Here is a 50,502-nt window from a genome sequence, read left to right on the forward strand (position 1 = left end):
ATCACGCCGGTGATCTCGTCACCGTCGACGAACACGTGAGTGATCTGCAGGTCGCCGTGCGTGAACACCGGCGTCCACGGCCGGAGCGCAGCCTCGGCAACCCGGCGGTTGCGCGTGACCAGGTCGGTGGGAAGGACGCCGTTCGTGACGAGCCACTCGCATTCGACGTCGAGGCGCGATGCGACCTCGTCGAGGCTCCGACCGGGCCATGGCGGCAGTGGCGCGTCGTGCAGCATCCGTGCGGCGGCACCCGCCGCGGCCCACGCCGCCGGCGACGCGGTCGACGGCTCGCCGAGGCGGCCGAGTGCCGTGCCTGGGAGGGTGGCGAGCGCGAGCACGGGCGGCTTCCGCCACAGGACCTCCGGCGTCGGGATCGGCGCCATGGCCATCGCCTCGACCTCGACGTCGGTGCGCGTCTGATCGGAGTCGATCTTCAGGAACACGTCACCGACGCGCAGGGTTGCGCGTTCGCGATGGGCGACGACGACCTCGATCTCGACCTCGACCTCGACCTTTTTCACGTCGGCGATTATCGCGGGGATGACCATAGACGTCACCGGGTTTATCGCGTGCGACTGTGCGGCTGATCCACTCCGGCGTTGGCGGTCGGGCCGTGAGTTGGTCAGGTGGTTCTGGTAAGCCATTCGAGGTGGGCGCCGCCGAATGGGCCCTTTCTGTGGCCTACTGCGTCGAGTAGCCAGCGGGCAGTGGCTTCTGCCTGGGTGATGAGCTCGGGGGGATAGCCCAGGAGGACCTGATGTTCGGCGAACTCGTCTTCGTCGTCGAGGATGAGCCGGCCGTCTCGCATCCTGATCACGTCGAGATCGAGGTCGAGCATCGTCACCTCGCCGTCTCTCCACTCGGGGACGGTCGTGACGTCGACGTAGATCTCGCTTCGGTGGGGTGGTGCGTTGAAGGACGCAGTCCACCAGGCGTTTCGAGGGAACAGCATGATCGCAGTGGTCTCCCACGTGACCGGTGGGCCCTCGCCCTTGCGGGCGACCGTTCCGCCGGGGACTTCGGCCCATACTCCGTGTTCGTCCTCGCCCAGCAGTTGGCCGGGGTGGTTCCAGTGCAGCGCTCCGCCGTACTTTCGGTACACAATTCGCACATTGGTCACGTATGGCAACTTATCCACGGTGCGGGGGACTTCAGTGCTCAGGGCCCTGCGTATGGCGCAGGACCCTGGAGTTCGGTTCTCGGCGGGTGTTCGGGTGGCTGAATTTGTCGTGTTAGGCGTGCTGGCGTAGAGCTTCTGTGATGGCGGCCAGGCGCTGTGGGGAGGCCAGACCGGCGTGGTACAGGTGAAACTCGGTCGCCCCTGCCTTGGCGTACGTACGGAGTTGGTCGGCCAGGGCTGCGGCGTCGGCCGGACGAGGGGGCAGGGCCAGGACGTAGGCGCCGATTCGCTGGCCGGGGGTGGACAGGTCCTTCAGCTGGGCGAGGCGGGTGGCGTCCGTGGCGGGGTCGCCCCAGCAGTTGGCCACCAGCACGTCTGCTCCCGGTTCGCCTGACGGCAGTGGTGCGAAGGCGCCTGCTGCCCAGGGGTTCGGGTTGGCGTGCAGGGTGATGGGGGTGTTGGGGGCGGTGTTGCGGGCGATGGCGATCAGGCGGTGGCGGAGAGAGTCGGACAGGTCTACGCGAACGGCGCGTACCTCGTCGGTCAGCTCGCCGAGAGCCTGTTCGATGGTGGGGGGGTGAGTGCTGGGAGTCGCGGTGCCGGCCGTGGTGCTGGTGTCGGCCGGGGTGGTGCTGGCCGTGGTGCTGGTGTCGGCCGGGGTGGTGCTGGCCGTGGTGCTGGTGTCGGCCGGGGTGGTGCTGGCCGTGGTGCTGGTGTCGGCCGCGGTGGCGCTGGCCGTCGTGTTGCCCGCCGTGGTGGTGCCGATCGTGCCGGTGCCGGTGCCGGTGCCGGTGCTGGTGCCGGTGCCGGTGGTGCCGGTCGTTGTGGTGCTGGCGGTGGGGGCAGGGGTGGGTTGCGTGAGGTGGGTGCGGTCGATGGTGGCGCGAACTCTGTCTCGGGTGTCTGCGGGGTAGCGGTCGGCGCAGGCAGCGCAGAAGCACAGGGAGAGGAGGTCTGAGTCGGCGGGTGTCCAGTCCGCACCGGAGGTTTTCTCGTGGACGCTCTGGTGGCCGAAGCCCATGGGGCCGCAGGCCTCCAGGATGAGGCCGTCCGGCTCGCCCACCGTGAGGATCTCCTTGACCAGGCGCTCGCAGTACTCCAGGACGTCCTCGTGGGCGGGGCAGAGCGCGTACGGGTACGGGTCGCCGAAGGCGTTGCGTACGACCAGGTCGGGATTCGCGGTGCCCAGGTGGGAGTTGTGCGTCAGGACGGTCCATGCGTGTACCTGGAGGCCGACCGCCTTCAGAGCGTCTCGGGCCTGGAGGTACGCGTCCTCAGGGGTCCAGGTGGGGGCCGCGGGGACCAGACGGGACCAGGACGCCGGGCGGATCGGCAGGTAGAAGGCCGGATAGGGAACGTCGAGTACGCGATGGGACGGGTGGTAAGGCGTGGCCGCTCTCGTCGAGTGGTAGCTCGCTGCCAGAGCTACCGCCTCCACCCCGAGGCCGGCCAGGCGGTCGGGGGCGGAGGGGTCGCCGACGATGTCCCAGGGGTAGACGTAGGCCACGTTCACCAGCGCGGTCTCCTTGCGGAAAAGGTGGGCTCGAAGCGTTGCATGTAACTCGTGTCGTCGCGGACGGAGATCCCGCACGTCTCGTACTGCTCGTTCATGACGGCCAGCGCGTCGCGGTCGAGCTCGACGCCGAGGCCGGGGCCGGTGGGCACGGGGACGGCGCCGTTCACGAAGCGCAGGACGCCGGGCGCGACCACGTCCTGGCCATCCTGCCAGGGGGTGTGCGTGTCGCACGCGAACGTGAGGTTCGGTGTGGCGGCGGCCAAATGGGTCATGGCGGCCAGGCTGATCCCGAGATGGGAGTTGGAGTGCATGGACAGCGCCAGGCCGAATGTGTCGCACAAGGCGGCGACGTGCGCGGAACGTACGAGACCGCCCCAGTAGTGGTGGTCCAGGAGGAGCACGCCGATCGCGCGGGAGGCGATGGCAGGAGGGAGGTGCTCATGGGTGACCACGCACATGTTCGTGGCGAGCGGCATGGGGACGGCGGCGGCCACTTCCGCCATGCCGGAAATGCCGGGAGTGGGGTCCTCCAGGTATTGGAGGGCGCCCTCCAGTTCCTGGCCCACGCGGATCGAGGTCTCGACCGTCCAGGCGGCGTTCGGGTCCAGGCGGAGGGGAACCCCAGGGAATGCCTCGTGAAGCGCGCGGGTTGCGGCTATTTCCTGGTCGGGAGGGAAAACGCCGCCTTTGAGCTTGATGGACTCGAAGCCGTATTCCTTGATGAGGAGGGACGCTTGTTCTACGAGACCCGATTCGTCCAAGGCTGCGCCGAACCGGTCGGGGTCCTGGCCGGGGTGGCCCGCCCACTTGTAGAAGAGGTACGCGCTGTACGGCACCGCATCCCGGACACGGCCGCCCAACAGATCACTCACCGGGACACCGGCCGCCTTGCCCCGGATGTCGAGGCAAGCCACCTCGAAGGGGGAGAAGACCCGGTCGATGCTCTTCTCCTTGGTGGCGGCACCGGTCAGTCCGTGCAGGTCGGTCACCGTGTGGCCGACGATCGCGCTGATCCGGGCGTACATCGTGTTCGTGGCGTGCACGTCGAGGCCGATCAGGGCCTGCGCGCACTCGCGTACCTTGCCCAGGTGCCCGAGGTCTCCATAGGTCTCCCCCAACCCGGTCAGGCCCTCATCGGTGACGACCTCGACAATGGTACGGAGGGCCCACGGCTCGTGGACTCCGGCGGCGTTCAGAAGCGGCGGATCCCGGAAGGCGACAGGCGTGACGCGGATCTGTCTGATGATCATTTAGACCGCCGTCCAGATATGTGAACAATAGCCAGATTTGTGGACAAGTTGCCGCAACTGTAAGAATCAAGCTGAAGAAGTGTCAAGCTCGGAAGGGCCTTTCGATGATCTACGGACACGACCCCAGGACCGGCGGGACCGTTGGCGCCGCACTGCCGGAGACCGACAGTGCCGGGGTCGACTTGATCGTTTCCGCCGCGGCCGCCGCCGGCGCTGCCTGGCGGGCGACTCCGGCGGCTGAGCGGGCGCTCGCGCTCGAGGCCGTCGCCGACGCGCTCACCGCGCACGTGGACGAGCTGTGGCAGCTCGCCGACCAGGAGACCGCGCTCGGCGAGGTACGGCTGCGCGGCGAGGTCGCGCGTACGGCGGGACAGTTCCGGCTCTTCGCCCAGGTCCTCAGGGACGGCGGTTACGTCGAGGCCATCATCGATCATGCGGATGCCTCGCTCGCGCCGCCCCGGCCCGACGTGCGGCGGATGAAGCACGCGCTGCCGGGCGTCGTCGCCGTGTTCGCGGCCAGCAACTTCCCGTTCGCGTTCTCCGTGGCCGGTGGTGACACGGCGTCCGCGCTGGCAGCGGGATGTCCGGTGGTCGTCAAGGCGCACCCCGGGCACCCGAACACCTCCGAGCGGGTGGCGAAGATCGTTCGTGACGCGCTCCCGTACCCCGACCTGCTGGGTCTGGTGCAGGGCATGCAGGCGGGGATCGATCTGGTGCAGCACCCCGGGGTGGTCGCGGCCGGGTTCACCGGGTCCGTGGCCGGCGGCAAGGCTATCCAGCGCCTGATCGACGAGCGGGAGGTGCCGATCCCGTTCTATGGCGAGCTGGGCAGCGTCAACCCCGTCGTCGTGCTGCCCTCCGCGCCGGCCAAGGACGTGGCCACGGGGTTCGCCGGGTCGCTGACGCTGGGGGTCGGGCAGTTCTGCACGAACCCCGGGCTCATGTTCGTGCCCGAGGGTGACGAGCTGCGCAAGGCCCTGGCCGAGGCGGTCGAGGGGACCAGCGGTGGCCCGATGCTGGCCGAGCGGATCAGGGACGGGTACGTCGGCGGTGTCGAGCGGCTGGGCGAGCTGCAGCTGCTGGCCGAGGGCAAGCCTGGGGAGGGGAGCTGGGCGGTCACGCCCAAGGTGTTCACCGCCGATCTCGACACGTTCGAGGAGAAGCTGCCGCGGATCGCCGAGGAGTGCTTCGGGCCGGCGTCGATCGTGGTGACGTATCGGGAAATTTCCGATTTGAGGCCCGTGCTTGAGCGGCTGGAAGGGTCGCTGACCGCGACCGTCCACGGCACCGATCCGGAGGAGGCCGGCGACGTCGTCGAGGTGCTCGGGAGGAAGGCCGGCCGGCTTATCTGGAACGGGTGGCCGACCGGGGTGGCCGTGTGCTGGGCGATGCAGCACGGCGGTCCTTGGCCTGCCGCGACCACGACGTCCACCTCTGTCGGGGCGACGGCGATCGATCGGTGGCTGGCGCCCACGGCGTACCAGGACTGGCCGGAGGCGCTGCTGCCGGACGAGCTCAAGGACGACAACCCGCTGTCCGTTCCGCGGAGGGTTGACGGTCGTCTGGAGGTGTGAGCGGGTCACTCCCGAAATGGGGGGTGATGGTGGTCGCGGGCTGACGGGGCTCGTGGCGATGGTTTCGTGCGGCTGACTGGCCGGCTGTGAGGCTGGCTGGTCGGTCGTGGGCCGAGGGGCCGCCATGGGCGACGGTGTGGCAATGGCGACGGTGTGGCAATGGCGACGGTGTGGCAATGGCGACGGCGTGGCAATGGGGCTGGGCTCGGTTGCCTGGGGTGGGGGTCGGGTGTCGGCCCGGGTGCGAGCCGGCTGTCGGCTTCGGGGTGAGGTGGGGTTGGGCTCTGGGTGGGGTGGAGCGTCGGTGCTGGGGTGAAGGTCAGGCGTTGGCTTGGGGTGGAGGGCTGGGCGGGCGCTGCGTCCCGACGCGGTCATACTGCGATTCGTAACCCTTGAAGAGGTACGAGGCATACAGATCCGAAGGCCGGTCACCTTCGTCGACGCACTCGAAGGCGGGCTCGCTGACGCGCTGCAGGACGGCGCCATCGACGCCGCCACCGCAGTCAGGGTCCTGCGCCATGCTCAGCGCTTCATCGACAAGCACCTGCGCAACCTGAAGCAAGACCCGCCGAGCTCGTGGCCGGACTTCCCGCCGGCAGCCATTCTGAACCTGGCTGAGCTGCCGCCCTTCGACGTCAGCTGAGGCTGAATCAACCGGCTATGGCCAGGCCGGTGGTGATGATGCGTTCCAGGGAGGCCGTGTGCTCAGGGGTCGGGTCCAGCAGAGGCGGGCGTACGCCTCCGACCTCCGTACCCCGCAACCGCGCCCCCGCCTTCACCAGCGAGACCGCATAGCCGGGAACAAGATCGCGGAGCTCCACCAGCGGGAGGTAGAAGTCGGTCAGCAGCCGCTGCGTCAGCACCTCGTCCCCGCCCGTCACCGCCTTGTAGAAGGCCAGGGAGATCTCGGGCGCGAAGGCGAACACCGCGCTCGAGTACAGGTTCACGCCGAGGCCGCGGTAGGCGGGGACGGTCAGTTCGGCGGTGGGGAGGCCGTTGAAGAAGGTGAAGTCCTTGCCGGTGGACCGGCGGACGGTGAGGATGATCCGTTGCAGCAGGTCGAAGTCGCCCAGGCCGTCCTTGAAGCCGATGATGTTGGGCAGCTCGGCGAGTTCGGCGACGGCTGAGGGGGTGAAGCGGGCGGTGCCGCGCTGGTAGATGATGATCGGCAGGTCGACGGTCGCGGCCACCTCGCGTACGTAGCGCACCAGGCCCGCGGGCGGGCCGCTGACCAGGTACGGCGGCATGAGCAGCAGCCCGTCGGCGCCCTGGGCGGCGGCCGCGCGGGCGATGGCCCTGGCGGCGGGCAGCGGGCCGCCGGCGCCGGCGAAGACGGGGACGCGGCCCGCGGTGGAGGCGACGGCGACGCCCACCACCCGGGTGTACTCGTCGAGGTCGAGGGCGTTGAACTCACCGGTGCCGCACGCGGCGAACACTCCTCCCGCTCCCGCCGCGACTCCGTCGGCGACGTGCCGGGCCAGCACGGGTTCGGCGAGGTCGCCATCGGTTTCGAAGGGGGTCACCGGGAAGAAGAGAACACCATCCAGCCGCATCGACGGTCCTTTCTAGCGGATGCCCTCCCTGCGAAGAGTGGCAGCCAGCTTGCGGGTGTGTTTGATCGCCGCCTCGGTGATCCGCTCGACCTCGGCGGGGGCCAGCCTCGCGGGCATCGAGCAGCTGATCGCGTCGGTGGCCGGGATGCGGTAGTCGACCGCGACGGCCACGCAGGCCAGGCCGGGGGTGCCCTGCTCGCGTTCGTACGCCCAGCCGCGGGTGCGGACCTGGTCGAGCTCGCCGGTCAGTTTGTTCAGGTCGGTGATGGTGCGGTCGGTGAGCGAGGACAGCGGGTCGGGCAGGATGGCCATGACCTCGTCGTCGGTGAGCTGGGCGAGCAGCACCTGGCCGAGCGCGGTGACGTGGGCGGGCAGGCGCCGGCCCACCCTGGGGATCACGTGGTCGGCCTCGCGTGACTCGCGGGTGGCCAGGTAGAGCACGTGCGCGCCGTCGCGGCGGGCGAAATGGGCGGTCTGGCCGATCTCTGCCCGCAGGTCCTCCAAGGTCTCCTGCGCGAACGGCAGCGCGGGATCCTTGTCGAGGTACGCGGTGCCGGTGAGCAGCGCGTGCGGCCCGATCCCGAACGCGGACCTGGCCGAGTCGGTCTCGACCCAGTTGAGCTCGACCAGCGTCCGCATGAGGGCGTGGAGGCTGCTGCGCGGGAACCCGGTGCGCTGCTGGAGCTCCGACAGCGTCAGGCTGTCGTGCGAATCGGCCAGGGCCTCCAGGATGCGCACCGTCCGCTCCGCGGACTTGACCAGCTGAGGCTCCATACTCCATCCCCTCTACTGCTGCGGGTTGACATCCAGGATATGGGATAGCGTCCAGATACATGGACACTTAACCCTTGATGGCACCGCTTGTCAGACCGCGCATGAACTGCCGCTGGAAGGCCAGGAACGCGATGATCGACGGCAGCAGCGCCAGCAGCGAGGCGGCCAGCAGCACGCCGATCCCGACCTCCTCGTCGGAGCGGAGCGAACGCAGCGCGATGGGCAGCGTCCACATGCTCGACTCGGGCGCGACGATCAGGGGCAGCAGGTACTGGTCCCAGATCATCGTGAAGCCGAACACCCCGATCACGCCGAGCGCGGGACGGCACAGCGGCAGGATGATGGTGGCGAAGATCCGTATTTCCCCCGCGCCGTCGATGCGCGCGGCCTCCTCCAGCTCGACCGGCACCTCCTTCATGAACTCGGTCATGACCAGGATGGAGAAGCCCCAGGCGCCGACCGGCAGGATCATGCCCGCGTACGTGCCGATGAGGTTCACGTGCAGCAGCGGCATGTCGGCCAGGACCAGCGAGAGGGGGATCGCGATGATCTCCTCGGGGAGCATCATCGTGGTGAGCATGAGCAGCAGGACGAACGTCATGCCGCGGAACTTCTTGCGGGCCAGCGAGTACGCGGCGAAGACGCTCACCAGCATCTGCAGCAGCAGGCCGAAGCCCACGACGATGAAGGAGTTCAGCAGGTAGAGGTAGACGTTCTTCTCCTTGGCCTGGACGAAGTTCTCCAGCGTGAACTCGTCCGGCCACAGGGAGAAGGCGGTGGGGTCGAGCGTCTTGCTGAAGGCGCTGACGAGCAGCCCGACCAGCGGCCCGGTGAAAACCACCACCATAAAGCCATAAATCAGGATCTTTCCGCCGACGGCCAGCGGCCCCTTGCGCGACTCCAGCCCCAGCGCGCTGTCGAACCTCATGTCGCCTGCCTCCTGCGCAACATCTGCGCGACCAGGGTGAGCACCAGCGTGGCCAGGAACAGCACGATCCCGCCCGCCGAGGCCACACCCAGGTCGTTCTTCTGGAACCCGAGCTTGTAGATCAGCGTCATCAGCACCTCGGACGACCCGTTCGGACCGCCGTTCGTCAGGACGTACACCTCGACGAAGACCCGCAGCCCGCGGATGGCGGCCAGCGTGAACAGGATCCAGAACACCGGCCGCAGGGCGGGCAGCGTGATGTGCCGCAGTCGGTGCCAGGTGGAGGCGCCGTCGACGGCCGCGGCCTCGTAGAGCGTGCGGTCGACGCCGACCAGCCCGGCCAGGAAGATCATCATGTCGTACGGGGTGCCGCGCCAGATGCTCATCAGCATGATCGACCACAGGGAGGAGTGCTCGCTGGCCAGCCACGGCTGGGGATCGATGCCGGCCCAGCCGATGATGACGTTCAGCATCCCGCTGTCGGCCGGGTGGAACATGATCCGCCACACCTCGGCCACGGCCGCCATCGTGGTGACGACGGGCAGGAACGCCGCGGTGCGCACGAACCACAGGTAGCGCGCCGGCCCCTCGATGAGCAGCGCGAACCCCAGCCCCAGGACGAGCGAGCCGACCGTGGTGCCAAGGGCCAGCAGGATGCTGTGCCAGATGGCCGCGGCGAAGTCGGCGTCGCTGATGATCGTCTGGTAGTTCTGCAGGCCCAGCCACTCGTCACCGAGGAACGTCTGGACCTTGAAGAAGCTTTTCCACAGGCCCACGAACATCGGGATGAACTTGAAGTACAGGAACAGCAGCAGCGCGGGCGCCAGGAACAGCCAGGTGATCAGCGGCCCCCGCCACCGCACCCGCTTGGTGCGGCGGTGGGGGGTCGCCGTCCGGCTGCGCGCCTCGGTCAGTGTCGAGGTCATGACGCTTTCTGGCTCTGGAGTTCCTGGGTGAGTTTGGTGTTCAGCTGGTCCATGGCCGCCTTGACGTTGGAGGAGCAGTCGGCCCAGACCGCGTTGATGGAGTCGGCGGAGTCCTGGCGGATGGGCGCCCAGTTCGGCACGGGCGGGGCGTAGACGGCGTTCGCGTACGCGTCCTGGAACACCTTCCAGCGCGGATCCTGCCGCTCGGCGGCCATGTCGACCTGGGTGTTGACGGGCAGGCGGACGATGGCGCCGTTGGCGTCCTTGTTCATGCCGATCCGCTGGCCGTCAGGGGAGATCGCGAACTCGGCGAACTTCTTCTGCGCGTCCTGCTGGTCGGAGCCGGCCATCAGGTAGACGTTCTCGCCCTCGCCGAGGGTGCCGGGACCACCGGACGGGCCCTTGGGCAGGGGCAGAACCTCGATCTTGTCGGTCCCGACGCTCTTGACGAACCTGGCCAGCACATACGGACCGACCAGGTAGATGCCGCCCTGGCCCTTCTCGAACACCTCGTGCGTGACGGTCGTGTCGTTGCTCACGGCGCCGGGGTTGACGGTCTTGGACTTGCAGAACTGGTCCTGCAGGTACTGGACGGCCTCGACGGTCTTGGGGTCGCTGACCGTGGACTGGAAGTGGCCGCCACCGGTGCTCTTGATGAAGTCTCCGCCGTTGGCGTAGATGAGGGACGAGGCGTACCAGGAGGCGTAGCCGCGCTTGGTGCCCGCCGGGATGACGAAGCCGGCCGTGTCGGCCTGGCCGTTGCCGTCGGGGTCCTTCTCGGTGAACGCCTGCGCCAGCTTGGCCAGGTCGTCCCAGGTCTTCGGCGGCTCCATGCCGACCTTCTCGCGCCAGTCCTTCCGTACGATCAGCGCGAAGGCCTGGGCGGAGAACGGGGCGGCGTAGAGCTTGCCGTCGCTGCCCGTCGCGGCCACCCACGCGCGGTCGGACAGCTTGTCGCTGCCGGCCAGCGTGGCCTTGTCGATCTCGCGCAGCCAGCCCTGCGAGTGCATGTTTCCGAGCTGGGCGGTGTCGTTGATCACAATGTCGGGAAGCTTCTTCTGGGCGGCCTGCTGGTTCAGCTTGGTCTCGAAGTCGTCGAATAGCGCGACGACTTTCGTCTTCACCCCGCTGGCCTTCGTGAATGCGTCGGCGAGTTTCACCGCCGTCTTGGCGGAGTCCGAATCGGGCGCCTGCCTGATCCAGATCTCCAGAGCGTTGTCTGAGCTTGATCCCCCGGAACCGCAGCCTGTCAGCGTTACGGCCAGGGTCGCTGTCATCGCGACCCCGAGCAGACGACGTGACATCAGACCGCCTCCCGTTCACATACGTGGACATGAGTCGTGGACTTGAACTCGTGGCTGTGAACGTAACTAGTTGCATGGTTCACGGTCAATATTCAAGGATGTGAATTTCGGCCAGAATCGTGTACACCATGAGACATGCGCATTCTTATGACCGGAGCTGCTGGAAAAGTTGGCACGCTGCTCCGCCCACGGCTCGCCCGTGACGGCCGCACCCTGCGGCTTTCCGACCTTCACCCGATCGAGCCGGGCCCCGGCGAGGAGTGGGTGACGGCCGACCTCGCCGACCCGGCCGCGGTGGCCGAGGCGATGAAGGGCGTGGACGCGGTGATTCACCTTGGCGGCCAGAGCCGGGAACATCCCTGGGCTGACATCGTGCAGGCCAACATCAACGGCACGCAAGTGCTGTTGGAGGCGGCGCGCGAGGAGGGCGTCCGGCAGTTGGTGCTCATGGGCAGCCACCACGCGGCCGGTTACCACACCCGCCCCGCTGACGGCTCCGATTTGCCCGACTACGCCTTTCCCCGGCCTGACACCTTCTACGGAGTGAGCAAGGTCGTCATGGAGGCGCTCGGGAGCCTGTACCGCGACCGGTTCGGCATGAATGTCACCGTGGTCCGGCTCGGCACCTGCAACGAGGCCTCCGGCGACACGCGGGGGCTGGCCACGTGGATCTCGCCTGACGACCTGACCCGGCTGGTCGAGGCGGCGCTGACCGCGCCCGGGTACCACGTGGTCTGGGGGGTCTCGGACAACGCGCGGCGGTGGTGGTCGCTGGAGGAGGCCAAGGCCATCGGGTACGAGTCCCGCGACTCCTCCGACTCCCAGGCGGCGGCGCTCATCGCCGAGCTGGGGGAGCCGGATCTTTCCGAGCCGCTCCACAACCGCGCCGGAGGGGTGTTCACCCTCAACGAGCTGGGGGGTCGCTGGTAACCCTGGTCGATCGGCGGCCGCCGCCGTACCGGGCCGGCCGCATCGTATGGGGTGGAGAGCGGGGAGGCCGGCAACCGGTTGCAAGAACCTTGACGACGGGAGGCGCGAAGGTCAAGGTTTATTCTGGCAACCGTTTGCAAGGGAGAACGACGATGGCGGCGACGATCAAGGACGTGGCCCGCGCCTGCGGCGTGCACGTCTCCACCGTGTCCCGCACCTTCTCCGCCCCCCACCTGGTCAATCCTGCCACCAGAAGCCGCGTGCTGGCCGCCGCCGACGACCTCGGTTACCGGCCCAACCGCGCCGCCAGGGCGCTCACGACCGGCCGCACGTTCAACATGGGCCTGATCGTGGCGGACATCGCCAACCCGTTCTTCCCGCCGCTCATCAAGGCCGCCCAGGCGCAGGCCAGGGGCCGCGACTACCACGTGTTCGTGGCCGACACCGACGAGGATCCGCGCGTCGAGGAGGAGCTGATCAGGACGTTCACCAAGCAGGTGGACGGCGTCCTGCTGTGCAGCCCCCGCCTGTCGAACAAGATGATCGAACGGCTGGCCGAGGACGTGCCGTTCGTGGTGGTCAACCGGCGCATCCGCGGCATGCCCGCCGTCCTGATGAACGTCGCACAGGGCGCCAAGCTGGCGCTGGAGCACCTGGTCGGGCTGGGGCATCGCAGGATCGCGCTCGTGTCGGGCCCGATCGGCTCGTGGACCAGCAACGAGATGCAGGGCGCCGCGGCCGAGTCGTCCGGGCTCGACCTCGTCTTCTTCGGCCCCAACCAGCCCACGGAGTCGGGCGGCCTGGCGGTGGCCGCCGACGTGGCGGCCTGCGGGGCCACGGCGGTGCTGGCGTACAACGATCTCGTCGCGCTTGGCCTCATTGAGGGGCTGTCGGAGATGGGGATAGGGGTACCAGACCAGATAAGTGTGATCGGGTTCGACGACATCCTGCCGGGACGGCTCAACCGGCCCAAGCTCACCACGGTGGCCATGCCGGCCGTGGCCGCCGGGAGGATGGCCGTCGACCTGCTGCTCCAGTCGGGGGGCGAGGGCGCGACAGTGACCCTCGACACCGCCCTCATTGTCAGAGAGTCCACGGGAAGGGCCCAATCATGAACTTCGGAACGCTGCCGTCAGGGGAGAGCGTCGAGCTGGTGGAGCTGTCGTCGGGACGGCTGCGCGCCGAGGTGCTCACGTACGGCGCCATCGTGCGCTCGCTGGAGGTGTCCGGCCGCAACGTGGTCCTCGGCCTGGACACGCTGGAGGACTACCTGACCCGCAGCCGCTACTTCGGCGCGGTCGTCGGCAGGTACGGCAACCGCATCGCGAACGGCCGCTTCACCCTGGACGGCGTCGAGTACGAGCTGGCCGTCAACAACGGCACCGCCCACCTGCACGGCGGCATCGTGGGCTTCGACAAGCACGTGTGGTCCATCGAGTCCAACGACGCCACGTCGGTGACGCTCAGGCTGATCAGTCCCGACGGCGACGAGGGCTACCCCGGCACGCTGACCGCCCGGGTGACGTACACGCTCGAGGACGACGCGCTCCGCATCGACTACGAGACGGAGACCGAGGCCCCGACCGTGGTCAACCTGACCAACCACTCCTACTTCGACCTCTCGGGCGAGGGCGACGTGCGCGACCACGTCGTGCGGATCGACGCCGACCACTACCTGCCGGTGGACGACGCCAAGATCCCCACGGGAGAGCTCGCGCCGGTCAAGGGCACGGCGTTCGACTTCACCGAGCCGCACGCGGTGGGGGAGCGCAACGACGGCGCCTACGACCACTGCTACGTGCTCGGCGGCGGCGGCGCCACGGTGACGGCCGGCGGCCTGACCATGGAGGTCACGACGACCGAGCCGGGCGTGCAGTTCTACACCGGCCACATGCTGGACGGGGACGCGACGCCGTACGGGCCCTTCGGCGGGCTGTGCCTGGAGACGCAGCACTTCCCCGACTCGCCCAACAAGCCCCAGTTCCCCTCCACCGTGCTCCGCCCGGGCACGCGGCGTACCTCGACCACCACGTACAAGTTCATCTAGGTGAGGCCTTGATCACCAGCAGGGCCACGTCGTCCTGCGGTGGCTGCTCGGCGAACGTCTCGACCGCGTGCCGCACGCGTTCGGCCACCGCGTGGGCGCTCAGCCCCGTGCAGCCGGCCAGCAGCTCGGCCAGCCCGTCGCCGTCGTCGAGCAGCCGGCCGTCGTTGCGCCGCTCGGTCACCCCGTCGGTGACGCACAGCAGCAGCTCCTCCGGCGCCAGCTCGAACGTCTCGACGTAGAACCTGGCGCCGGACTCGATGCCCAGCAGCAGCTGCGGGCTCGCCATGGGCTCGACCTTGCCGTCCCGCCGCAGCAGGAGTGGGGGAGGGTGGCCCGCGGAGGCGATCGTGCAGAGCGCGCCGCCCTGCGGCAGCGGGGTCAGCTCGCCGCACAGCAGGCTGAGGAACCTGCCCTCCTCGCCCTCCTCCAGCAGCGCGTGGTTGAGCCGGTCGAAGATGTCGGCCACCGTGTAGTGCTCCTTGGCCAGCAGGCGTACGGCGTGGCGGGCGAGCCCGGTGACGGCGGCCGCCTCGGGCCCGCTGCCGCAGACGTCGCCCAGCGCGAAGCACCAGTGGTCGGCCACCGTGAACAGGTCGTAGAAGTCGCCCCCGACGTGCGCGCCCTCCTCGGCCGGCTCGTAGACGACCGCGGACTCCAGGCCGGGCATGGGCGCCACGCGCATGGGCAGCAGGCTGCGCTGCAGCACCCGGGAGGTGGTCGCCTGCCTGGCGTACAGCATGGCGGTGTGCAGGTTGAGCGCCACCAGGCGGCACAGGTCCGACAGCAGGTCGGCCAGCTCCAGCGGCAGGGTCGGCTCGGTGCGGCCGATCACCAGCGCCCCGTGCGACCTGCCCTGCGTGAGCAGCGGGAACGACAGCACGGTCTCGGGGCCGACCGGCCAGCTCACCTCGCTGAGGGCGGTGCGCGGGATGGCGGGCAGCGACTTGCGCAGGTCGGCGTTGTGGCGCTCCTCGCTGTGCCAGACGTGGGCGAGCCTGGTCATGCCCGCGAGGTCGGTCAGGTAGACGGCCGCCCAGGTGGCGATCTTGGGTACGACGAGCTGCGCGGTCAGCGCCGCGATCAGCTCCTCGTCGTGCACGCCCGCCAGCAGCTCGCCCGCCTCCGCCAGGAACGACAGCCGCCCCCGGTGCGCGCGGTCCTGCTCGGCCAGCCGCTCGCGCTGCACGGGCACGGCCACCTGGCCGGCGATGTGCTGGAGGCTGACCGTGAGCTCCTGGTCGAAGCGGTCCGGCTGGGCGGCCGTCACCACGATGTAGCCGGCCAGCTCCCCGCCGACCAGCAGCGGCGCGCACGCCAGCGACCTGGCGCGCAGCTGCTGGGCCAGCTCGACGTCCACGGCGAGCAGGTCCTCGATCATGGTGGGGGTCGTGCGCTCCGCGCCGAACACGCCGGTGGCCAGCACCCCCACCAGCCCCGCCGTCGCGCCCGCGCCCGCCGCCACGCCGAACCTGTTGCCGCCCTCCGCGGCGAGCAGCACGTACGCGGCGTCGCCCCCGCTGGAGATCTGCACGATCCGGGCGATCGTGTCGAGCAGCTCGGCGAACGGCATGTCCTGGCCGAGCAGGTCCTTGATGCGCCGGCCGGCCCCGCCCAGCTGCGGCGCCGGTGGTGGCGTCAGCACGTAGCCGTGGTCGGCGGCCACCACCATCCAGATCGAGCAGCGCTGCCGCCGGGAGCGCAGGTGGGAGACGTAGACGGGGACGAGCCGGCCGTCCTGGTGCCGCATGCGCGCCTCGCCCCGCCAGCGGCCCAGGCCGAGGGTGTCGGCCAGCGACAGCGCGTACGGCCCGTGGCCGCGCCAGGCCACTAACCGCTCCAGGGATCGGCCGACCGCCTGGTCGGCCCGCCAGCCGAGCAGCTTCTCGGCCTCCGGGTTCCACGACCGCACGACCCCGTCGCGGTCGGCGACGATCACGCCGACGTGCAGGGTCTCGATGGGCGCAGCGGTGGGCGGCGGCGGCGCGGGCTCCTGGACGTCGCAGCCGTCGGAGATCTCCATGCGCACCCAGACGCGCTTGGCGGTCCTCGTGTACGTGACGCCCCAGGCGTCGGCCAGCATGCCCGCGAGCGCGAGGCCGCGCCCCGACGCACGCGTCGGCTCGGGCGCGGGCCCGGCCGCCATGATCGTCCGCGTGGGGTGGCGGTCGTCGACCTCGATCTCCAGCTTCGGAGGGCTGGCCGTCACGTCCAGGCGGCAGGTGAGCTCGACGCCGGTGCCCGCGTGCACGACGGCGTTCGTGACGAGTTCGCTGGTCAGCAGCACGGCGTCCTCCGCCAGATGGCTCAGGCGCCATTCGCCGAGCACCTGGCGGACGAACTTGCGCGCCTGAGCCGGGGCAAGGGGCGTCCCGTCGAAGGCCGTGCTCGACACCCTGGTCGTGTCCACTCTGCGTCCTAGAACATCACTCGATGTGGCAGTACGGTCACTCTCAGAGTGTCAGAATGGTGCCGTTGATACCTCCTGTTGCGAAGAAGGTGGGCCGGACCGACGCGATCAGGGCACGAGGGCGGCCCTGAGGCGGTCCACGTGCGCCTTGGTGAGGCCGTTGGCCAGTAGGAGCCGCTCCGCGCCGCCGAGTTCGCCCAGCGCGACCAGGAACGTCCGCATCGCGCTCTCCGGCGCCTCCAGCAGCGCGGCGGGCGCGTCCCGCGACGGCGTCATGTCCAGCATGAGCATGACGTCGGGCAGCGCCTTCGCGGTGAGCGCGTAGTCGCGGACGATGGCCTCGTGCTCCACGCCGAGCAGGTCGAGGATCAGCGCGACGACGATGCCGGTGCGGTCCTTGCCCGCGGCGCAGTGGACGAGGGCGGGCAGGCCGTCGGCGATCTCGGCGACGACGCCGGCGAACCAGGTCGTCCTGTGGCGCAGGAGGCCGACGTACAGGTCGCCGAGGGTCAGGTCGGGCGGCAGTGCCGCGAGCTGGGCGGGCGAGGCGTCGGAGGAGCCCGCGCCGAGCAGCGCGTGCCGGACGGCGCCGCCGAGGACGGGGGCCCAGTCGCCGGGGCCCCGCTCGTTGTCGCCGCGCAGGTCGGCGATGAGCCGCAGGCCGGCCACCAGCTTCGCGTCCTCGGCCGTGAGGGTGTGCGGCTGCGCGGAGCGGTAGAGCACACCGGGGCGCAGCGCGGTCTCCGTCGCGATGTCCCGGAGGTTGAGGAGTGGCATAGGACCATTCAGGAAGGAGTTGTCTGCGGTCGTACGGCTTTTACGTGGACATCGGGTGAACCTTCCCGGGATCTTCGTGCCCGTTTGGCGGGGTCGTCGGCGAGCCTCCGCGCGATCCACGGTGTCTCCGACGTACCTTTGGCATCATGGCCACCCGTACGCCGAAAAGCGCATCGAAGGGGCCGGCGAAGCGGTCGACCTCGTCTCGTCCGACCCCCGCCAAGCGCGGGGCCGCGTCGACGGGACGTCCCCGGGCGGCCTCCGGTCGCAAGCCTTCGATGACCCACCCGGACCCGATCAGCTGGGTCTTCACGATGATCGGCAAGCTGATCGTCGGGCTGTGGATGCTGCTCGCCAACGGCATCGGCAGCACGGCTCGCGCGCTGGGCAAGAACGCCCGCGAGCTCGATCCCGCGCACCGGCGCGACGGGGTGGGCCTGACGGTGCTCGCGGGAGCGATCGTGCTGGCGGCCATGACGTGGCGCAACGCCGACGGGGCCGTCTCCGGCGTGGTGAACGCGACCGTGCACGGCGTGTTCGGATCGCTGGCGTGGGCGCTGCCGCTGCTGTTCGGGCTGCTGGCCTGGCGCTACCTGCGCCACCCCGACCAGAACGCCGACACCGGGCGCATGGTGATCGGGTGGGCCGCGCTGATGGTCGGCGTGCTGGGCGTCATCCACGTGGCCAACGGCACTCCCTACCCGGCCGGCGAGGGCCAGGGCATGGACAAGGTGTCGCAGGCCGGGGGCATGGTCGGGTTCATCGTGTCGGCGCCGCCTATGAGCATCCTGCCGCCGTGGATCACGATCCCGCTGCTGCTGCTCCTGTCCGGGTTCGGCGTGCTGGTGATCACCGCCACCCCCGTGCACCGGATCCCGGAGCGGCTGGCCGAGCTCAAGCACATGCTCTTCGAACGGCATGCCGAGCCCGCGCCGCGGCAGCCGGGCAAGAAGCGGGTCAGGACCTCCAAGAAGCCCGCCGAGGAGGGGGGCGAGTCGGTCAAGCCGTACGACACCCCGGTCCTGGCGGACAAGACCGACAAGCGGCCCGAGCACTCGCCCGAGATCGTGCCCGGTCTGACGGACGAGGACGAGGCGCCCGCCGCCGAGCCCGAGAAGCGGCCGGAGCCGCCCCAGCCGACGCCCGCGCCCCGCAAGGTGGAGCAGCTCGTGCTGTCGCCGCAGGCGGGCCCGTACAGCCTGCCCGACCTGCAGTTCCTCAAGCAGGGCACGGCGCCCAAGCCGCAGACCAAGGCCAACACCACCGTGGTCAACGCGCTGACCAGCGTGCTGGAGCAGTTCACCATCGACGCGCAGGTGATCGGGTTCACCCGGGGGCCGACGGTGACCCGCTACGAGATCGAGCTGGGGCCCGCGGTCAAGGTGGAGAAGGTCACGGCGCTCACGAAGAACATCGCGTACGCCGTCAAGTCCGCCGACGTCCGGATCTTGTCGCCCATCCCGGGCAAGTCGGCGATCGGGGTCGAGATCCCGAACGCCGACAAGGACCTGGTGGCCCTGGGCGACGTGCTGCGCGCGCAGGTGGCGCAGGCCGACCACCACCCGATGATCGTCGGCCTGGGCAAGGACGTCGAGGGCCGCACCATCGTCGCGAACCTCGCCAAGATGCCCCACCTGCTCATCGCGGGCGCCACCGGCGCCGGTAAGTCGGTCTGCGTCAACGGGCTGATCACCAGCATCCTCATGCGGGCCACGCCCGACGAGGTGCGGATGGTGCTGGTAGACCCCAAGCGGGTCGAGCTCAGCGTGTACGAGGGCATCCCCCACCTGATCACGCCGATCATCACCAGCCCGAAGAAGGCCGCAGAAGCCCTCGAATGGGTCGTGGGCGAGATGGACCGGCGCTACGACGACCTGGCGGCGTCGGGGTTCAGGCACGTCGACGAGTTCAACAAGGCCGTGCGGGCCGGCAAGCTGCAGCCGCCGCCCGGGAGCGAGCGGGTCTACCAGCCGTACCCGTACCTGCTGGTGATCGTGGACGAGCTGGCCGACCTCATGATGGTGGCCCCGCGCGACGTCGAGGACTCGATCGTGCGCATCACGCAGCTCGCCCGCGCGGCCGGCATCCACCTGGTGATCGCCACCCAGCGGCCCTCCGTGGACGTCGTCACCGGCCTGATCAAGGCGAACGTGCCGTCCAGGCTCGCGTTCGCCGTGTCGAGCCTCACCGACTCGCGGGTCATCCTCGACCAGCCGGGCGCCGACAAGCTGGTCGGCCAGGGTGACGCGCTGTTCCTGCCGATGGGCGCGAGCAAGCCCATCCGCATCCAGAACGCGTTCGTCTCCGAGAAGGAGATCGCGGAGATCGTCACGCACTGCAAGGCGCAGATGCAGGCCGAATACCGCGAGGACGTGGCCGCCGCGCCGGTCAAGCGGGAGATCGACGAGGACATCGGCGACGACCTCGACGTGCTGATCCAGGCCGCCGAGCTGATCGTGACCACCCAGTTCGGCTCGACCTCGATGCTGCAGCGCAAGCTGCGGGTCGGGTTCGCCAAGGCGGGACGGCTGATGGACCTCCTGGAGAGCCGGAACGTGGTCGGCCCGAGCGAGGGCTCCAAGGCCCGCGAGGTGCTGGTCAAACCGGACGATCTGCCGGGTTTGCTGGCCGACCTGCGTGGCGAATGACCCCAATGCGTGCCTGCCGGGTAGTAACTGGTTGAATATAAATCACTACCCATTGTGGTAGCAGGTGCAGGTGCCGTGGGGGAGGCGTTCGTTGTGCAGGAGCAGAGCATCGGGGCCATGCTGGCGGCAGCCAGGCATGCTGCCGGGCTGACCGTCGAGCAGGTCAGCGCGGCCACCAGGATCCGCGAGGCGATCATCCATGGCCTGGAGCAGGATGACGGCAGCCAGTGCGGTGGCGACTTCTACACCAGGGGGCACGTCAAGGCCGTGGCCAAGGCGGTGGGGCTCGATCCGGAGGCCACCGTCCATCTCTACGACCAGCAGCACGGCGGGGCGCCCAGGCCGGTCGCGGCCTCGGCCGTGTTCCAGGCCGACAAGAAGATCAACGTTCCGGAGCGGCGGGGGCCCAACTGGACGATGGCGCTCGGGGTGGCGCTGGCGATCGTGGTCGTCTTCGGCATGATGCGCGTGCTGGGCGGCGCGAGCGACCAGGTGCGGACGGCCGACGTGCAGGTGGCCTCGGCCCGGCCCAAGGTCCCGCCGAACATGCCCGTCCAGCCGAAGCCGGCGGCGGGCAAGGCGGTCAAACGCACGGTGACCGTCGAGATCAAGGCGAAGCGGTCGTCGTACGTCCAGGCTCACGACGCGATGGGGCGCAAGCTGTTCGCGGGCACGCTGAAGGCCGGAAAGTCCGACACGTGGAGTGCGGAAGACAAGGTCAGCGTGCTGCTGGCGGATGCGTCGGCCGTTACGCTGCAGGTGAACGGCAAGAAAGTGAAGCTGGACGCAGGCAGGGGGGAGATGCTGCGGCGCTCGTTCGGGCCACCCAAAACGACCGAGCGATAGCCATCTGGCGGGAGCCCGTGCATCGGGTGGTGGCCAACTCCCGATACCGTAGTGTTCACCATGTCATCCCGCCGAACCGCATCGCTGATCACTCTGGGCTGCGCGCGCAACGAGGTCGACTCCGAGGAGCTGGCCGCGCGACTCGAGGCTGCCGGTTGGCAGCTGGGCGACGACGACCCCGATGTCGTCGTCGTCAACACGTGTGGCTTCATCGACTCGGCCAAGAAGGACTCCATCGACACACTGCTGGCCGCCGCCGACACCGGCGCAAAGGTGGTCGCAGCGGGCTGTATGGCCGAGCGCTACGGCAACGAGCTGGCCCAGGCACTGCCCGAAGCCAGCGCGGTGATCTCCTTCGACGACTACACGGAGATCGGCGGCCGCCTCGACGACGTCCTCGCCGGGCGGCCGCTGAAGCCCCACACGCCACGTGACCGCCGCACCCTGCTACCCATCTCGCCGGTGGACCGTGCCAGCGCCCCCAAGGCCAACATCCCCGGCCACGGCGATCTGCCCGCGGGCCTCGCGCCCGCGAGCGGCCCGCGCGTGCTGCGCAAGCGCCTCGACGAGAGCCCAGTGGCCTCGCTCAAGCTGGCCTCCGGCTGCGACCGGCGCTGCACGTTCTGCGCCATCCCGGCCTTCCGCGGCTCCTACGTCTCGCGCCGGCCCGACGAACTGCTGGCCGAGGCCGACTGGCTGGCCCACCGTGGCGTGCGCGAGCTCGTCCTGGTCAGCGAGAACTCCACGTCCTACGGCAAGGATCTCGGCGACCTCCGGGCGCTGGAGAAGCTGCTGCCCGAGCTGGCGGCCGTCGAGGGCGTCTCCCGGGTGCGGGTCAGCTACCTGCAGCCCGCCGAGCTACGTCCGGGGCTCATCGACGTGCTCACGGGCACCGAGGGCGTCGCCCCCTACTTCGACCTGTCCTTCCAGCACGCGAGTGGCACCGTGCTGCGCAGGATGCGCCGCTTCGGCGACCCGGAGCGCTTCCTGGGGCTGCTCGAGACCATCCGCGAGCGCGCCCCCGAGGCGGGCGTGCGCTCCAACTTCATTGTGGGCTTCCCCGGCGAGACCGAGGAGGAGTTCGGCGAGCTGGTGGGCTTCCTGGAGGCGGCCAGGCTCGACGTGATCGGCGTGTTCGGCTACTCCGACGAGGACGGCACGGAGGCCGCCGATCTGCCGGGCAAGCTCGACCAGGAGGTCATCGACGAGCGCGTGCGCGTGCTCACCGAGCTGGCCGAGGAGCTGACCGCCCAGCGCGCGGAGGAGCGCATAGGCACCGAGGTCGACGTGCTGATCGACGACGACCTGGGCGACGGGGGCTACGAGGGCCGGGCCGCCCACCAGGGTCCCGAGGTCGACGGCTCCGTCACGGTTCAGGGGATCGGCCTCGTCAGGGGGCAGATCGTGCGCGCGGTCGTGGTCGACTCCGAGGGGGTCGACCTGATCGCGCGTATCAAGGCAAGTCCATGAAAAGGGACGAGCGCCGCGTCGTAAGCCCGTGGAACATCGCCAACGTCCTCACGGTTCTCCGGTTGGTGCTCGTCCCCTTCTTCGTCGTCTGCCTGTTCCTGCCGGGGATGGGCTGGCGGGTGGCCGCGCTGGCGGTCTTCGCGGTGGCCTCGATCACCGATCACCTGGACGGTGAGCTGGCCAGGCGGTACGGCCTGATCACCGACTTCGGCAAGATCGCCGACCCGATCGCAGACAAGGCGCTCACCGGCGCGGCGCTGGTGAGCCTGTCCATACTCAACGAGCTGCCCTGGTGGGTCACGATCCCGATCCTCGGCAGGGAGCTCGGCATCACGGCACTCAGGTTCCTGCTGCTGCGGCGCGCGGTCATCCCGGCCAGCTACGGCGGCAAGGTCAAGACCGTGCTGCAGATCGCCGCGATCGTGCTCTATCTCCTGCCGTGGGTGCCGGGGCCCGTCCGGTGGGTGGTCATGGGGGCGGCTCTGGTGGTCACCGTGGCCACCGGGGTCGACTACGTCATCAGGGCAGTGCGGCTGCGCAAGGTCGCCAGGCAGGTGCGCGGGGAGTGATCGATGGCCGATGTGGCCGAGGTTCTGACGATGCTGGTGAGCCGGTCCGCCACGGTGGCGGTGGCCGAGTCGCTGACCGGCGGGCTCATCGGGGCCGCCATCACGTCGGTCTCGGGGTCGTCGAAGGCGTTCAGGGGCGGGGTGATCTCGTACGCCACCGATCTCAAGCAGGAGCTGCTGGGGGTGCCGGGGGAACTGCTGCGGCGCGAGGGGGCCGTACATCCTGAGGTGGCCGCGGCCATGGCGGCGGGGGTCGCGCGGCTGTGCGGGGCCACGTACGGGCTGGCCGTGACGGGTGTGGCCGGGCCGGAGCCGCAGGACGGCAAGCCCGTCGGCACCGTGTACGCGGCCGTCTGCGGGCCGGGAGGCAGGATTTGGGGGCGTGAATTGAGACTTGGCGGGTCGCGCGAACGTATCAGGGTAGAGACGGTGGACGAGGCAGTCGATCTACTGTCAGGTGTGCTGAAGGCGAACATAGGGGAACATTCCGGGTGATTACCGTGTTACGTCCCGAGCGAACATGCGAAGCACGGTCTGACGCGGTGTCGGTGGATACGGGTACGGTGGAGCTGTGAGTGAGGTCCGTGAGCCAACTGCAAGCACCGAGCGCCCGGCAGGCGGGCCTGAAGCGTCGCGAGCGGCGGTCCCGGGGCGGCCACGCCCCATGATGACGGCGAGGAGTATGTACGAAGCTAAGAAGACCACAGTGCGGCACGATCCGATCGCGCGGGGCGTGGTGAAGTCATCCGCGCCGGGGAGGGAGCGACAGATGATTCTGCTGCGTCAGCTGCTCGGCGACGTGCTGAGGCGGTTGAGGGTGCGGCAGGGGCGCACGCTACGCGAGGTGTCCACCCAGGCACGTGTCTCGCTCGGCTACTTGTCCGAGGTCGAGCGCGGCCAGAAGGAAGCCTCGTCGGAGCTGCTGGCGTCCATTTGCGGCGCACTCGAAGTGCCCCTTTCGCAGGTGTTGCGTGAGGTTTCCGACCAGTTCGCGCTGGCGGAGCTCCAGGCTGCCCCTGTGCTGGCCGACGTGCCCGATCGCGAACGGCTGCCCCTTACGGAGACGGTCCCCGGGTCTATTTCCGACTCCGTGTTCCCCGAAGTCAAGGACATGGTGGCTGCCTAACCCAGCTGGCAGCCAGCACACCACAGGATCAGCCGTTCCTGTGGCTGCGCCCCCATCTCCCCACGGCTGATGCGGGTGCCGCATCGGCGACAGGGCCTCCCTGCCCTGCCGTAGACCCACGTCTGGTTCGCCGGGCGGCGATCACCTGTGGTCACCGTGCCCGCATGCCCCTTGTTCGCGTCCAGCAAGCGCTGGGCCAGTGACACGAGCCCGTTGAGATCCTCGATCTCCCCGACCTTCTTCCACGGCCAGACACCGCGCAGGAACAGGGTCTCGGCGCGATAGATCGTGCCGATCCCAGCCAGGTTGCGCTGATCGAGCAGCGCCTCCCCGATGGTCCTGTCGGGCGCCCCTCGCAGCCTTCGCACGGCCTCATCCGGGTCCCAGTCCGGGCCGAGCAGATCCGGCCCCAGATGGCCGACCAGCCGCGCCTCCTCGCCTGTCCTGACGAGATCCACCATTCCCAGCCTGACCCCCACCGCCTGCCACCGCTCGTTGGCCAGGATCAGCCTGACCTGGTCGCCCGGCGCGGTCCGGCGTCCGGCCGCCATGACCTGCCAGCTCCCGTCCATGCGCAGATGGGTGTGCACGGTCAGGTCGCCTTCGACGCGGGTGAGCAGGTGCTTGCCCCTGGAGACCGTGGTGAGGACCGCACGGCCGGTCAGGTCGGCCGTGGCGTGCCTGGGGACGCGGAAGTCCGACCTGGTGAGCACCTGGCCGTCCAGCGCGCCGCGCAGCTTCGCGGCCGTGCGGTAGACGGCGTCTCCTTCGGGCATCCCTCCAGTCTAGGAACGCGCACCCGTCTCGTGCGCGGCCACCCAGCCGTCCACCAGCGCGCACAGCTGGTCCAGCGCCTCCTCTGCACGCTCGCGCTCGCCGGTCGTGAGGAAGTCGATCTGCAGCCCCGAGTACGCCGAGTTGACCAGCGTGGAGATCCGCAGCGCCTCCGCCTCCGGGACGCCCCGGTCGCGCAGCAGTCCCGCCACGAACTCCGACCGGTCGGCCAGCAGCCGGGGCACGTGCCCCATGAGCCGGCCACCGGCCGCCAGCCCCTCGATCTCGCGGATCAGGCGGGCGACCGGCAGGTTCTCCTCCCGCGCCTGCCAGTCCCAGGTGCGGCGGATGATCGTGCCCACGCTGTCGGAGCCCGACCAGCCCGGCAGCGCGCGCAGCCATTCGCGGTGCCGCTCGTCGAGGCGCTCCATGGTGGCCGAGAGCAGCGCCTCCTTGTCGGCGAAGTGGTGGGTCAGCACGCGGGTGGACTTGCCCAGGTGCTCGGCGAGCGGGCGCATCGACAGGGTCGAGAGGCCATGTCCGGCCAGGTAGTCGACGATCTGGTCGAGCAGTTCGGCCCGGCGGTGCGGGTCGGCGGTCCTGGCCATCGGCGAAATCCCTTTGCGGTCATTGGGGTTACGACTGTTACCTTATATGGGAAACGACTGTTACCCTTATGGAGGGGATACCCATGCCCGCGTGGCTGCTCGCCCTGGTCTTCACCACGTTCACCTTCGCCACCGACGACTACGTCATCGCGGGCGTGCTGCCCGAGGTCTCCGCCGATCTCGGGGTCAGCGTGGCGGCGGGCGGGCAGCTCGTCACCGCCTTCTCGCTGGCGTTCGCGCTGGGGGCGCCCGTGGCCTCCGTGGTGAGCGCCACCTGGTCGCGGCGTGGGCTGCTCACCTGGGCCCTGGCAGTGTTCACCGCGGCGAACTGGGCGGCGGCGTTCACGACGTCCTACGCCGTCCTCATGGGGCTGCGCGTGCTGGCGGCGCTGGCGGCGGCGGCCGTCGTGCCCGCCGTGTACGCCCTCGCCACCTCGCTGGCCCCCGAAGAGCGCCGGGGACGTTACCTGGCGCTGGTGATGGGCGGGATGACCGGCTCGCTCATGCTCGGCGTACCCGTCGGCACGTGGGTGGGCGGCGCGTTCGGCTGGCAGGCCACGTTCGGGCTGGGCGGGCTGCTGGGGCTCGTCGCGCTGGTCGCGATCAGGGCGACGCTGCCCGAGTCACCCCCGGCGGCCGCCATGCCGGTCAGGGAGCGGCTGGCGCCGCTGGCCCGGCCGCAGGTGCTGCTCGGCCTGCTCGGCGTCGTGGGGATCGTGCTGGGCAGCATGATGCTGATGACCTATCTCGCGCCGTTCCTGCGGGACCTGGCCGGGGCCGGGCCGGCGGAGCTGGGGTGGGTGTTCGCGCTGGCCGGGCTCGCCGGGCTGGCGGGCGGACAGCTCGGCGGGTGGGCCGCCGACCGGTGGGGCGCCGACCGGGCGCTGATCGTGGGCATCGCCGGGTTCACGGCGGTGATGGGCCTGTTCGCCGTCTGCTGGGCGCTGCGGCCGCTGCCGCTGCCCGCGCTCCTGCCGCTGCTGCTGGTGTGGGCGGCCGTGTCGTGGTGGATCCCGCCGCCCGCGCAGACCCGGCTGCTCGCCCTGGCCGGCCCGGCCGGGCCGCAGGCGCTGGCGCTCAACAGCAGCGCCGTCTACGTCGGGGTCTCGGGCGGGGGCGCGCTGGGCGGGCTCGTGCTGGAGAGCCACGGAAGCGGCCGGCTGCCCTTGGCCGCGGCCGTCGTCGAGCTGGCCGCCCTAGCGCTCTTCTGGGCGGCCGGCAGGGCACGCCTCCCGGCTACCGTCGAGGATCGCGCGGCGGCGCAGGGTGAGGCGGGCGGTTGATGATCGAGAACGGCTGCGTCGGGGCGGTGGGGGGATCATAATGACGGCGAGGAGTAGGCCTGGCGGAAGGCTGATCGCGGCATGCCGGAGATCACAGGTTTACGCGGGGGCGACCCCGCCGATATCGGCGGATATCGGCTGACCGGCCGCCTGGGCTCCAGCGTGTACGCCGCACGCTCCCGCTCCGGGGAACCCGTGGCCGTCAGGCTGCTGCCGGCCGAGATGGAGCCCGAGCCCTTCCTCCTCGCCATGGAACGGCAGCAGGCCGTCTCCGCGGTCACCACCGCGCAGAACCTGGCCACCGGCATGCTGGGCGAGCAGGCGTACGTCGTCAGCGAGTACGTCGAAGGGCCCGCGCTCGAAGAGGCCGGAGGCTTCCTCGGCGAGGTGGGGCTCCACCGGCTCGCCGTCGGGACCATCACGGCGCTGGTCGCGATCCATCAGGCAGGGCTCGTGCACGGCGACATCCGGCCCGGCAACGTGCTGCTCGGCCCGGACGGGCCACGGGTGATCAACGCCGGCCTCGAACAGGCGATGGCGGAGGCGGCCATCTCCACCCGCAAGGTCGCCGTTCCCGCGTACACCGCGCCCGAGCGGCTGCGGGGCGCGGGGGCCGAGCCGCCCGCGGACGTGTTCTCCTGGGCGGCCACCATGGTGTTCGCCGCGACCGGGTCGGCTCCGTTCGACGGCGGCTCCATGGCCGCGACGGTCGATCGGATCGTCCGCGACGCGCCCACGCTGCCCGGCAACCTGGGTGAGCTGCACGGCCTGATCGTGGCGTGCCTGGACAAGGACCCGGCGGGACGGCCCAGCGCCAGCGCGGTGCTGTTACGGCTGGTGGGCCAGACGATGTTCCTGACCGGGCAGGCGGAGCCGCCCGCCCCGCAGCCACCGCCCCCCGACCGGCCGAGGCGTAGGGGAAGGGGACCGGCCGCGCTGGCCGCGGCGTTCATGGCCGGGGCGCTGGTGTCCGGAGCCGGGGTGTACGTGCTGGTCCACGAACCGGCGCCGGTCAGGCAGGCGGCCGCGACCACCAGTGCCACGCCGAGCACCACGCCCACGGTCACCTCCTCGCTGACGCAGGTGCCGGTGGAGAAGGTGGAGGCGAAGGCCGCCACGGACACCAAGCTCCCGGCGGTCGGCGCGACCCTGCACGAGAACCCCAAGGACCCCGTCAGGCTGACGGCCTACCTGGAGGTCGCCGGCAAGTTCACCAGCTACGTCAGGGACAGGTCGGGCGCCTTCAAGGCCGTCGGCCTGGCCGAGGAGCCGATGGTCTCGCCCGACGGCGACTGGGTCGCGCTCAACCCGTGGCTGAAGTTCCAGAACGCGGAGATGGACCAGGTGAAGTTCACCAGGTTGTCCACCGGCGAGAGCTTCACCGTCGCCACGGTCAAGAAGCCCCTGCGGACCATGATCCCGGCCTGGTCGCGCGACGGGCGCAGGCTGCTGCTCTCGGTCGTCGACGACGGCAAGCCGCAGCGGATCGTGGGCTTCGTGCTGGTCGACGTGGCCGCCAGGAAGGCCGTACACGTCGAGACGGCCTTCACCGACAACGCCTCGCTCAACTTCACCTTCACCCCCGACGGCAGGATCGCCAAGGCCTACTTCGACGGCAAGACCAACGGGATCGACTTCTACAGCGACTCAGGTGAGGTGACCAGGTCGATGCACTGGGTGGGCCTGCCCCGTGACCGCGACTGGTACTCGCCGTCGGGCAAGCAGTTCGTCACCGTCTGCCCGGGCGGCCGCAAGGACCTGTGCGTCTGGAACGCCGCGACCGGCGTCAGGCTGAAAACGGTGCCCCGCGCCACCTCGGAGGGCAACCTGCTCGGCTGGTTCAGCGAGTCGCACCTGCTGGTGCAGGAGCCGGGCAAGAAGAAGGGCACGGCCCAGGTCAAGATCATCGATCTGGTCGGTGCCACCGTCCGCGTGCTCGCCGACGTGCTCCCGCTCAAAGCCTCGATGCAGTTCGCCGCCGCGCCGCGATGACGAAAGCGCTGAGCGCCGGTGAACCCGCCCAGGTGGGCGGGTACCGCATCGTGGGCCGGCTCGGCGAGGGCGGCCAGGGGGTGGTCTACCTCGGTGAGGCGCCCGGTGGACGGCGGGTCGCGGTCAAGATGCTGGGGGCCGGGCTGGACGACCCCGACGCGCGGACGCGCTTCCAGCAGGAGATCGGGTACGCGCGCCGGGTCAAGGCGTTCTGCACCGCCCAGGTGCTGGCCAGCGGCGAGCTGAACGGCAGCCCGTACGTGGTGAGCGAGTTCGTCGACGGGCCCTCGCTGGCGGAGGTGATCCGTGAACGCGGCGCGCTGCGCGGAGCGGAGCTGCGCAGGCTCGCCATCGGCACGCTGACCGCGCTGTCGGCCATCCACCAGGCGGGCGTGGTGCACAGGGACTTCAAGCCCGGCAACGTCTTGCTCAGCAGGGACGGGCCACGGGTGATCGACTTCGGCATCTCCAGGGCGCTGGAGGAGTCGGAGCCGGCGGGGGAGCACCTGGTGGGGACGCCGCCGTACATGGCTCCCGAGCAGTTCGGCGGGCGGGCGGCGGGGCCGGCGGCCGACATGTTCGCCTGGGCCTCGACCATGGTGGCCGCCGCGACGGGCACCCCGCCGTTCGGGGCGGGCGACGTGCCCGCGCTGATCAACCGGATCCTGTACGCCGAGCCCGACCTGGGCGGTCTCGACGAGGAGCTGCGGGACCTGGTGGCGCGGTGCCTGGTCAAGACTCCGGAGGCCCGTCCCACCGCGGCCCGGGCGCTGCTCGGCCTGCTCGGCCACCACGTGCCGGAGCAGCGGCTCCTGGCCGAAGGGCAGCAGTCGGCGGCACCGCCTCCCGGCCGAGCGCCGGGCCGCCGGTGGTGGCTCGTCGCCGGGGCCGTGACCGCCGCCGTGGCCGTGACGGCGGCCGTGCTGCTCACCCGGCCCGCCCCGCCGCCTGCCGGCACGGGCACCCCCACGCTGATCGCCGCGCCCCTGCCCGCCCCGCGCGAGGGCCGGATGGAGCTCACCTCGACGGCGAAGGTGAAGATCCCCGACACCAAGATCACGCTGTACGAGAACCCCGCCGACCCGATCTGGGTCTCGTCGTACCACGACCAGCGCGACGCCAGCGGCTACCTGTCGTACGTGCGGGACCCGTCGAACGGCACCTTCGGCTACTTCGGAGGCTTCGAGGAGCCGATCGTCTCGCCCGGCGGCGGCTACGTGGCCTCGCTCTCGGCCACCCGCTTCCGCACGCCGGACTTCGAGACCGTCCGGATACGCGACCGCGTCACCGGCCAGGACCGGCAGATCCGTACCGTCGACAAGCCCGCCACGCTGTTCCGCCCGAACTGGTCGGCCGACGGGCGCCGGTGGCTGGCCACCGTCATCGAGGATCAGGAAAAGGACCGCGTGGTGGGCTTCGCGGTCGTGGACGTTGTCGCGGGCACCGTCAAGGTTACCAAGGTCGCCGGCGGGAACGACGTCAGGTTCGGGTGGGGCGCGGACGGCAAGAGCGTGCTGTACGAGATGCCCGGCGGGGCCGTGCGGGTGCTGGATCTCGAAGGCAGGGCGTTGCGGACGTTCATGGGGGTGGGCGAGCTTTACGAAGGCGGCGTCGCCCGCACCACGCTCGGGTCAATCTTTACCACCAAATGCCCCGATATTTCGGCAAATGTCTGCTTCTGGGATGCGGAGAGCGGCGCCAAAAAAGGCGTGGCCCGGCTGCCGAAGGGCGGCGCCTACCACGGGTGGCTCGACGACGCCCACTTCCTGGCCACCACGCCGGCCGGCAAGAACACCGACGTGGTCCTCGCGGACGCCACCGGCCGCACCGTGCGCAAGCTGGCCGCCGGACCCAGGACCGAGGTCGCCCGGGTGGTGCTCTGGTTCACCCGGAAGTGATCAGTCCCAGGCGGCCGGGTCGGCGGCGAGCTGGCGGACCCGCTCGGGCAGCGCCCCGGAGGCGACCTGGTCGAGCGTGACCTCCTCCAGGATGGAACGCTCGGTGGCGCGCAACGCGATCCACACCTGCTGCAACGACTCGGCGGGCCCCCGGTAGCCGACATGCTCGGGCCGCTCGCCGCGCACGTTGGCAAGCGGGCCGTCCACAGCCCTGATCACATCGGCCAGCGAGATGTCGGTGGCGGGCCTGGCCAGCACGTAGCCACCCTCGGGCCCACGCTGCCCACGCACGAGCCCGGCACGCCGCATCTGCAACAGGATGTTCTCCAGGTATTTGGGTGGCATGTCCTGTTCCTTGGCGAGTTCGCCCACGGTAGTCGGCCCTGCACCGGCTGCGGCGAGTTCGGCGGCGGCACGGAGGGCGTAGTCGACACGAGCGGAAAGGCGCATGTTCTCGATTATCCCCCCTGGTCAACATGGTTGGTGCGCTCGTGTGCTGGTTGTGGGGGTGCAGGTTGCTCTTGACCTGCATTCGGACAACGGCCAGCGTCTCAGGGAATCTCAGGACATGTTGCCTCCCGTGGCCGACGAAGCCCCGGCCGGACGGCTCGGGGACGTTGTCGCCTGCGGACGCTTCCAGGTTCGGGAGGAGATCTGGGATGCTCTGCGGCGTGACTGACTCAGAGCACGCCTCCAAGCCCGCAGACGCGCCCGACCCCTTGAACTTTGACCCGCTGCGTGTTGGCACCATCGCCTTGTACGCGGGTGCCGGGCTGGCCGTGCTGGTCTTCATCGCCTTCTCGGGGCGGCCGCCGTGGCTGTGGATCGCGGCGGCCTTCGGCATCGCGTTGATCGGGGTGGGCTTGCGCATCGAGGCCGCGATTCGGGCTCAGTCGAAACGCTGACGGGAAAAGCGGTTCGCGCCGGGGAGAGGCAGAATCGGGTCATGGTGCGGCAGGAGATCGACTGGAGAAGGCTCAAGGTCACGAGCCGGCAGCAGATCGCGGAGTTACGCGTCGCGCGGGCCCATGAGCGGGAGATGCGCGAGGTGCGCAAATGGCAGCGGCGTTACCGGAATGTGCGCACGGCCTCGGTCCTGGTCCTCTTGACGGCGTGGGCTGTGGTGGCGGTTCTGCGTGGGGTCGGTGTACTCCCGCCGCTGCTTCCGTAGTGCGCCGCGGGCACCCGATCCGAATGCGCGCGATGGTGAGAGCGCTAAACTTCCAACAACCTTTTCGATAACAGCGGTTCTCATGAGACGGCGGAATTCAGCGTGGAGCGACGCCCTGGTGTGCCCAGACTGCTCAGGGAGATCAACGACCGGGCCGCGCTGGACCTGTTGCTCGCCACAGGCCCCATGACCCGTGGCCAGATCGGCGATCTGACCGGCCTGTCCAAGGTCACGGCCTCGCAGACGCTGGCCAGGCTGGAGGAGCGCGGCCTGGTCGAGGTGGTCGGCGCCCAGGCCGGCGGGCGGGGGCCCAACGCGGCCCTCTACTCGGTGATCCCCTCCAGCGCGTACGTGGCCGGTCTCGAGGTCGGGCCCGAGCTGATCTCCACCGCGGTGGCCGACATCCACGGCCACACGATCGCCGAGGTCACGGTCGACCCCGGCGGCCACGACGACCCCGTCTCGGTGGTCCACGGCGCGATCGTCAAGGCCTGCCGCAGCGCCAAGATCAGCCTGTCCAAGCTGCGCGGCGTCGTGATCGGCACCCCCGGCGTGGTCGATCCGCGCAGCGGCGACGTGCGCTTCTCGTTCGACCTGCCGGGCTGGCACGAGGGCATCCACGAGGCCCTGGCCGGCGACCTGCGGCGCGCGGTCACCATCGAGAACGACGTCAACCTCGCCGCCATCGCCGAGCGGGCCGACGGGGCGGCCAAGGGGCTCGACGACTTCGTCCTGCTGTGGTCCAGCCGCGGCCTGGGCCTGGCGATCATGCTCGGCGGCAAGCTGCACCGGGGCCGCTCCGGCAGCGCGGGCGAGATCGGCTACCTGCCGGTGCCCGGCGTGCCGCTGCCCGAGGACATCCGCACCGAGCCCGGGCGGCTGCCCTCGCTGGCGGGCGGCCTGCAGTCGCTGGTCAGCGCCGAGGCGGTGGCGGAGCTGGCCCAGACGTACGGGTTCGCGGCCGGCAGCGCGGGCGAGTGCGTCAAGGTCGCGATGGCGGCGGGCGCCCAGGGCGAGCCGCTGCTCGACGAGATCGCCAACCGGCTCGCCTTGGGCGTCGCCGCCGTGTGCGTGATCCTCGACCCCGGGCTGGTCGTGCTGGCCGGGGAGATCGGCCATGCCGGCGGGCCCGCGCTCACGTCCCGGGTGGAGGAGGCCGTGGCCAGGATCTGCCCGGTGCGCCCCCAGGTCGTCACCACGAAGATCACCGACGCCAACCCGGTGCTGCGCGGCGCCGTGCTGGCCGCCCTCGACCAGGCCCGCGAGGAGCTACTGGCGCCTTAGGCCGTGAGCAGTTCGATCGCGGCCTGGGCGTTGGCCCGGGCGGCCCCGTACGTGGCGATGTAGGCGGCGCTGTCGGGGCGCCACACGGGCAGCCCCATCTCGATCACCGTCGCGTCCGGACGGGCCGCCACCAGCGCGGAGACCAGTTCCTGGCTCGCCTGGTGGCGGTGCGCGTCCTTGACCACCACGACCAGGGACCGGTTCACGGCCTTGGCCAGCAGGTCAGGGACGTCGGCGGCCGCGGGCTTGACCCGGACGATCTCCGCGTCCGGCAGCCACGGGCCGACGCCCCACGGCACGTCGCCCACGGCGATCGTCGGCGGGGTGTCCACCTCGATCACCAGGGGCTCGACCAGGGGCTCCGTCGCTCCGGTCAGCCGTACGGCGCGGCGCGCGGCGTGCAGGCCGACCACGTTCTGCTCGGCGGCGACGGGTGCGGGCGCCCCGAACCAGGCCCGCAGCGCCGCCACCCGCGCCGCCGCCTCCTCCAGCCGGGAGAGCGGCAGCCGCCCCTCGCGCACCGCGGAGACGATCTCCCCGATGATGGCCTGGACGTCGTCGTAGGTCGGCAGCGGCCCGAGGCACAGCAGGTCGGCCCCGGCCGCGAGCGTCAGCACCGCGCCGCCGGCCAGGCCCACGCTCCTGGTGATCGCCCGCATGTCGAGCGCGTCGGTGATGACCACGCCGTCATAGCCGAGCTCGCCCCTGAGGAGCCCGGTGAGCGCGGCGCTGGACAGCGTGGCGGGCGTCTCGCCCGTCACCGCCGGCACCGCGACGTGCGCGGTCATCACCGACCTGGCCCCCGCGCCGACCGCCGCGCGGAACGGGGCCAGCTCCCGCTTCCGCAGCACGTCCAGGTCCACGTCCACGACGGGGATCGCCAGGTGGGAGTCCACCCGGGTGGCGCCGTGGCCGGGGAAGTGCTTGACGCAGGCGGCCACGTTCACCGACTGCAGGCCCTCCACGGCCGCCACCGTGTGCCTGGCGACCAGCTCCGGGTCGGGTCCGAAGGACCTGGTGCCGATCACCGGGTTGTCGGCCTCGGTGTTGACGTCGGCGCTGGGCGCCATGTCCAGGTTGATGCCGCACGCGGCCAGCTCCGAGCCGATCGCGCGGTAGACCCGGCGGGTCAGCTCGACGTCGTCCACCGCGCCCAGTGCCGCGTTCCCCGGGTACGGGCTGCCGACGTGGTACGCCAGCCGCGTCACGTCGCCGCCCTCCTCGTCCAGCGAGATGACGGGCTCACCGGCGCCCCGCAGCGCGGAGGTCAGGTCGCTCACCTGGCCGGGATCGGCCACGTTGAAGCCGAAGAGCGTGACGCCGCCCAGGCCCTGCTCCAGCTCGCGCAGCACCCATTCGGGCGCCACGGTGCCCTGGAAGGCGACGAGCAGCGTGCCGGCCGCGAGACGGCGCAGCCCCCGATCACTCTGACTCATAGCTCCTCATCGGATTTCAGGCCCAAAGATGGGCAGGGTCGAATAAGGCATTCGCCCTGCGGATGTCAGCCCTTCACGGCCCCGGCGACCAGGCCGGAGACCATGCGGCGTTGTACGAGAAGGAAGAAGATGACGACCGGGATGGTCATCATCGTGGAGCTGGCCATGATGGCGCCCCAGTCGGTGCCCTTCTGCCCGAAGAAGTACTGCAGGGCGACGGGCATCGTGTATTTCGTCGGGTCGTTGATCAGGTACAGCGCCATGATCAGCTCGTTCCACGCGGTGATGAACGAGAAGATGCTGGTCGCGACCAGCCCCGGGGCCACCAGCGGGAAGAGCACCTTCCAGAAGGTGGTGAACCGGCTCGCGCCGTCGATCCAGGCCGCCTCCTCCAGCGACTTGGGCACGGCGGCGACGAACGTGCGCAGCATCCAGATCCCGAACGGCAGCGTCAGCGCGACCTGCGTGACGATCAGACCGAGCAACTGGTCATAGAGGCCCAGCCGCTTGACACCGAGGAACAGCGGGATGAGCAGCGCCTCGGCCGGGATCATCTGCGCGACGAGCAGCAGGCCCAGGAACGCCGTGCGCCCCTTGAACCGGAACCGGGCCACGGCGGTGGCCGACAGCAGCGCGAAGACCGCGCCGATCAGGACCGTCCCGAGCGCGACGATGGCGCTGTTGCGCATGTAGAGCCAGATCGAGTGCCCGGCCACGCCGTCGGTGAGCACCCGCGTGACGTGCTCGAAGGTGAAGTGCGTGGGGAACGGGATGAATTCGGTGGTGAAGATCTGGTCGTTCGCCTTGAAGCCGGTGGAGACCATCCAGTAGACGGGGAAGACGGCGACCAGGAAGACCAGGACGCCTGCCGCGTTGAGCGTGGCCTTGCCCAGGCGCCTGCGGGCCTGCGGGCTCTTCACAGCTCCTCCTGCTTGAACATCTGGCGGATGTAGGCCGCGGTGACGATGAGCAGGATCACGGTCAGGACCACCGCGATGGCCGCGCCCGATCCCATCTTCGGCGGGGCCTTGAACGCCTCGGTCACCGCGTACATCGACAGGTTGTAGGCCTCCCGGTTGGTGGTGCCGGCCAGCACGTACAGCTGGGAGAAGACCTTGAAGTCCCAGATGATCGAGAGCACGGTCAGCACCGCGAACACCGGCTTGAGCAGCGGGAAGGTGATCTTCCTGAACGTGCGCCAGGCGCCGGAGCCGTCCACCTTGGCCGCCTCGTACAGCTCGGCCGGGATGCCCTTGAGGCCGGCCAGCACCGAGACCGCGATGAACGGGAAGCCCGCCCAGACGACGCAGACGATCAGCGCCATGTAGATGGACCAGGCGTCATTGAGCCACGGCTGACCGGTCCAGTCGGCCCGTCCGAACAGGGCCTTGGAGAGCCCGTCGGGCAGCAGGTTGAGCGCCCAGTTGACGATGCCGGCCTCGGCGTCGAACAGCGAGCGCCAGATCATGCCCTGCGCCACCGGCGGGACCGCCCAGGCGAACATGATGCCGATGATGACGAACAGCGACATCTTCTTGCCGAGCCGGTGCAGCAGGACGCCGACGGCGGTGCCGAGGATCAGCGTGAGCGGCACCGCGATCACCGCGAACACCAGCGTGTTGCGCAGCGAGGACCAGAAGATGTCGTTCTCGAAGACCTTGGTGAAGTTCTCGAGCCCGACCCAGGTGGCCGGCTTCTTGCCCGAGATCTGGACGAGTCCCACCTTCTGGAAGGAGATGATCACCATCTGGATCAGCGGCCACAGCAGCAGCGCGCCGATGACCAGCAGTCCCGGGATCAGCAGGACGTAGGGGATCGACCAGGCGGGCAGCCCGCTGGCCCGCGGTGGCCGGTGTGAGCGGCGCCGTCCCGGGGCGGAGGCGCGGCCTCCGCCCCGGGGGGCGAGCGTTGACGTGTTCGTCATAGGTCTCAGGAAGCGTTGAGGATGTCTTCGAGTTCCTTGTTGGCAGCGGCCAGCGCGTCATCCGCGCTCGCCTTGCCCTCGATGACCTTGCGGGCCGCGTTCTGCAGCACCGCCTTGGTCTCGTTGGCCTCCGTCCACTGCGGGTCGGCGGGGAAGGCCTTGGCCTTGGCGAAGGCCGCGGCGAACGGCGCCTGCGCCGGGTCGCTGGACAGCGCGGCGAGGGCCTCGGGGTAGACGGGGAGCAGGCCGCCGTCGGTGGCGTACTTGACGCCCCACTGCTTGTTGGAGGCCAGCTTCACGAACTCCTTGGCCGCGTCCTTCTCCTTGGCGGAGCCCCACACGGCGATGTCGTTGCCGCCGAGGAAGGACTGCGCCTCGCCGCCCGCCTTGGACGGGAGCGGGAAGAAGGCCAGCTTGTCACCCTTGAGCTTGCCCTTGCTGTCCTCCGCGATCCCCGGCAGGTCCCACGACGCGGTGAGGTACATGCCCACCTTGTTGTTGGCGAAGCGGGTGCGGATCTCGGTGGTGTTCTGGTTGAGCCGCGACTTGCCGGACAGGCCGTCGGTCACCAGGCCGGTGTACTGGGCGAAGCCCTCCTTGAAGGCCGGGTCGGTGAGCTTGCCGACCCACTTCTCGCCCTCCTTGACGGCGTAGTCGCCGCCGGCGGTCCAGGCGAGGGCGCCGAGCAGGTGGTTGGCGTCGGAGCCGCCGTTGAAGGCGAAGCCGTCCACGTCCTTGCCCTTCTTGGCCTGGATCTTCTTGGCGGCCGCCACGAGCTCGTCCCAGGTTTTGGGGATCTCGATCTTGAGCTCCTTGAACCAGTCGGCGCGGTAGAGCACCGCCCGGCTGCCGCCGCCCCACGGCACGGCGTACGTCTCGCCGTCGATGGTCTCCAGCCCCATGAGGTTCTTGGGGATCTGGGCCTGGTCGCCGCCCGCCACGATGTCGGTGATCGGCTCCAGGGCCTCCTGGCTCTGCCACAGCGGCACCTGGTCGTTGCCGATCTCCGTCACGTCAGGGCCGGTGCCGCCGGCGGCCGCGGCCGTGAACTTGTCGTTGACCTGCGGCCAAGGGATCCACTCGACGTTCACCTTGGCGCCGGTCTCCTTCTCGAACTCGGCGACCAGCTCGTCGGTGTACTTCTGCGCGGCGGGGTTGGTGTCCCCGAGGCGCCAGAACGTCAGCGTCTTGCCGGCGTACTTGGGGCCGCTGCTGGCAGGTGCGGCGGCGCTTGGTGAGGACGAGGGGGTCTCGCTCGAGCCACAGGCGGCCAGACCCAGGGCCAGCGCGGCCGTGCTGACCGTAGCGGCTGTGATCTTCGCGATCCTCACAGGGTTCTCCCTTCCCGGGTGCCGGCCTACGGTCCGCACCAGGCTGATCGTCAAATGTCGAACAACGCTGCTAAACTAACAAGAAACTTTCTTAAAAGAAACGCCCGTTAGCCATTCGTGACGAGAGGGGTGCGGTAATGAGTCGAAGCCCGGGAGTCCCCCGGCTGCTACGCAGGTTGAACGATCGCGCGGCACTCGAACTCCTCCTGATGGACGGCCCGCTCACCCGGGCCGAGCTGGGGGAAAGGACCGGGCTCTCCAAGGTAACCGCAGGTCAGCTGCTCGCTCGCCTGGAGGAGCGGGGGCTGGTCGAGGTCGCGGGGGAGCGCGCAGGGGGCAGGGGGCCGCACGCCGCCCTGTATGCCGTCGTTCCCTCCAGCGCGTACGTCGCCGGCCTCGAGGTCCTGCCCGACAGCCTCAAGGTCGCTGTGGCGGACATCACAGGCAGGGTGGTCGTGGAGATCACGCTCAACCCGTCCGACGGCCGCGACCCGGTCAAGGCGGTCCACGAGGCGGTGCAGCGCGCCTGCGACACGGCGAACGTCAGCCTGTCGCGGCTGCGCGCGTTCGTCATCGGCACCAGGGGGGTGGTCGATCCGATCACGGGCGACGTGCGCTGGTCGTACGACCTGCCGGAATGGCACGTCGGCGTGCTGGCCAGCCTGCGCGAGACGCTCGGCGCGTCCGTCACCATCGAGAACGACGTCAACCTGGTCGCGCTCGCCGAGCACAAGCACGGCGCGGCCGTCGGCCACGACGACTTCGTGGTGATCTGGGCCGGCGTCGGCCAGGGACTCGGCGTCATGCTGGGGGGCAGGCTGCACCGGGGCATCAGCGGGGGAGCGGGCGAGATCGGCTGGCTGCCGGTCCCCGGCGAGCCGCTGCCGACGGACGTCTCGGAGCCGCAGTCGGGCTCGTTCCAGCGCCTGGTGGGCCACGACGCGCTGCGCGGCCTGGCCGACCGGCACGGCGTGACCGGCAGGACGGTGCCCGACCTGGTCCGCGGTGGCGACGAGGGCTACCTGGACGAGGTGGCGGGACGGCTGGCCGTGGGCGCGGCGGCGGTGACCGTCGTGCTCGATCCCGGGCTGATCGTGCTCAGCGGCGACATCGGCCGGGCCGGCGGCGCGCGGCTGGCCGCCAAGGTGCAGGAGGCGGTGGCCCGCGTCTGCCCCAGCCGGCCGACCGTGGTGACGACCCAGGTCGCGGGCAACCCCGTGCTGCGCGGGGCGCTGGTGGCCGCTCTGGAGCAGGCCCGGGAGCAGGTCTTCTCCGATACTGTGTGAGAATTTCTGCTCATGTGGCTGTCCCCCAACGATGTCGTGCTCATCTCCGACCCCAGGGTGACCGCGCTTCCCGTGCGCGAGTGCGGCGAGCCGCTGGCCGACGTGCGCGGGCGGCTGCGCGTCGACACGCGGCTGGCCGACGACGAGGGCGCGTACGCGCACCTGCGCTCCGGCCTGCTCGACCGGCTGGAGCGGGCCGAGCGTTCGCTGCCCGAGGGGTTCCACCTGCTGATCGTCGAGGGCTACCGGCCCATCGCCACCCAGCGGCGGATCTTCGAGACGTACCGGGCAGAACTCCACACCACATTCCCCGAAATTTCCCCCGACGAGTCATATATCGCGGCGAGTCGGTACGTGTCCCCGGTCGAGGTCGCCCCCCACACCGCCGGCGCCGCCGTGGACCTGACCCTGTGCGACCCCGACGGCGTCGAGTACGACATGGGCACCCAGGTCAACGACAACCCGGAGCAGAGCGACGGCGCCTGCTATACGGCCGCCCCCAATATCTCCGACGACGCGCGCGCCCACCGCAAGCTCCTCGCCGCCGCTCTGGAGCCCACCGGCCTGGTCAACTACCCCACCGAGTGGTGGCACTGGTCGTACGGCGACCGTTATTGGGCCATGTCCACGGGATTTGCCCACGCCCTCTACGGGCCCATCTGAGCAATCGTTTGCTCCTGGGGTTTTCCCCTGGGCGTGCGCCGGGCACAACCTTCAGTCGGAGGTTTGGACTCCCAGCGAGGTGTGGGTATGGTTCCGTTGATCGGGATCGAAGAGGAATATCTCGTAGTCGATCCCCGCACCCGCCACGTGGCTCCCCGAGCGGCCGATGTCCTGGCCGCGGCGACGGATGTGCTCGACGTGGTGCAAGAAATCACGCGTTTCCAGGTGGAGGCTCGCACGCCGCCCTCCGCCGACCTCAGCGAGCTCGGCTCGCAACTGCGTTCCGCGCGGCAGGAGGTGGCGTTCGCCGCCCGTTCGTGCGGACTGGCCGTCGTCGCGAGCGGCATCCCCGTGCTGGGGAACGTCATGCCGCCGCCGCTCGCCGACGACGATCGCTATCACCAAGGGAGGACGCTCTATCGCGCACTTCATGACGAGATCAGCATCTGCGCCCTGCACGTGCACGTGGACGTGCCCGATGAAGAGCACGCCGTCTACGTCGGCAACCACCTGCGTCCCTGGCTGCCCACGCTGATCGCGCTGGCCGCCAACTCGCCGTTCTTCGTGGGCCGCGACACCGGTTACGCGTCCTGGCGGGTGATCAGCTGGGGCCGCTGGCCGGTGTCCGGCGCGCCGCCGTACTTCCCGTCGTTCGGCGACTACGAGCTGGCGGTGCGCGCGCTCACGGACTCGGGCGTGCTGCTCGACGCCAAGACGGTCTACTGGGACGCCCGGCCGTCGTCCCGGCTGCCCACGGTCGAGATCAGGGTGGCCGACGTGCCGCTCGACGTGAGCGACAGTCTCACCCTGATCGGGCTCATCCGCGCGCTGGTGGTGACCGCGCTGGCCGCGGTGGAGCGGGGTGACCGTGGGCTGCCGATCCCGGCGGAGGTGCTGCGCGCCGCCTACTGGCGCGCGGCCCGCTACGGGCTGACGGGCGACAGCATGGACGTGCGGCACGGCGCCCTCGTGCCCGCGCCGGTGATGGCGGGCCGCCTCCTGGAGCACGTACGCCCGGCGCTGGCGGAGGCCGGCGACCTGACGTTCGTCCAGGAGGGGCTGGACCGGTTGCTGCGCAAGGGCTCGGGAGCCATGCGCCAGCGCCGGGTGCACGCCAGGGGCCACGACCTGGCCGACGTGGTGGACGACCTCATCGAGGCCACCGTCGCGTAGCGATACCGCCTAACGCAAGGCAAGCGCCACGGCCACACCCAGGCCGAACGCGACAACGACGCCGCGCAGGACCTTGGCCGACATGAGTTTGGCCAGACGCGTGCCCAGGAACCCGCCGACCAGGCTGGCCGGCGCGATCACCGCCACGGCCTGCCACTGCACGGGACCGAACAGGGAGAACGCCACGACCGACACCGTGCTGATCACCAGCGCGAGCGTGGCCCGCACGGCGTTCACCCGATGCAGGTTGTCGTGCAGGAACATGCCGAGCACCGTCAGGAGCAGTACTCCCATTCCACCGTTGAAGTAGGCGCCGTAACAGCCGCCCAGGAAGACCCCGGCGTACACGAGCTTGCTGGGCGGCCCGTCGGCCTCACCGCCGAAGAGCCTGCGCAGCCACGGCTGGGCCAGCAGCGCCAGGCTGGCGAAGGCCACCAGCCACGGCACCAGCGACTCGAACAGCCGGCCGGGCGTGAGCAGCAGCAACGCGCTGCCCACGCCCGCGCCCAGCACGGTCGTGATCGACAGCGCCGCCGCCCGGCGCCGCTGGCCGCGCAGCTCGGCCCGGTAGCCGAGCACGCCGCCCAGGTAGCCGGGCCACAGCGCCACCGCGTTGGTCACGGACGCGGTCAGGCTCGGATAACCCAGCGCCAGCAGCGCGGGGAACGAGATGAGTGTCCCGCCGCCCGCCAGCGCGTTCACCACACCGGCCAGCAGACCGGCGCCCAGCATGAACAGGAGATCCGTCATCGGCCGACTGCGTAGCCCTGGGCGCCGCGCGGGTTGGCGGCGGCCTTGAGGAACTCGCCGTCACGGGCGACGGCGCTGAGCCTGCCGAGCGTCCACGAGCCCTGCACCTCGACCTCGTGCCCGCGCCGCCGCAGCTCCGCCGACACACCCGCGTCCACCCGGTCCTCGACGTGCAGCACGCCAGGACGGGAGCCGCGCGGGAAGAACGAGCTGGGGAAGTGCTCGGAGTGGAACATGGGGGCGTCGATGGCCTCCTGCAGGTTCAGCCCGCCGTGGACGACCGCGAGGAAGAAGTTCAGGCTCCACTGGTCCTGCTGGTCGCCGCCGGGGGTGCCGAACGCCAGCCACGGCCTGCCGTCCCTGAGCGCGAACGACGGCGTCAGCGTGGTGCGCGGACGCGTGCCGGGACGCAGCGAGGCGGGCAGCCCGTCCTGCAGCCAGAACATCTGAGCCCTGGTGCCCAGGCAGAAGCCCAGCTCGGGGATGGTGGGGGAGCTCTGCAGCCAGCCGCCGCTGGGGGTGGCCGAGACCATGTTGCCGTAGCGGTCCACGACGTCGAGGTGGCAGGTGTCACCCTTCACCGTGCCGTCGCGGGCCACGGTCGGCTCGCCGACGCCCTGCGGGGAGCGTGCGCCGGAGATGCCGGGGGCGTCGCTCGCCGTGCCGGGCGCGGGGTAGTCGGGCAGCCTGGGGGCGCGGCCGCCCGGGGCGCCGGGCCGCAGCTCGAAGCTGGCCCGCGCGCCTATGAGCTTGCGCCGCTCGGCGTTGTAGGCCTCGCTGAGCAGGTCGGACACGGGGACGTCGGTGTCGCCGTACCAGGCCTCGCGGTCGGCGAAGGCGAGCTTGGCGGCCTCCGTCACCGTGTGCACGTAGTCGGCGCCGAGGAGCTCCATCCCGTCCAGGTCGAAGCCCTGAAGGAGCGCGAGCTGCTGCAGGAACACCGGCCCCTGCCCCCACGGCCGCGTCTTGTAGACGGTGTGGCCGCGGTAGTCGAAGGCGAGCGGCTCCTCGACCGAGGCCGACCACCGGGCCAGGTCGTCGCCGGTGAGCAGCCCGCCGTGCGCCTCGCCGCTGCTGTCCCGCCAGGCCGTCTTGGCGCAGAACTCGGCGATCGCCTCGGCCACGAACCCCTCGTACCAGGCGCGGCGGGCGGCGGCGAGCTGTCCCTCGCGGGTGCTCGACGCGGCCTCGGCCTCGGCGACCACCCGCCGGTAGGTGGCCGCCAGCACCGGGTTGGCCAGCTTCGACCCGGCCGCCGGGATCCGGCCGCCGGGCAGCCAGGTCGCCGCCGACGTGGGCCAGTCGTCGTTGAACAGTCCTTCGACCGACTCGATCGTGGCCGCGATGCGCTCCAGCACCGGCACCCCGTGCTCGGCGTAGTGGATCGCGGGGGCCAGCACGTCGGCCAGCGACCAGGTGCCCCAGCGCTCCAGCATGAGCATCCAGCCGCCGAACGCCCCCGGCACGGTGGCCGCCAGCAGCCCCGTGCCGGGCACGATGTCCAGGCCCAGCCCGGTGTAGCGCTCAATGGTGGCCGCGGCCGGCGCGACGCCCTGCCCGCACACCACGGACACCTTCTGCTCGTCCTCGCTCCACAGCAGGATCGGCACCTCGCCGCCGGGGCCGTTCAGGTGCGGCTCGGCGACCTGGAGCACGAACCCGGCGGCCACCGCCGCGTCGAAGGCGTTGCCGCCGCGTTCCAGCACGCCCATGCCGGTGGCCGAGGCCAGCCAGTGCGTGCTGGCGACCATGCCGAAGTCGCCCGTCAGCTCGGGCCTGGTGGTGAACAAGATCTCTCCTTCTTACAGATTGGCGGCCGCGTCGGGAACGCGGTCCACCGTGACAAGATGACACGCGGCCGGATGGCCGTTGCCGCGAGGATCCCGGAGCAGCGGCTCCTCGGTACGGCAGGCGTCGTACGCCAGCGGGCACCGCGTGTGGAACCGGCACCCGGACGGCGGGTCGACCGGGCTGGGGACGTCCCCGCCGAGCACGATCCTGCGCCGCTCCCGCTGCCGGACCGGATCGGGCACCGGCGCCGCCGACAACAGGGCCTGCGTGTACGGGTGCCGCGGCGCGGCGAAGATCTCGGCCGTCGGGCCGGATTCGACGATCTTGCCCAGGTACATGACGGCGATCCGGTCGGCGAGAAACTCCACCACCGACAGGTCGTGCGTGATGAACAGGCACGAGAACCCCATGTCCCGCTGCAGGTCCGTGATCAGGTTGAGCACCGACGCCTGCACCGACACGTCCAGCGCCGACACCGGCTCGTCCGCCACGACCAGCTTGGGCTCCAGGATCAGCGCCCTGGCCAGCCCGACCCGCTGCCGCTGCCCGCCGGACAGCTCGTGCGGGAACCGGGAACGCATCTCCTGCCGCAGCCCCACCTTCTCCAGCATGGCGGACACGCGTCCGGAGACCTCACGCCGGTCGGCCACCTTGTGCCGCAGCAGCGGCTCGGCGACGATCTGCCCGATCGTGAAGCGCGGGTTGAGCGATGAGTAGGGGTCCTGGAAGACCATGTGGACGTCCCTGCGCAGCGGGCGCATGGCCCGGCGCGACAGGTGGGTGATGTCGCGGCCGTCCAGCTCGATGGCCCCCGAGGTGGGCTCGGTCAGGCGCAGCACGCACTTTCCGACCGTGGATTTGCCGCTGCCCGACTCGCCGACCAGGCCGAGCACCTCGCCCTGGGCGAGCTCCAGCGACAGGCCGTCCACGGCGCGTACCTGGCCGTAGTGCTTGACCAGGTTGTCGATCCGCAGGATCACTGCTTGCCTCCCGGGTGGAAACAGGCCGCCAGATGGCCGTCCGCGTGCCGTTCGAGCGGGGGTCTGGCCGCGCGGCAGTCGCCCTGGGCGCGCGGGCAGCGGGCCTGGAACGCGCACTCGTCGGGATCCGACAGCGGCGAGGGCACCATGCCGGGGATCTCGGCCAGGCGGCCGCCGACCGCCGCGGACGGGAGCGCGTTCATCAGGCCCAGCGTGTACGGGTGCCGCGGGTTCGCGAACAACTCGGCCACCGGGGCCTGCTCGACGGCGCGGCCGGCGTACATGACCACGGCCCGGTCGGCGATGTCGGCCACCACGCCCAGGTCGTGCGTGATGAGGATGATCGCCGTGCCGAGCCGGTCGCGCAGGTCGCGGAAGACGTCCAGCACGCCCGCCTGGATCGTCACGTCGAGCGCCGTGGTGGGCTCGTCGGCGATCAGGACCCGGGGCGAGCAGGCCACCGCGATCGCGATCATCACGCGCTGGCGCATGCCGCCGGAGAGCTGGTGCGGGTACTCCTTCATGCGGCGCTGCGGCGCCGGGATGCCGACCAGCTCCAGCAGCTCGACGGCGCGGGTCCTGGCGGCCTGGCGCGAGAGGCGCTCGTGCCTGCGCAGCACCTCGGTGATCTGGTATCCGACGCTGAACGACGGGTTCAGCGAGGTCATCGGCTCCTGGAAGACGACCGAGACCTCCTTGCCGCGTACGTGCCGCAGGTCCGCCTCGGGGAGCGTGGTGAGCTCGCGCCCGTCCAGCCTGACCGAGCCGGACAGCCGGGTCGTCTCGGGCGGCAGCAGCCTGGGCACCGACATCGCGGTGACCGACTTGCCGCAGCCGGACTCGCCGCACAGCGCCAGGATCTCGCCTTCGTCCAGCGTGAGCGAGATGTCCCTGACCGCCTGCACCAGGCCGTCCTCGGTGTCGAAGCCGACCCTCAGGTCGGTGATCTCCAGCAGGCTCATCGGCCGCTCCTCGGGTCCAGAACGTCCCGCAGCCCGTCGCCCAGCAGGTTGAAGCCGAGCGTGGCCAGCGCGATCATGATCCCGGGCCAGACGGCCAGCCAGGGCGCGTCGCTCAGATACTGCTGCGCGGTCGTCAGCATCACGCCCCACGAAGGCGTGGGCGGCTGCACGCCCAGCCCCAGGAACGACAGCGTGGCCTCGCCGATGATCGCCCCCGGGATCGCCACGGTGGCCTGCACGATGAGCGGGTTGAGGCAGTTCGGGAGCACATAACGGAAGATGAGGTGCCCGTCGCCCGCGCCGTCGGCGACGGCCGCGGCCACGTAGTCCATCTCCCTGACCGCCAGCACCTCGCCACGGGTGATCCTGATGACGGCGGGCAGCTGGGAGAAGCCCAGCGCGAACACCACGCCCTTCAGTGAGGGCCCGATGATCGCCGCCAGGCCCACCGCGAACACCAGGAACGGGAACGCCAGCGTCACGTCCACCAGCCGCATCACGATCGGGTCGAGCCAGCGCCGGTAGAACCCGGCGACCAGGCCGATCGGGATGCCCACGGCCATCGCCAGCAGCGTGGAGAGCACGCCGGCCTGCAACGACACCTGCGCGCCGTGCGCGATCCTGGCGAACGCGTCGCGGCCCAGGTCGTCGGTGCCCATCGGGTGCGCGCCCGACGGGGGCGCGAGGGTGGCCAGGTAGTCCTGCGCGGTGGGGTCGCCGGTCACCAGCGGCCCGATCAGCGCCAGCAGCACGAACGCGACCACCAGCACCAGCCCGGCCATCGGCATCGGGCGCCGCTTGAAACGCCGCCACAGCCTAGTCATTCGCGCCCCCCGACAGCCTGATCCGGGGGTTGAGGAACGCGTACACGATGTCGACCAGCAGGTTGACCAGCACGTACCCGATGACCGTGATCAGCACGACGGCCTGGATGACGGGGTAGTTCCTGGTCAGCACCGCGTCCACGGTCAGCTTGCCGAACCCGGGGATCACGAAGATCTGCTCGGTCACCACCGCGCCGCTGATCAGCGCGCCGAGTTGGAGGCCGAGCACCGTGACCACGGTCGTCAGGCTGTTGCGCAGCGCGTGCGCGCCCACGACCTTGACCTCGGACAGGCCCTTCGACCTGGCGGTCCGGACGTAGTCGGCCGAGAGCGCGCCGAGCATGGCCGAGCGGGTCTGCCGCATGAGGATGGCGGCGAAGCCGGTGCCGAGCACGAGGGCGGGCAGGATCATGCGCTGGAGGTTCTGGCCGGGGTCCTGGGTGAAGGGGACGTACCCGGAGGCGGGCAGGACCCGCCAGGTGACCGCGAACAGCAGGATGCCGAGTAGGCCGAGCCAGAAGTGCGGCACCGACAGCCCGGCCAGGCCGAACCCGGTGGCCAGGTAGTCGGCGAGCCGGCCGCGCCGGACGGCCGCGACGATGCCCGCGCCCACCCCGACGACGATCGCGACCAGCATGGCCAGGGCCGACAGCTCCAGCGTCACCGGCAGCCGCTCGGCGATGATGTCGATCACCGGGAGCTGGTCCTGTGTGGAGCGGCCGAGATTGCCGGTCAGGGTCTGGCCGACGTAGTCGAGGTACTGGGCGGGCAACGGCTTGTCCAGGCCGAACTCGTGCCGGATGGCCTCGATCACGGCGGGCGAGGCCTCCTCGCCCGCCATGACCGTGGCCGGGTCCCCGGGCAGCGCCCTGATCCCGAGGAAGATCAGGACGCTGGCCAGGAACAGCACGATCACGGCCGATCCGCAGCGCCGGAGGATGAACCAGAGCATTACGCGGTGAACCCGGCGGTGACGAAGCGCGGCAGGCCGTCCTTGAAGTACTGGACGCCGGCCACGTTCTTGCTCATGCCCAGGTAGTACTTGTTGTGGTACAGGTACAGGACGCCTCTCACCTCGGCGGCCTTCTTCAGGGCACCCGCGTAGAGCTCGGCCCGCTTGACCGGGTCCGACTCGGCGGCGGCCTGCTTGATCGGGTCGTCGATGCCCGGGTCGGACATGCCGCTGTAGTTGTTGCTGCCGCGGCTGGTGATGAGGTTCGTGAGGTTGCCGTCCGGGTCGACGCGGCCCGACCAGCCGTTCAGCAGGACGTCGAACTTGCCGGACTTGCCCTGCTCAAGCGTGCTGACGAACTCGGCGGTCTGCACGTTCACGTTGAAGCCCGCCTCCTTGGTCATCTGCTGGATGACCTGCGCCAGGCGCACGTTGGTGGCGTCGTTCGGGCTGGTGAGCGTGACCGGGACCGGCGTCTGCACGCCGGACGCCTGCACCAGCTGCTTGGCCTTGGCCAGGTCGCGTGCCGGGCACTGCAGGTCCTTGGCGCGGTACGGGCTGTCCACCGGCACGGGGAAGCAGTCCACCTCGTGCAAACCGTTGTAGACGGTCTTGTTGATCACGTCGCGATCGAGGGCCAGCTCGAACGCCTCGCGCAGCTGCGGGCTCTTGGCCAGCGCCGTGTTCACCGTGCCGGGCTTCTCGGTGGAGCCGCCGGCGTTGCCGGTGTTGATCGTGATGCCGTAGTAGCCGAGGCCGCCGCCGGACACGACCTTGAGGTTGGGGTCGCTCTGCACGCCCTTGACCGTGGTGGTGGCGAGGTTGTCGCCCACCTGGACGTCGCCGGACTTCAGGTTCGCGGCCCGTACGTTCGGGTCCACGATGATTTTGTATACGAGCTTGTCGAGCTTGACCTTGGCCGCGTCGTAGTAGTCGGGGGCCTTCTCCAGCATGATCTGGCTGCCGGACGTACGGCTGGCGAACTTGAACGGCCCGACGCAGACCGGGCTCGCCCCGAAGTTGTCGTTGCCCGCGTCCAGGGCCTTGGGCGACATGATCATGCCGGCGCGGTCGGCGAGCTGCGCGGTCAGCGGCGTGAACGCCTGCGTCAGCGTGAGCTTGACCGTCGTGGGGTCGACCACGGTCACCTTGGACACCGCCGCCAGGTCGGCCTGGCGCGCGGACTTCTCCCAGGTGCGGTGCCGGTCCAGCGACTTCTTGACCGCCTCGGCGTCGAACGCCGTGCCGTCGTTGAACTTCACGCCCTCGCGCAGCTTGATCGTCACCTCCTTGCCGTCACCGGAGACCTCGGGCAAGGCGCCGGCCAGCTGCGGGACCAGGCTCGACTGCGCGTCGATGTCGAAGAGCTTCTCGCACATGTTCGCGAACACCTCGCGACCCACCAGCGTGGTCGAGATGCTCGGGTCGAGCGCGTCGGGGTCGGCGCTGAGCGCCACGTTGAGCGTGCCGCCCGCCTTGACCGGCCGGTTGTCGGCCGAGGCGTCGGCTATGGAGGGAGGGGCTGCGGGGGTGCCGCTCGATCCGCCTCCGCCGCAAGCTGTCAGGGCAAGGGGGAGAACGGCGAGCGCCGCGACGAGCCTGGGGGACGGTCTCATGGGGCCTCCGTTGAAAGGTTTAGGAGACTGTATACAAGACCTCACATTTCACTGGTGTTTCCTGACCCTGTGTTGTTATCTGAGTGTTTTCTAATCGTTCGGGGGATTTGCCCTGCGGATCGCCGCCAGGAACGACCGCCTGGCCGCGGCCACGTGCGCGATGGCCCTGGCCTGCGCCTCGTCCTCGTCGCCCGCCGCGATGGCCTCGCACAGGCTCAGGTGCTCGGTCCAGGAGTGCGGCCCGCGGGCGGCGGCGGTCTGGCTGAAGACCCACTGCGCCCGCAGGAGCATGGGCTTCATCATCAGACTCAGGTACGAGTTGCCCGCCGCCTCGCCGACGGCCAGGTGGAAGGCCGTGTTGAGATCGGCCACCTCCTCCAGGCGCTCGTTCTCCACGGCCTCCTTGGCCTGCTCCAGCACCTGCCGCAGCCGCTCGGCGGACTCGGGGGTGCGCTTGCGCGCGGCCAGCCGCGCCGCCAGGCCCTCGACCGCCATGCGCACGTCGAAGAGCTCCTCACCCTCCGCCGCCGACAGTCGCGCGACGCTGGCGCCGAACCGGGGCACGACCTCGACGAACCCCTCGGCGGCCAGCACCCGGATGGACTCGCGCACGGGGTTGCGCGACACGCCGAGCAGCGCGGCCAGCCGGTCCTCGACCAGCCGCTCACCTTGGGCGAGCTCGCCGGAGAGTATGCGTCGCCGCAGCTCCTTGGTGACCTCGTCGCGCAAGGTCGGATGGGCCGCGCCCAGCGTCAAATCAGCCATGAGGCGACAATCGTATACAGCCCGCCCACCTCCCCACCCATCACGCCCCCACCCCCCCAACCCAACCCCCGCCCCCACACCCCCTCGCCCCGGCCCTCGACCTCCGCACCTCCGGCTCCCACACCGCCAGCTTCGGCCCCGGCCCTGCCCGGTCGCTTCCGGCCCTCGACCTCCGCGCCTCCGTCTTCCACACCGCCAGCTTCGGCCCCGGCCCTACCCTGTCGCCTCCGCGCCTCGGAACCCCGCCACCCCTCCGGCTCCCGCACCGCCGGCCACATTGCGGCCCCGGCCTTGCCCTGCCGCCTCCGCGCCTCGGGACCCCGCGCCTCGGGACCCCGCGACCCTCCGCGCATCCGGCTCCCGCGCTCTCGGCCCTCGCGCCCTGCGGTCGTCGCGTCGCAGGAGCTCAGGAGCTCAGGAGCTCAGGAGCTCAGGAGCGTAGGCGCAGCCCGCGGGGGGTGGGGTGGAAGCCGGCCGCCTCCAGGGCCGCCGCCAGCGGCGACTCGACGATGGCCGTGCCGTCGGCCCGTTCCACGGTCAGCTTCCCGAGCGCCCCGTCCCGCACAGCCAGCGCGAGGGCGTCGACGGCGGGCTGCAGCCGGTCGTCGTCGGCGAACGACAGCAGCGTCTTGCCACCCCGTTCGACGTAGAGCACCAGGTGCCCGTCCACGAGCACGACCAGCGAACCGGCCTTCCGGCCAGGCTTGTGCCCGAGTTCGCCAGGGTGCTGCGGCCAGGGGAGCGCGGCGCCGTACGGGCTGGCCGGGTCGGCGGCGGCCAGCACCACGGCCCTCCGCCCGCCCCCAGAGCCGGACCCCAAACCCCCAGCCCCTGAACCGGGCCTAAAACTCCCAGCCCCGGAGCCGATCCCCGGACCGCCGGCCCCGGACCCCCAACCCCCAGCCCCGGACCCGGACCCAAAACTCCCAACCCCGGAGCCGGACCCTAGACCGCCGCCCCCTGGGGAGAGCTCTGGACCGCCGGACGGGGCGAGGCCGGGCGCCATGGCGCGCATCCGGTCGACCGCTCCCGGCAGGGCGAACTGCGCGCCCCCGAGGCCCTCGACGAAGTAGCCCCGGCGGCACCGTCCGCTCTCCTCGTACGCCCGCAAGACCTGATATACGGGCGTAAATCCCCCAGGAAGCCGTTCCGACGTCACCGCGCCCCGGGTCACCACGCCGTGCCGTTCCAGCAGCACCTCGGCCTGAGCGTGCGCCCGCTGGGTGGTGTCGGCGGCGGGCGCGGGCAGCAGCCACCACCGGCCGCCCACCGTG

47 protein-coding genes are annotated in these 50,502 nt (G+C 70.4%); 20 read left to right on the forward strand and 27 right to left on the reverse strand.

The window, feature by feature from the left end; translation table 11 throughout:
* From ACWDX9_RS21210 to ACWDX9_RS21225, 4 genes are all read right to left on the reverse strand, one after another.
* Positions 1 to 521: phosphotransferase (locus ACWDX9_RS21210; RefSeq protein WP_449956453.1), on the reverse strand; the 521-nt coding region annotated here is incomplete at its 3' end.
* A gap of 101 nt (positions 522 to 622) precedes the next feature.
* Positions 623 to 1,120, reverse strand: coding sequence for a DUF402 domain-containing protein (locus tag ACWDX9_RS21215; RefSeq protein ID WP_449956455.1), 498 nt, complete (start codon positions 1,118 to 1,120; stop codon positions 623 to 625).
* 112 nt (positions 1,121 to 1,232) lie between these two features.
* Positions 1,233 to 2,633: a hypothetical protein gene (locus ACWDX9_RS21220; protein WP_449956458.1), complete on the reverse strand. Its 1,401-nt coding sequence runs from the start codon at positions 2,631 to 2,633 to the stop codon at positions 1,233 to 1,235.
* Entirely contained in the window at positions 2,630 to 3,886 is a 1,257-nt protein-coding gene (locus ACWDX9_RS21225) for a glucarate dehydratase family protein (protein ID WP_449956461.1), read from the reverse strand. The genes ACWDX9_RS21220 and ACWDX9_RS21225 overlap by 4 nt, the downstream gene beginning before the upstream one ends.
* Positions 3,887 to 3,990: 104 nt before the next feature.
* On the opposite strand from ACWDX9_RS21225, the gene ACWDX9_RS21230 reads away from it, so the two are divergent.
* Both ACWDX9_RS21230 and ACWDX9_RS21235 read left to right on the forward strand, forming a co-directional pair.
* Positions 3,991 to 5,460 (forward strand): aldehyde dehydrogenase (NADP(+)), encoded by a 1,470-nt coding sequence (locus tag ACWDX9_RS21230; protein ID WP_449956464.1) that lies wholly within the window; start codon positions 3,991 to 3,993, stop codon positions 5,458 to 5,460.
* Between the two features lie 331 nt (positions 5,461 to 5,791).
* Positions 5,792 to 6,103 carry a hypothetical protein gene (locus tag ACWDX9_RS21235; RefSeq protein WP_449956465.1) on the forward strand — a complete coding sequence of 104 codons (312 nt, stop codon included), beginning with the start codon at positions 5,792 to 5,794 and terminating at the stop codon, positions 6,101 to 6,103.
* Positions 6,104 to 6,110: 7 nt separating this feature from the next.
* Here ACWDX9_RS21235 and ACWDX9_RS21240 read toward each other — a convergent pair whose 3' ends face one another.
* The 5 genes from ACWDX9_RS21240 to ACWDX9_RS21260 all read right to left on the reverse strand — a co-directional run bounded on the left by ACWDX9_RS21240 (position 6,111) and on the right by ACWDX9_RS21260 (position 10,945).
* Positions 6,111 to 7,013, reverse strand: coding sequence for a 5-dehydro-4-deoxyglucarate dehydratase (locus ACWDX9_RS21240; protein ID WP_449956468.1), 903 nt, complete (start codon positions 7,011 to 7,013; stop codon positions 6,111 to 6,113).
* A gap of 12 nt (positions 7,014 to 7,025) precedes the next feature.
* Positions 7,026 to 7,787: an IclR family transcriptional regulator gene (locus ACWDX9_RS21245; protein WP_350724718.1), complete on the reverse strand. Its 762-nt coding sequence runs from the start codon at positions 7,785 to 7,787 to the stop codon at positions 7,026 to 7,028.
* Positions 7,788 to 7,854: 67 nt separating this feature from the next.
* Entirely contained in the window at positions 7,855 to 8,715 is an 861-nt protein-coding gene (locus tag ACWDX9_RS21250) for a carbohydrate ABC transporter permease (protein WP_449956471.1), read from the reverse strand.
* A complete protein-coding gene (locus ACWDX9_RS21255; RefSeq protein WP_350724721.1) occupies positions 8,712 to 9,641 on the reverse strand; it encodes a carbohydrate ABC transporter permease in 930 nt (309 codons plus the stop codon). Before ACWDX9_RS21255 ends, ACWDX9_RS21250 begins: the two co-directional genes overlap by 4 nt.
* A complete protein-coding gene (locus ACWDX9_RS21260; RefSeq protein WP_449956474.1) occupies positions 9,638 to 10,945 on the reverse strand; it encodes a sugar ABC transporter substrate-binding protein in 1,308 nt (435 codons plus the stop codon). Before ACWDX9_RS21260 ends, ACWDX9_RS21255 begins: the two co-directional genes overlap by 4 nt.
* A 135-nt stretch (positions 10,946 to 11,080) precedes the next feature.
* On the opposite strand from ACWDX9_RS21260, the gene ACWDX9_RS21265 reads away from it, so the two are divergent.
* The 3 genes from ACWDX9_RS21265 (at position 11,081) to ACWDX9_RS21275 (ending at position 13,922) form a co-directional block, all read left to right on the forward strand.
* Positions 11,081 to 11,875: an NAD-dependent epimerase/dehydratase family protein gene (locus ACWDX9_RS21265; protein ID WP_449956477.1), complete on the forward strand. Its 795-nt coding sequence runs from the start codon at positions 11,081 to 11,083 to the stop codon at positions 11,873 to 11,875.
* Between the two features lie 152 nt (positions 11,876 to 12,027).
* Complete coding sequence (locus tag ACWDX9_RS21270; protein WP_449956479.1) at positions 12,028 to 12,990, forward strand: LacI family DNA-binding transcriptional regulator; 963 nt, start codon at positions 12,028 to 12,030, stop codon at positions 12,988 to 12,990.
* Positions 12,987 to 13,922, forward strand: a complete 936-nt coding sequence (locus ACWDX9_RS21275; protein ID WP_449956481.1) for an aldose epimerase family protein — start codon at positions 12,987 to 12,989, stop codon at positions 13,920 to 13,922. The genes ACWDX9_RS21270 and ACWDX9_RS21275 overlap by 4 nt, the downstream gene beginning before the upstream one ends.
* On the opposite strand, the gene ACWDX9_RS21280 is transcribed toward ACWDX9_RS21275, so the two are convergent.
* Together ACWDX9_RS21280 and ACWDX9_RS21285 are read right to left on the reverse strand one after the other, a co-directional pair.
* A complete protein-coding gene (locus tag ACWDX9_RS21280; RefSeq protein ID WP_449956484.1) occupies positions 13,915 to 16,329 on the reverse strand; it encodes a SpoIIE family protein phosphatase in 2,415 nt (804 codons plus the stop codon). The genes ACWDX9_RS21275 and ACWDX9_RS21280 overlap by 8 nt on opposite strands.
* Positions 16,330 to 16,437: 108 nt before the next feature.
* Positions 16,438 to 17,106 (reverse strand): tyrosine-protein phosphatase, encoded by a 669-nt coding sequence (locus ACWDX9_RS21285; RefSeq protein WP_449956487.1) that lies wholly within the window; start codon positions 17,104 to 17,106, stop codon positions 16,438 to 16,440.
* Positions 17,107 to 17,252: 146 nt separating this feature from the next.
* On the opposite strand from ACWDX9_RS21285, the gene ACWDX9_RS21290 reads away from it, so the two are divergent.
* The 6 genes from ACWDX9_RS21290 (at position 17,253) to ACWDX9_RS21315 (ending at position 23,765) form a co-directional block, all read left to right on the forward strand.
* Positions 17,253 to 19,754 (forward strand): DNA translocase FtsK, encoded by a 2,502-nt coding sequence (locus ACWDX9_RS21290; protein WP_449956490.1) that lies wholly within the window; start codon positions 17,253 to 17,255, stop codon positions 19,752 to 19,754.
* A gap of 75 nt (positions 19,755 to 19,829) precedes the next feature.
* Complete coding sequence (locus ACWDX9_RS21295) at positions 19,830 to 20,600, forward strand: helix-turn-helix domain-containing protein (protein ID WP_364240200.1); 771 nt, start codon at positions 19,830 to 19,832, stop codon at positions 20,598 to 20,600.
* 60 nt (positions 20,601 to 20,660) lie between these two features.
* Positions 20,661 to 22,070 (forward strand): 30S ribosomal protein S12 methylthiotransferase RimO, encoded by a 1,410-nt coding sequence (gene rimO, locus ACWDX9_RS21300; protein ID WP_449956494.1) that lies wholly within the window; start codon positions 20,661 to 20,663, stop codon positions 22,068 to 22,070.
* A complete protein-coding gene (gene pgsA / locus ACWDX9_RS21305) occupies positions 22,067 to 22,639 on the forward strand; it encodes a CDP-diacylglycerol--glycerol-3-phosphate 3-phosphatidyltransferase (RefSeq protein ID WP_449956497.1) in 573 nt (190 codons plus the stop codon). Before rimO ends, pgsA begins: the two co-directional genes overlap by 4 nt.
* Before the next feature lie 3 nt (positions 22,640 to 22,642).
* Entirely contained in the window at positions 22,643 to 23,134 is a 492-nt protein-coding gene (locus ACWDX9_RS21310) for a CinA family protein (RefSeq protein ID WP_449956499.1), read from the forward strand.
* Positions 23,135 to 23,408: 274 nt separating this feature from the next.
* Positions 23,409 to 23,765, forward strand: coding sequence for a helix-turn-helix domain-containing protein (locus ACWDX9_RS21315; RefSeq protein WP_185071833.1), 357 nt, complete (start codon positions 23,409 to 23,411; stop codon positions 23,763 to 23,765).
* Here the strand turns inward: ACWDX9_RS21315 and ACWDX9_RS21320 are convergent.
* Positions 23,762 to 24,541, reverse strand: coding sequence for a DNA-formamidopyrimidine glycosylase family protein (locus tag ACWDX9_RS21320; protein ID WP_449956502.1), 780 nt, complete (start codon positions 24,539 to 24,541; stop codon positions 23,762 to 23,764). The two genes, ACWDX9_RS21315 and ACWDX9_RS21320, sit on opposite strands and share 4 nt — an antisense overlap.
* Positions 24,542 to 24,550: 9 nt before the next feature.
* Positions 24,551 to 25,147 carry a TetR/AcrR family transcriptional regulator gene (locus tag ACWDX9_RS21325; RefSeq protein WP_364240192.1) on the reverse strand — a complete coding sequence of 199 codons (597 nt, stop codon included), beginning with the start codon at positions 25,145 to 25,147 and terminating at the stop codon, positions 24,551 to 24,553.
* An 83-nt stretch (positions 25,148 to 25,230) separates the two neighbouring features.
* On the opposite strand from ACWDX9_RS21325, the gene ACWDX9_RS21330 reads away from it, so the two are divergent.
* The 3 genes from ACWDX9_RS21330 (at position 25,231) to ACWDX9_RS21340 (ending at position 30,320) form a co-directional block, all read left to right on the forward strand.
* A complete protein-coding gene (locus ACWDX9_RS21330; protein WP_449956505.1) occupies positions 25,231 to 26,430 on the forward strand; it encodes an MFS transporter in 1,200 nt (399 codons plus the stop codon).
* An 81-nt stretch (positions 26,431 to 26,511) separates the two neighbouring features.
* The gene (locus ACWDX9_RS21335; RefSeq protein ID WP_449956508.1) at positions 26,512 to 28,422 is read left to right on the forward strand and encodes a protein kinase domain-containing protein; all 1,911 of its coding nucleotides are present in this window, start codon (positions 26,512 to 26,514) and stop codon (positions 28,420 to 28,422) included.
* Positions 28,419 to 30,320 (forward strand): serine/threonine protein kinase, encoded by a 1,902-nt coding sequence (locus ACWDX9_RS21340; RefSeq protein ID WP_449956511.1) that lies wholly within the window; start codon positions 28,419 to 28,421, stop codon positions 30,318 to 30,320. The genes ACWDX9_RS21335 and ACWDX9_RS21340 overlap by 4 nt, the downstream gene beginning before the upstream one ends.
* On the opposite strand, the gene ACWDX9_RS21345 is transcribed toward ACWDX9_RS21340, so the two are convergent.
* Positions 30,321 to 30,770, reverse strand: coding sequence for an RrF2 family transcriptional regulator (locus tag ACWDX9_RS21345; protein WP_185071836.1), 450 nt, complete (start codon positions 30,768 to 30,770; stop codon positions 30,321 to 30,323). It abuts the gene before it with no gap.
* Positions 30,771 to 30,979: 209 nt separating this feature from the next.
* Here ACWDX9_RS21345 and ACWDX9_RS21350 point away from each other — a divergent pair, with 209 nt between their 5' ends.
* The 3 genes from ACWDX9_RS21350 (at position 30,980) to ACWDX9_RS21360 (ending at position 32,775) form a co-directional block, all read left to right on the forward strand.
* Complete coding sequence (locus ACWDX9_RS21350) at positions 30,980 to 31,225, forward strand: hypothetical protein (RefSeq protein ID WP_449956515.1); 246 nt, start codon at positions 30,980 to 30,982, stop codon at positions 31,223 to 31,225.
* 41 nt (positions 31,226 to 31,266) lie between these two features.
* A complete protein-coding gene (locus ACWDX9_RS21355; protein WP_449956517.1) occupies positions 31,267 to 31,491 on the forward strand; it encodes a hypothetical protein in 225 nt (74 codons plus the stop codon).
* 102 nt (positions 31,492 to 31,593) lie between these two features.
* Positions 31,594 to 32,775, forward strand: coding sequence for an ROK family transcriptional regulator (locus ACWDX9_RS21360; protein WP_350724758.1), 1,182 nt, complete (start codon positions 31,594 to 31,596; stop codon positions 32,773 to 32,775).
* Here the strand turns inward: ACWDX9_RS21360 and ACWDX9_RS21365 are convergent.
* The 4 genes from ACWDX9_RS21365 to ACWDX9_RS21380 all read right to left on the reverse strand — a co-directional run bounded on the left by ACWDX9_RS21365 (position 32,772) and on the right by ACWDX9_RS21380 (position 37,466).
* A complete protein-coding gene (locus ACWDX9_RS21365) occupies positions 32,772 to 34,211 on the reverse strand; it encodes a glycoside hydrolase family 3 protein (RefSeq protein WP_449956520.1) in 1,440 nt (479 codons plus the stop codon). The genes ACWDX9_RS21360 and ACWDX9_RS21365 overlap by 4 nt on opposite strands.
* 65 nt (positions 34,212 to 34,276) lie before the next feature.
* On the reverse strand, positions 34,277 to 35,131 hold the full coding sequence (locus ACWDX9_RS21370) for a carbohydrate ABC transporter permease (protein WP_449956523.1): 855 nt from the start codon (positions 35,129 to 35,131) through the stop codon (positions 34,277 to 34,279).
* On the reverse strand, positions 35,128 to 36,135 hold the full coding sequence (locus ACWDX9_RS21375) for a carbohydrate ABC transporter permease (protein WP_363967610.1): 1,008 nt from the start codon (positions 36,133 to 36,135) through the stop codon (positions 35,128 to 35,130). Before ACWDX9_RS21375 ends, ACWDX9_RS21370 begins: the two co-directional genes overlap by 4 nt.
* A gap of 5 nt (positions 36,136 to 36,140) precedes the next feature.
* A complete protein-coding gene (locus tag ACWDX9_RS21380) occupies positions 36,141 to 37,466 on the reverse strand; it encodes an extracellular solute-binding protein (RefSeq protein WP_364240177.1) in 1,326 nt (441 codons plus the stop codon).
* Positions 37,467 to 37,603: 137 nt separating this feature from the next.
* Between ACWDX9_RS21380 and ACWDX9_RS21385 the strand changes: the two genes are divergently transcribed.
* From ACWDX9_RS21385 to ACWDX9_RS21395, 3 genes are all read left to right on the forward strand, one after another.
* A complete protein-coding gene (locus tag ACWDX9_RS21385; protein WP_449956527.1) occupies positions 37,604 to 38,752 on the forward strand; it encodes an ROK family protein in 1,149 nt (382 codons plus the stop codon).
* A gap of 12 nt (positions 38,753 to 38,764) precedes the next feature.
* A complete protein-coding gene (locus ACWDX9_RS21390; protein ID WP_449956530.1) occupies positions 38,765 to 39,415 on the forward strand; it encodes a M15 family metallopeptidase in 651 nt (216 codons plus the stop codon).
* 87 nt (positions 39,416 to 39,502) lie between these two features.
* Positions 39,503 to 40,588, forward strand: a complete 1,086-nt coding sequence (locus ACWDX9_RS21395) for a carboxylate-amine ligase (protein WP_350724771.1) — start codon at positions 39,503 to 39,505, stop codon at positions 40,586 to 40,588.
* Positions 40,589 to 40,597: 9 nt separating this feature from the next.
* Here ACWDX9_RS21395 and ACWDX9_RS21400 read toward each other — a convergent pair whose 3' ends face one another.
* From ACWDX9_RS21400 to ACWDX9_RS21440, 9 genes are all read right to left on the reverse strand, one after another.
* Positions 40,598 to 41,338 (reverse strand): sulfite exporter TauE/SafE family protein, encoded by a 741-nt coding sequence (locus ACWDX9_RS21400; RefSeq protein WP_350724773.1) that lies wholly within the window; start codon positions 41,336 to 41,338, stop codon positions 40,598 to 40,600.
* Entirely contained in the window at positions 41,335 to 43,089 is a 1,755-nt protein-coding gene (locus ACWDX9_RS21405; RefSeq protein ID WP_449956549.1) for a gamma-glutamyltransferase family protein, read from the reverse strand. The genes ACWDX9_RS21400 and ACWDX9_RS21405 overlap by 4 nt, the downstream gene beginning before the upstream one ends.
* A 51-nt stretch (positions 43,090 to 43,140) precedes the next feature.
* Positions 43,141 to 44,109 carry an ABC transporter ATP-binding protein gene (locus ACWDX9_RS21410; protein WP_449895278.1) on the reverse strand — a complete coding sequence of 323 codons (969 nt, stop codon included), beginning with the start codon at positions 44,107 to 44,109 and terminating at the stop codon, positions 43,141 to 43,143.
* The gene (locus ACWDX9_RS21415) at positions 44,106 to 45,071 is read right to left on the reverse strand and encodes an ABC transporter ATP-binding protein (RefSeq protein ID WP_449956533.1); all 966 of its coding nucleotides are present in this window, start codon (positions 45,069 to 45,071) and stop codon (positions 44,106 to 44,108) included. Before ACWDX9_RS21415 ends, ACWDX9_RS21410 begins: the two co-directional genes overlap by 4 nt.
* Positions 45,068 to 45,895, reverse strand: a complete 828-nt coding sequence (locus ACWDX9_RS21420) for an ABC transporter permease (RefSeq protein ID WP_449956536.1) — start codon at positions 45,893 to 45,895, stop codon at positions 45,068 to 45,070. The genes ACWDX9_RS21415 and ACWDX9_RS21420 overlap by 4 nt, the downstream gene beginning before the upstream one ends.
* Positions 45,888 to 46,847, reverse strand: a complete 960-nt coding sequence (locus tag ACWDX9_RS21425) for an ABC transporter permease (protein ID WP_364240163.1) — start codon at positions 46,845 to 46,847, stop codon at positions 45,888 to 45,890. The genes ACWDX9_RS21420 and ACWDX9_RS21425 overlap by 8 nt, the downstream gene beginning before the upstream one ends.
* Entirely contained in the window at positions 46,847 to 48,463 is a 1,617-nt protein-coding gene (locus ACWDX9_RS21430; RefSeq protein ID WP_449956540.1) for an ABC transporter substrate-binding protein, read from the reverse strand. Before ACWDX9_RS21430 ends, ACWDX9_RS21425 begins: the two co-directional genes overlap by 1 nt.
* A gap of 90 nt (positions 48,464 to 48,553) precedes the next feature.
* Positions 48,554 to 49,228, reverse strand: a complete 675-nt coding sequence (locus tag ACWDX9_RS21435; protein ID WP_449956543.1) for a GntR family transcriptional regulator — start codon at positions 49,226 to 49,228, stop codon at positions 48,554 to 48,556.
* A 430-nt stretch (positions 49,229 to 49,658) separates the two neighbouring features.
* On the reverse strand, positions 49,659 to 50,502 hold an 844-nt coding region (locus tag ACWDX9_RS21440), incomplete at its 5' end, for an Lhr family helicase (protein WP_449956546.1).

The organism is Nonomuraea sp. NPDC003201, assembly GCF_053590415.1.

Bases quoted from the DNA above. Each gene is read 5' to 3' on its own strand.
- ACWDX9_RS21320 (WP_449956502.1), bottom strand. From the start codon at position 24,541: ATGCCCGAAGGAGACGCCGTCTACCGCACGGCCGCGAAGCTGCGCGGC.
- ACWDX9_RS21420 (WP_449956536.1), bottom strand. From the start codon at position 45,895: ATGACTAGGCTGTGGCGGCGTTTCAAGCGGCGCCCGATGCCGATGGCC.
- ACWDX9_RS21340 (WP_449956511.1), top strand. From the start codon at position 28,419: ATGACGAAAGCGCTGAGCGCCGGTGAACCCGCCCAGGTGGGCGGGTAC.
- rimO (WP_449956494.1), top strand. From the start codon at position 20,661: ATGTCATCCCGCCGAACCGCATCGCTGATCACTCTGGGCTGCGCGCGC.
- ACWDX9_RS21270 (WP_449956479.1), top strand. From the start codon at position 12,028: ATGGCGGCGACGATCAAGGACGTGGCCCGCGCCTGCGGCGTGCACGTC.
- ACWDX9_RS21355 (WP_449956517.1), top strand. From the start codon at position 31,267: ATGGTGCGGCAGGAGATCGACTGGAGAAGGCTCAAGGTCACGAGCCGG.
- ACWDX9_RS21290 (WP_449956490.1), top strand. From the start codon at position 17,253: ATGGCCACCCGTACGCCGAAAAGCGCATCGAAGGGGCCGGCGAAGCGG.
- ACWDX9_RS21225 (WP_449956461.1), bottom strand. From the start codon at position 3,886: ATGATCATCAGACAGATCCGCGTCACGCCTGTCGCCTTCCGGGATCCG.
- ACWDX9_RS21230 (WP_449956464.1), top strand. From the start codon at position 3,991: ATGATCTACGGACACGACCCCAGGACCGGCGGGACCGTTGGCGCCGCA.
- ACWDX9_RS21330 (WP_449956505.1), top strand. From the start codon at position 25,231: ATGCCCGCGTGGCTGCTCGCCCTGGTCTTCACCACGTTCACCTTCGCC.
- ACWDX9_RS21425 (WP_364240163.1), bottom strand. From the start codon at position 46,847: ATGCTCTGGTTCATCCTCCGGCGCTGCGGATCGGCCGTGATCGTGCTG.
- ACWDX9_RS21255 (WP_350724721.1), bottom strand. From the start codon at position 9,641: ATGACCTCGACACTGACCGAGGCGCGCAGCCGGACGGCGACCCCCCAC.
- ACWDX9_RS21375 (WP_363967610.1), bottom strand. From the start codon at position 36,135: ATGACGAACACGTCAACGCTCGCCCCCCGGGGCGGAGGCCGCGCCTCC.
- ACWDX9_RS21335 (WP_449956508.1), top strand. From the start codon at position 26,512: ATGCCGGAGATCACAGGTTTACGCGGGGGCGACCCCGCCGATATCGGC.
- ACWDX9_RS21430 (WP_449956540.1), bottom strand. From the start codon at position 48,463: ATGAGACCGTCCCCCAGGCTCGTCGCGGCGCTCGCCGTTCTCCCCCTT.
- ACWDX9_RS21325 (WP_364240192.1), bottom strand. From the start codon at position 25,147: ATGGCCAGGACCGCCGACCCGCACCGCCGGGCCGAACTGCTCGACCAG.
- ACWDX9_RS21260 (WP_449956474.1), bottom strand. From the start codon at position 10,945: ATGTCACGTCGTCTGCTCGGGGTCGCGATGACAGCGACCCTGGCCGTA.
- ACWDX9_RS21265 (WP_449956477.1), top strand. From the start codon at position 11,081: ATGCGCATTCTTATGACCGGAGCTGCTGGAAAAGTTGGCACGCTGCTC.
- ACWDX9_RS21315 (WP_185071833.1), top strand. From the start codon at position 23,409: ATGATTCTGCTGCGTCAGCTGCTCGGCGACGTGCTGAGGCGGTTGAGG.
- ACWDX9_RS21250 (WP_449956471.1), bottom strand. From the start codon at position 8,715: ATGAGGTTCGACAGCGCGCTGGGGCTGGAGTCGCGCAAGGGGCCGCTG.
- ACWDX9_RS21415 (WP_449956533.1), bottom strand. From the start codon at position 45,071: ATGAGCCTGCTGGAGATCACCGACCTGAGGGTCGGCTTCGACACCGAG.
- ACWDX9_RS21345 (WP_185071836.1), bottom strand. From the start codon at position 30,770: ATGCGCCTTTCCGCTCGTGTCGACTACGCCCTCCGTGCCGCCGCCGAA.
- ACWDX9_RS21435 (WP_449956543.1), bottom strand. From the start codon at position 49,228: ATGGCTGATTTGACGCTGGGCGCGGCCCATCCGACCTTGCGCGACGAG.
- ACWDX9_RS21390 (WP_449956530.1), top strand. From the start codon at position 38,765: ATGTGGCTGTCCCCCAACGATGTCGTGCTCATCTCCGACCCCAGGGTG.
- ACWDX9_RS21395 (WP_350724771.1), top strand. From the start codon at position 39,503: ATGGTTCCGTTGATCGGGATCGAAGAGGAATATCTCGTAGTCGATCCC.
- ACWDX9_RS21385 (WP_449956527.1), top strand. From the start codon at position 37,604: ATGAGTCGAAGCCCGGGAGTCCCCCGGCTGCTACGCAGGTTGAACGAT.
- ACWDX9_RS21240 (WP_449956468.1), bottom strand. From the start codon at position 7,013: ATGCGGCTGGATGGTGTTCTCTTCTTCCCGGTGACCCCCTTCGAAACC.
- ACWDX9_RS21310 (WP_449956499.1), top strand. From the start codon at position 22,643: ATGGCCGATGTGGCCGAGGTTCTGACGATGCTGGTGAGCCGGTCCGCC.
- ACWDX9_RS21365 (WP_449956520.1), bottom strand. From the start codon at position 34,211: ATGAGTCAGAGTGATCGGGGGCTGCGCCGTCTCGCGGCCGGCACGCTG.
- ACWDX9_RS21350 (WP_449956515.1), top strand. From the start codon at position 30,980: ATGCTCTGCGGCGTGACTGACTCAGAGCACGCCTCCAAGCCCGCAGAC.
- ACWDX9_RS21245 (WP_350724718.1), bottom strand. From the start codon at position 7,787: ATGGAGCCTCAGCTGGTCAAGTCCGCGGAGCGGACGGTGCGCATCCTG.
- ACWDX9_RS21275 (WP_449956481.1), top strand. From the start codon at position 12,987: ATGAACTTCGGAACGCTGCCGTCAGGGGAGAGCGTCGAGCTGGTGGAG.
- ACWDX9_RS21285 (WP_449956487.1), bottom strand. From the start codon at position 17,106: ATGCCACTCCTCAACCTCCGGGACATCGCGACGGAGACCGCGCTGCGC.
- ACWDX9_RS21400 (WP_350724773.1), bottom strand. From the start codon at position 41,338: ATGACGGATCTCCTGTTCATGCTGGGCGCCGGTCTGCTGGCCGGTGTG.
- pgsA (WP_449956497.1), top strand. From the start codon at position 22,067: ATGAAAAGGGACGAGCGCCGCGTCGTAAGCCCGTGGAACATCGCCAAC.
- ACWDX9_RS21405 (WP_449956549.1), bottom strand. From the start codon at position 43,089: ATGGTCGCCAGCACGCACTGGCTGGCCTCGGCCACCGGCATGGGCGTG.